We start from the raw sequence: 57,671 nt of genomic DNA, 5'->3' as shown, positions 1-57,671 counted from the left end.
GCACGTACCCGGACATCGCCGAGTGGGCCGACTACTACCTGAACGCGCGGGCGACTGACGCGGAGGTGCTGGAGGCGTGGGGGTGAACAACGCTCTGATTGGCGGTCCTTGAGAGCCTCGCATTACTGACACGTGTTGGTTCTGTAGTCACCCCGCATTGCTCACGCCGAAAACAATCCGTCAATCCGCGAAAACCCGAACCGGGCAGTAATAGGTGAGGCGTCGTTCGCGCGGTCTGCCCTGGTCAGTGCGGTAGCCGGCCGGTGGTGGGTGTGCTTTTCCTGGTGGATCGGTGAACCCGTTGTGTGGGCGATCGGAAACAGTCGCTCGCATGAGGTGAATTTGGTCAGAGAGAGATCAAGAGCTTTCTTTTTTCTCTAACCTCCAGTCAAATAGGGTCACTTGAATCCCACGCGTGTCGTGCGTCGCGGAGGTCCCTGACCAGGACCCGTCTTTCCCGCGGCCGACCGCGTCATGGAAGGAACCCCCCAAGTGACCAAAAGACCCTGGACGTTCAGGGCGGCGGCGATCGGCGCTGCCCTCGTCACGGCGGCAGCCACGTTCTCGACACTCGCGGTGGCCCACGCCGACGAGGGCGCGCCGACGGCGTCCGTGGACCGGCACGACCCGGCGGACCGCGCCGAGCAACAGCACGATCTCGACGGCCCGCTGAGCAAGAGCCAGGCGGCCCAGCGCGAAGAAGCCCTGAAGCAGGTCATATCCGGCGACGCCACGGTCAGGAACCGTGACGGATCGCAGGTCGTGCGGCTGAAGAGCAAGAAGGGCGACAGCAAGTACGTCGAGCTCGGCCGCGAGAAGACCGACAAGATCTTCACGATCCTCGTCGAGTTCGGCGACCAGACGGACAGCCGCTACGGCGGCACGCCGGGCCCGCTGCACAACCAGATAGCCGAGCCCGACCGCACCAAGAACAACACGACGGCCTGGCAGGCGGACTACAACCAGAAGCACTTCCAGGACCTGTACTTCGGCACCGGCGACAAGACCGAGTCGCTGAAGAAGTACTACGAGAAGCAGTCCTCGGGCCGCTACTCGGTCGACGGCGAGGTCGCGGACTGGGTCAAGGTCCCCTACAACGAGGCCCGTTACGGCTCCAACAAGTGCGACACCTGCGTGTGGGACGTCGTCAGGGACGGGGTCACCGCGTACGTCGCCCAGCAGAAGGCGGCGGGGCGGACCGACGCCGGGATCAAGGCGGACCTGGCGCAGTTCGACCAGTGGGACCGCTACGACTACGACGGCGACGGGAACTTCAACGAACCCGACGGCTACATCGACCACTTCCAGATCGTGCACGCCGGTGAGGACGAGTCGGCGGGCGGCGGAGCGCAGGGCGAGGACGCGATCTGGGCCCACCGCTGGTACGCCTTCGGTGACGACTTCGGCAAGACCGGTCCCCAGGACAACCAGCGCGGCGGCACCCAGATCGGCGACACGGGCCTCTGGGTCGGCGACTACACCATCCAGCCCGAGAACGGCGGACTCGGCGTCTACGCCCACGAGTACGGCCACGACCTCGGCCTGCCCGACGAGTACGACACCCAGGGCGGCGAGAACTCGACCGGTTTCTGGACGCTGATGTCGTCCGGCTCCTGGCTCGGCACGGGCAAGGGCGTGATCGGCGACCTGCCCGGCGACATGAACGCCTGGGACAAGCTGCAGCTCGGCTGGCTCGACTACGACACGGCGAAGGCCGCGACCGACTCGAAGCACAAGCTGGGCGTCGCCGAGTACAACACCAAGGACAAGCAGGCCCTCGTGGTCGAGCTGCCCAAGAAGACGGTGCAGACGGAAGTCGTGAAGCCCGCCCAGGGCGCGGCCCAGTGGTGGAGCGGCAGCGGCAACAAACTGTCCAACACGCTGACCCGTTCCGTGGACCTCACGGGCAAGTCCTCCGCCTCCCTGACCCTCGACGGCTGGTGGGACACCGAGAAGGGCTTCGACTACCTCTACACCGAGGCATCGACGGACGGCGGCGCCACCTGGACGGCCCTCGACGGCACGGCGGACGGCACGGCCATCGGCCGTGACGGCAGCGGCAAGCCCGCCCTCGACGGCACCACCGACGCGTACAAGAAGCTGTCGTACCCGCTCGACGCGTACGCGGGCAAGAAGATCGAGCTGCGCTTCCGCTACCAGACCGACGAGGCGGTGGCCCAGAAGGGCTTCGCGGCCGACGAGATCACCGTGACCGCCGACGGCTCGGCCCTCTTCTCGGACGACGCCGAGTCCGCCGACCCCGCCTGGACGGCCGAGGGCTTCTCCCGCATCGGCAGCTCCTACTCCACGGAGCACGCGCAGTACTACATCGCCGAGAACCGCCAGTACGTGTCGTACGACAAGACCCTGAAGGTCGGCCCGTACAACTTCGGCTTCTCGAAGACGCGTCCCGAGTGGGTGGAGCACTACCCGTACCAGAACGGCCTGTTGATCTGGAAGTGGGACACCTCGCAGGAGGACAACAACACCAGCAAGCACCCCGGAGTCGGCCTGATCCTGCCGGTGGACGCCCACCCGCAGCTCCTGAAGTGGTCGGACGGCACGCTGATGGCCAACCGCGTCCAGACGTACGACGCGCCGTTCAGCCTGGGCCGCACGGACGGCATCACGCTGCACGACGCGGACGTGGCCACGAAGATCGCCTCCCAGAAGGGAGTGCCGACGTTCGACGACCACGCCAACACGTACTACGACGAGGCGAACCCCGCGGGGGCGGTCAGGATCACCGACACCAACACCAGGATCAGGATCCTCCAGGAGGCCTGGGACGGATCGGCGGTCACGGTCCAGGTGGGCCCGGCGGTGAAGTGACCGGCACGCCCTGACCGACGAGAACGCGATCGGCCGCAGCCTCCGAGGGGGTTGCGGCCGGTCCTGTTACCCACCGGCGCTCACGAGGCGGAAGCTCCCTCTCCGCGCCCCCGCACCCCGCCTTCGCGACTGTTCGTGACCGTGCGATCACGGGGAGCATCGAGTTGATTCATCCCCAGCTCTCGGCAGGCGGGACCGGCAGGCGGGAGACGCATGGAACAGCACGGTGGGGAGATGGAGCAGGAGCGGCCTCCTGAGCCTCTGCCGGAACAGCAGGAAGGACAAGAAGGACAGGAAGGGCAGGAAGGACAGGAAGGACAGGAAGGGCAACGCAAGGACCCGCTGAAGAACCCGTGGAAGCAGAAGGACCGGATCACCGAGCACGTGGTCGGCCATGTGGTCGGCGGGGCGATCCTCGGCGTGATGGCCTGGGCGTGGACCCACAGCCCGACCGCGTTCGTCCTCACCGCGTTCTGGGGCGCCGGCGTCTACGTATGGAGCAAGACCCCTCGCGTGCAGAACCTGAGCGAACGCCACCGGTTCCGCCTGGGCATCGCCCTCACGGTCCTGTTCCTGCTCATGGCCCTGATCGTCGTGTGAAGAGACGCCCCCCGAAGAGATGAATCTTGTGACGAGATGACCGGTGACTCCCGCGCGGCAACCGCCGACCCGCGAGCCGACGTGTCTACGCTGGCGAACCCACCGTCCGTAGCCCACCAAGCCCTGCTGTCCCCCAGCCCACAGGGAGCCGTCATGCCCCTCCGCATCCAGGCGATCACCCGGGAGGAGCACCTGTCGTTCATCAGGTCGCGCCCCTCGGTCAGCCACATGCAGGTGCCGTCGTGGGGAGACGTGAAGCCGGACTGGAGGGCGCAGAGCCTGGGCTGGTTCGAGCCGGGTGGCCGGCTGGTGGGGGTGGGCCTGGTCCTGCTGCGATCGTTGCCCAGGCTCAGGCGCTACCTCGCGTATCTCCCCGAGGGGCCGGTCATCGACTGGTACGCCCCCGACCTCGCGGAGCGCTGGCTGGAGCCGATGCTGGCGTACCTGAAGTCGCGCGGGGCGTTCTCCGTGAAGATGGGCCCTCCCGTGGTCGTACGGCGCTGGAACGCGGACGCGGTCAAGGCGGCGATCGCGGACCCGGCGGCCCGGCGGCTGCGTGACGCGCGGGCCACGGAGCACGACGACCGGGCCGCGGCGGTGGCGGAGCGACTCCTCGGCGCGGGCTGGCGGCCCAGCGACCCCGGAGGTGAGGACGGCTTCGCGGCGGGCCAGCCGCGATACGTCTTCCAGATCCCGTTCGCGGGCCGCACGCTGGAGGACATCCACGCCGGCCTCAACCAGCAGTGGCGCCGCAACATCAAGAAGGCCGACAAGGCGGGCGTGAAGGTGGTCCAGGGCGGCTACGACGACCTGCCCGCCTTCCACAGGCTGTACGCCGAGACAGCGGAACGCGACCGCTTCGTCCCGCGCCCCCTGTCGTACTTCCAGCGCATGTGGACGGCGCTCACGGCCGAGGACCCCGACCGTATGCGCCTCTACCTCGCCCACCACGAGGGCGAGGTCCTCGCGGCGGCCACGATGCTGACGGTCGGCGAGCACGTCTGGTACTCGTACGGCGCCTCGACCAGCCGCAAGCGCGAGGTCCAGCCCAGCAACGCCATCCAGTGGCGCATGATGACCGACGCCCACGCGCTCGGCGCCGCCGTCTACGACCTGCGCGGCATCACCGACACCGTGGCCGACTCCAGCCACCTCCTCGGCCTCCTCCGCTTCAAGGTCGGCACGGGCGGAGAGGCGGTGGAGAACCTGGGCGAGTGGGACTTCCCGCTCAACCGGCTGCTGCACAGGACGCTGAAGCTGTACATGGCGCGGCGCTGAGGCAGAGCGGGGACCACGGGCAACCGGCGGTCAGACCGCTGCGAGGTTCGCGAGCAGTTCGGCGGCGGGCTTCGGGTGGACGAGCCAGCGCAGGTGGCTCCCCTCGAGCGTCCTGACGTCGAAGGGGTTGTCGGGTGTGAGCGCGTCGGCTTCGCGGATCATTCGGTCCTGCATGGCGGGTGGAATGCTGGCGTCGTCGGCCAGGCGCACATAGGACTTGGGTATCCGGCCCCAGCTCGCGGCCTGGGCCCGGTCGGCGGAGGTGCCGGCATCAAGGTTCTCGTCGGGCTGGAAGGTGTTCAAGAAGGTTCGGAACTCGTCGTCGCCGAGGTCTGCGGCGAAGGCATGCCTGAAGGCGGTGAGCGCAGCCGGGTCAGCGGTCCGGAAGTTGATCCGGAGCAGACCGAGCTCGGCCGGGTTCCCGGCGAGCGCGGGCGCCAGGGCGCCGTGGTCGACTTCCGCCATCTCCGGCTCGGCGTAGTAGCCGCTGACGTCCAGGTCGACGGGGCACCATGCGGAGACGTAGCAGATCCGGTCGATCAGATCGGGCCGGGCGTTGCCGGCCGCGGTGATCGTGACGCCGCCCCTGCTGTGGCCGACGAGGATGACCGGCCCGTGCTGCTTCGCCCGTTCGAGGACTTCGATCAGGTGGGCTGCGTTGTCGGCGAGGGTGACGCCCTTGATGCCTCCCGGTTCCGAGGCGAGCGCGCCGAGATCCTGCGGAGCTTGGTAGGCCGCGGGGAACGTCGCCTGGAACCCGTGACCGGGAAGGTCGACCGCCAGCGAGCGGTGCCCTAGCAGGGCGAGCTCGGCCTGCAGCGGCGCGAAGGAGAACGAGTTGGCGAAGGCGCCATGCACGAAGATGAACGTCGGTAAGTTCTGCATGTCCTGAGGCTCCGGCACAACGGTGGTCGGGACAAGATCAAGTCAGGTCATTCGCGCCGACCAGTGCCACGGGGGCCGCGTCCCCGGGGTTGGTGTACCAGCCGAGATGTGACACATCCGGAGAAAGTGTCACATCCGCAGAGCTGACTGCCTGCTGACAGCCGCCGTACACCACGGAGCGCGCACCGGTGCGCGATGAGGGGGTCCAGGCCCAGGTGTGCCCTCTCATGACATGGGTGTCTCGCGGTCAGGCCTGGCGGGCGTAGGACGTGAGGCGATCGGCGAGCGCGATGACGAGGTCGCGCAGTTCATCGGGGCGCTCGATGACGAACGGCCGGTCGAGAGAGGCCAGTACCGGAGGCAACCAGTCGAGCCGCTCCGCCCGCAGCTCGACGCGCAGCCAGCGCTCGGTCGCCCGGTCCTCGCCTGTCACGGGCGCGTACTCCTCCAGGCTCGCGACGCCGGCGGGAAGGTGGGCGCGGATCTGCTCGACTGTCCCGTGGATCCGCAAGGTCACCTCATGCCGGTACTCGGCCGTGGCGAACGCTGACAGCACGCGCTGTGCCGGAGGGGGACCCACGGGCGCCTCGAATGAGCCGGGCAGGGTCCGCGCGTCTGCGATGCGATCGAGCCGGAAGGTTCGGTCCTCGCCGATCCGGGCGTCCTTGCCCGTGACGTACCACCGGCCCGCATGGGCGACGATCCCGTACGCGTGCAGTGTGCGTTCGCTGCGCCGCCCGTCGCGGTCGGTGTAGCGGATCGAGACCGGTCGGTGGTGGCGCACCGCATCGGCGATGGTGAGCAGGACCCCGGCGTCCGGGGTGTCGAACTCGCCGGGCTGGTCCGTGAAGGCGAGAGCTTCCAGGAGTGTGTCGAGCCGACGGGCGATGTGCTTGGGCAGCACCCGCCGGATCTTCGCCGATGCCGTCTCGCTTGCCGCGCGCTCCGTCGTCGTCAGCCCTGCTCGGCGGCCGGCGACCAGGCCGAGCAGCACGGCCAGCGCCTCGTCGTCGCTGAGCATGAGCGGAGGCAAGCGGTACCCGGGGGCGAGCCGGTACCCGCCGTAGCGGCCGCGCACCGATTCCACGGGCACGTCCAGGTCGATCAGCTGGTCCACGTACCGCCGCACGGTGCGCCCTTCGACGCCGAGCCGGTCGGCGAGTTCGGCCATGGTCCGGGTGCCGCCCGACTGCAGCAGCTCCAAAAGTGTCAGCACGCGGCCGGTGGGTCGAGGCATGTTCGCAGCCTAATGCGAATACTGGACCGATTCTGTCCACTATTTCTCCTAGTCTGCGACGTGCACGCCTCCCGCACAGCCAAGGAGATACCCATGGACTTCGTCTCGATCCGCATCATCACCAGCGACGTAGCGCGCCTCGTCGAGTTCTACGAGCGAGCCACAGGGGCGCGGGCGGTGTGGGCCACCGAGGACTTCGCCGAACTCAGGACCGCGGGCGCCACCCTCGCGATCGCCGGCACCCGCACCGTTCCGCTGTTCGCCCCGGGTTCCGCCCGCCCGGCGGACAACCACAGCGTGATCACCGAGTTCCTCGTCGACGACGTGGACCGCGTTCACGAGAACCTGGCCGGCTTCGTCACCGACTTCGTCAACGAGCCCACCACGATGCCCTGGGGCAACCGGTCGCTGCTGTTCCGTGACCCCGACGGCAACCTCGTCAACTTCTTCACCCCCGTCACCCCAGCGGCCATCGAGAAGTTCGCACGCTGACGCCACGCACAGCCGCTCACGCTGCTTGCGTCTCCTTGCCCTTGCGCCCCACCTGCGTCCGCACCGCCCCCATGCTCGCCGCGATGACCAGGGCGATCGCGAGGGCCTCGGTGGCAGAGAGCGCCTGGCCGAGGACCAGGAAACCGGCGGTCGCGGCGATGCCCGGTTCGAGGCTCATGAGGATCGCGAAGGTGGACGCGGGCAGGCGGCGCAGGGCGAGGAGTTCAAGGGTGTAAGGGAGGACGGACGACAGTACGGCGACGGCGGCGCCCAGCGCGATCGTGACCGGGTCGAGCAGCCGTGCTCCGGCGTCGACGATCCCCAGGGGCAGGAAGAGGACCGCCGCGACCACCATGGCGAGCGCCAGCCCGTCGGCCTGCGGGAAGCGGCGGCCCGTACGCGCGCTGAAGACGATGTACGTCGCCCACATGGCCCCGGCGCCCAGGGCGAAGCCCACGCCCACCGGGTCCAGGTCGCCGAAGCCTCCGCCGCTGAGCAGGAAGACCCCGCCGAGTGCCAGCCCGGCCCAGACGAGGTTCACCGCGCGGCGCGACGCGAGCACGGACAGCGCGAGCGGGCCGAGCACCTCCAGGGTGACGGCGGGGCCGAGCGGGATACGGGCGACAGCCTGGTAGAAGAGGCCGTTCATCGCGGCCATCGTGGCGCCGAAGGCGATCACCGTGCCCCAGTCGGTCCGCGAGTGCCCCCGTACCCGGGGCCGGCAGACGACGAGCATCACGACCGCGGCCACCAGCAGCCGCAGCGTCACCACGCCGAGCGCCCCGACCCGCGGCATCAGGGTCACGGCCAGCGCCCCACCGAACTGCACCGAGATCCCGCCGGCGAGAACGAGCCCGACCGGCCCGAGAGGGCCTCCGGTCCGCGATCGGCCGACGGGGACGGGTGCGTGTGCGGCGGTCGCCGTGTGCGCGGATGTGGAGGTGGGCGCGGACTGGTCAGCGCTGGGGAGGTTCACGGGGGCCGTCCAGGAGGCGTCGGACTGGGTCGTTCAGTCTAGTGCACTTGTGTGTGCATAGTAGTGGACCGGATTGTGCGCTTCCAGCGACCCCTGAGGCGGCCCCAGCGACAACGCCTGGGCCTCATGGGTCGAGAGGCGAACCTGCCCTGGCCAAAAATGCAAGCACGCTTGATTGTTTCTGACCCCGCTGCCATGCTCGCCCCATGGCAGACCCGATGCCCGTGATCGACGATCTGCGCGCGGAGAGCGACGAACTCGACCTGCTCGTGGCCGAGTTGAGTCCGGAGCAGTGGGCGCTGCCCACTCCGGCCTCCGGCTGGACCGTCGCCCACCAGATCGCGCACCTCGCCTGGACCGACCGTTCCTCCGTGCTGGCCGTGACCGACCAGGACGCCTTCGCCCGCGAGGTCGAGGCGGCGCTGACCTCGCCCGGGGACTTCGTGGACAACGGTGCGGAGGAGGGCGCCGGCAAGCCGCCCGCACGCCTGCTCGCGGACTGGCGGGCCGGACGCAAGGCCCTTCAGCACGCCCTGCGTGCCGCACCCGACGGCGTACGGTTCCCCTGGTACGGCCCGCCGATGTCCACGGCCTCCATGGCCACCGCCCGCCTCATGGAGACCTGGGCCCACGGCCTGGACGTCGCCGAGGCCCTGGGCGTGGCCCGCACGTCCACCGACCGGCTCCGGCACATCGTGCGCCTCGGCGTCCGCACCCGCGACTTCGCCTTCGGCGTGCACGGACTGACCCCGCCGTTCGAGGAGTTCCACGTCGAACTCCGCAGCCCCTCCGGCGAGTCGTGGACGTACGGCCCCGGCGACGCCTCACAACGCGTCACCGGCCCCGCACTCGACTTCTGTCTCCTGGTCACCCAGCGGGCCCACCGCGCCGACCTCGCCCTCCGTGCCGAGGGCCCCGACGCGGACCAGTGGCTGGACATCGCACAGGCCTTCGCGGGACCGCCCGGCGCGGGGCGCGAACCGAAGGGCACGGCCACATGACCGCCGCGCCCCTGCGCATCGGCAACGCCTCCGGCTTCTACGGCGACCGGTTCGACGCGATGCGCGAGATGCTCACCGGCGGCGAGCTGGACGTCCTCACCGGCGACTACCTCGCCGAGCTGACCATGCTCATCCTCGGCCGCGACCGGCTGAAGGACCCCGCCGCCGGTTACGCCCGCACCTTCCTCGGTCAGCTGGAGGAGTGCCTCGGCCTCGCGCACGACCGTGGCGTCCGTATCGTCACCAACGCCGGTGGTCTCAATCCGGCCGGACTCGCCGACGCCGTACGGGAGTTGGCGGACCAGCTCGGTGTCCCGGTCCAGGTCGCCCACGTGGAGGGCGACGACCTCACGCACCGCCACCCCGACACCCTGGCCGCGCACGCCTACCTCGGCGGGTTCGGCATCGCGGCCTGCCTGCGGGAGGGCGCCGACGTCGTCGTCACCGGACGGGTCACCGACGCGGCCCTCGTCACCGGCCCGGCCGCCGCCCACTTCGGCTGGACACCGGACGACCACGACCGGCTCGCGGGTGCCGTCGTCGCCGGGCACGTACTGGAGTGCGGCACCCAGGCCACCGGCGGCAACTACGCCTTCTTCACCGACCACGACGTACGGCGGATGCGCCACCCCGGATTCCCGCTCGCCGAACTCCACGAGGACGGCACCGCCGTCATCACCAAGCACCCCGGGACGGGCGGCGTCGTGGACGTCGGCACCGTCACCGCGCAGCTCCTGTACGAGACGGCGGGCGCCCGGTACGCCGGTCCCGACGTCACCGCCCGGCTGGACACGGTCCGGCTGGCCCAGGAGGGCCCCGACCGCGTACGGATCACCGGGGTGCGCGGCGAGGCCCCGCCGCCCACCCTGAAGGTCGGCCTCAACCGGATCGGCGGCTACCGGAACGAGGTCGTGTTCGTCCTGACCGGGCTCGACATCGAGAAGAAGGCCGCCCTGGCGCGCGACCAGATGGAGACCGCGCTGTACGCGGCCAAGTCCCGCCCGGCCCACATCACCTGGTCCCTCGCCCGCACCGACCACACCGACGCCCTCACCGAGGAGACCGCGAGCGCGCTGCTGCGGCTCGTCGTACGGGACCCGGACCAGGCGGCCGTGGGGCGGGCGCTCAGCGGTGCCGCCGTGGAACTGGCGCTCGCCAGCTACCCCGGGTTCCATGTGCTGGCGCCACCGGGAAAGGGCGCGCCCTATGGGGTCTTCGAGGATGTGTACGTCGACCATGGCGTCGCGGACCATGTGGCGGTCCTCCATGACGGGCGCCGCATCCACATCCCCCCGCCCCACGACACCCTCGTACTCCAGCCCGTCGACGACCCCCCACTACCTGAGCCCCTGCCCACCGAACCCCTGGCCGCAGGGTTCCCGACGGCCGAATCTCCGCCCACCGAACCCCTGCCCTCCGTGCCCCTTCCCGCCGGGCTCCCCGCCCGCCGCGCGCCCCTCGGCCTCGTCGCGGGCGCCCGTAGCGGGGACAAGGGTGGCAACGCCAACGTCGGCCTCTGGGCGCGGTCGGACGACGCGTGGCGGTGGCTCGCGCACACCCTCACGGTCGACCGCTTCCACGAACTCCTCCCGGAGACGGCGGAGTTGACCGTCACCCGCCACGCCCTGCCGAATCTCCGCGCCCTCAACTTCGTCGTCGAGGGCATCCTCGGCGAGGGCGTCGCCGCGCAAGCCCGCTTCGATCCCCAGGCCAAGGCCCTCGGCGAGTGGCTGCGCAGCCGCCACCTCGACATCCCGGAGATCCTCCTTTGACCGTCCTCGCCTCCTCCCTGGACACCAAGAGCCCCGAATACACGGCCCACCGCGCATCCATGCTCGCCAAACTCGCCGAGCTCGACACCGAGCACGCGAAGGCCCTCGCGGGCGGCGGCGAGAAGTACGTCGCACGGCACCGCAAGCGCGGCAAACTGCTCGCCCGCGAACGCATCGAGCTGCTCCTGGACCCCGACACGCCCTTCCTGGAACTCTCCCCGCTCGCCGCCTGGGGCAGCGACCACACCGTGGGCGCCTCCCTCGTCACCGGCATCGGGGTCGTCGAGGGCGTCGAGTGCCTGATCACCGCGAACGACCCGACCGTGCGCGGCGGCGCCAGCAACCCCTGGAGCCTGAAGAAGGCCCTCCGCGCCAACGACATCGCCCTCGCCAACAGGCTGCCCCTCATCAGCCTCGTCGAGTCGGGCGGCGCCGACCTGCCGTCCCAGAAGGAGATCTTCATCCCGGGCGGCGCCATCTTCCGGGACCTCACCCGGCTCTCCGCCGCCGGAATCCCCACCATCGCCGTCGTCTTCGGCAACTCCACCGCCGGAGGCGCGTACATCCCCGGCATGTCCGACCACGTGATCATGGTCAAGGAGCGGGCGAAGGTGTTCCTCGGCGGCCCGCCCCTGGTGAAGATGGCCACGGGCGAGGAGAGCGACGACGAGTCGCTGGGCGGTGCCGAGATGCACGCGCGCGCGTCGGGTCTCGCGGACTACTTCGCCGTCGACGAGCCGGACGCCCTGCGCCAGGCCCGCCGCGTCGTCGCCCGCCTGAACCACCGCAAGGCGTACGGCGATCCGGGCCCGGCCGCGCCACCCAAGTACGACGAGGACGAGCTGCTCGGCATCGTCCCGGGCGACCTGCGGGCCCCCTTCGACCCGCGCGAGGTCGTCGCCCGGATCGTCGACGCCTCCGACTTCGACGAGTTCAAGCCGCTGTACGGGACGAGCCTCGCCACCGGCTGGGCCACCCTTCACGGCTACCCGGTCGGCATCCTGGCCAACGCCCAGGGCGTGCTGTTCAGCGAGGAGTCCCAGAAGGCCGCCCAGTTCATCCAGCTCGCCAACCAGCGCGACATCCCCCTCCTCTTCCTCCACAACACCACCGGCTACATGGTCGGCAAGGAGTACGAGCAGGGCGGCATCATCAAGCACGGCGCCATGATGATCAACGCGGTCAGCAACAGCCGGGTCCCGCACCTCTCGGTCCTCATGGGCGCCTCGTACGGCGCCGGCCACTACGGCATGTGCGGCCGCGCCTACGACCCCCGCTTCCTCTTCGCCTGGCCCAGCGCCAAGTCGGCCGTCATGGGCCCGCAACAGCTCGCCGGGGTCCTCTCCATCGTCGCCCGGCAGTCGGCGGCCGCGAAGGGACAGCCGTACGACGAGGAAGGGGACGCCGCCCTGCGCGCGATGGTCGAACAGCAGATCGAGTCCGAGTCCCTGCCGATGTTCCTGTCCGGGCGGCTGTACGACGACGGGGTCATCGACCCGCGCGACACCCGTACCGTCCTCGGCCTGTGCCTGTCCGCGATCCACACCGCTCCCTACGAGGGCGCGCGTGGTGGCTTCGGCGTCTTCCGGATGTGAGGGAACCAAATGATCGGGACGTTGCTCGTCGCCAACCGGGGCGAGATCGCCTGCCGTATCGCTCGCACCTGCCGTGAGCTGGGAATCCGAACCGTCACGGTGCACTCCGACGCCGACGAGAACGCCCTCCACGCGCGCGTGGCCGACGCGACGGTACGCCTGCCGGGCGCGGCACCCGCCGACACCTACCTGCGCGGCGACCTGATCGTGAAGGCCGCCCTGGACGCGGGCGCCGACGCCGTCCACCCCGGGTACGGCTTCCTCTCCGAGAACCCCGGCTTCGCGCGCGCCGTCCTCGACGCGGGCCTCACCTGGATCGGGCCGCCCCCGGAGGCGATCGAGGCCATGGCGTCCAAGACGCGGGCCAAGAAGCTGATGGGCGTCGAGCCGCTCGGCGACGTCACCGAGGCCGACCTGCCGGTCCTGGTGAAGGCGGCGGCGGGCGGCGGTGGACGCGGCATGCGGATCGTACGCCGCCTGGAGGACCTGGACGCGGAACTGACCGCCGCCCGCGCCGAGGCCCTCAGCGCCTTCGGCGACGGCGAGGTCTTCGTCGAGCCGTACCTGGAGAACGGCCGCCACATCGAGGTGCAGATCCTCGCCGACACCCACGGCACCGTATGGCCCCTCGGCACCCGCGACTGCTCCCTCCAGCGCCGCCACCAGAAGGTCGTCGAGGAAGCCCCTGCACCGGGCCTGACCCCCGAACTGACCGACTCCCTCCACACGATGGCCGTACGAGCCGCCCGAGCCGTCGACTACGCGGGCGCGGGCACGGTCGAGTTCCTCGTGTCCGCGGACACGGCCCACTTCCTGGAGATGAACACCCGCCTCCAGGTCGAACACCCCGTCACGGAGGCGGTGTTCGGCATCGACCTGGTGGCACTCCAGATCCGCGTCGCCGAGGGCCACGCCCTCGACGACGACCCCCCGCGCGCCCACGGCCACGCCATCGAGGCCCGCCTGTACGCCGAGGACCCGGCCCGCGCGTGGGCCCCCCAGACCGGTACCGTGCACCGCCTCACCGTCCCGGACGGCGTCCGCCTGGACACCGGCTACACCGGCGGCGACCCCATCGGCGTTCACTACGACCCCATGCTCGCCAAGGTGGTCGCCCACGCCCCCACACGAGCCGAGGCCCTGCGCAAGCTCGCGGGCGCCCTGGAACGAGCGGAGATCCACGGCCCCACGACCAACAGGGACCTCCTCGTACGCTCGCTCAGGCACGAGGAGTTCACCACGGCCCGCATGGACACGGGCTTCTACGACCGCCACCTCGACGACCTCACCACCGCCACCCCCGACCCGTACGCCCCCCTGGCCGCCGCCCTCGCCGACACCCACGGCCCCTCCCGCTCCCGCTTCGGCGGCTGGCGCAACCTGCCCTCCCAGCCGCATCTCAAGCGGTACGCGATGGCGGGCGAGGAACACGAGGTCCACTACCGGCACACGCGTGAGGGCCTGGCGGCGGACGGGGTACGGGTCGTGCGCGTCACGTCCGACCTGGTCGTCCTCGAAGTGGACGGCGTCCAGCGCAGGTTCGAGGTCACGCGCTACGGCGACGAGGTGTACGTCAACACCACGGCACTCAGGGCACTGCCCCGCTTCCCGGACCCCACAGCCCACCACGCCCCCGGCTCCCTGCTGGCCCCGATGCCCGGCACGGTCGTACGAGTCGCCGAGGGCCTGACGGAGGGCGCCGAGGTGCAGGCGGGCCAACCCCTGCTCTGGCTGGAGGCGATGAAGATGGAACACAAGATCACAGCCCCGGCAACGGGCATGCTCACGGCTCTGCACGCCAAGCCGGGCCAACAGGTAGAGCCCGGAGCGCTGTTGGCGGTAGTGCACGGCCTTTAAGGGGCGCGGGACTGTGTCGATCATGCGGCTCCGCCGCGTGGGCGCGACCCGCCACAAACAACCCGCACTCTCCAGACGGCATTCAGCCCCACCCCCTTAGGAGCCCCATGACCACCCTCATGGAAACCGACGAACACAAGGCCCTACGAACCGCCGTCTCCGCCTTCGGCAGGCGCTACGGCCGCGACTACCTCCTCAACGTCCACCAGGAGGACCGCTACCCCGACGAGCTCTGGCAAGAGGCAGCCAAGCTCGGCTACCTCGGCGTCAACCTCCCGGAGGAGTACGGAGGCGGAGGCGGAGGCATCTACGAACTCTCCATCGTCCTCGAAGAGCTCGGCGCAGCCGGCAGCCCCCTGCTCATGCTGATCGTCTCACCGGCCATCTGCGGCACAGTGATCGCACGTTTCGGCACCGAGGCCCAGAAGAAGCAGTGGCTCCCCGGAATCGCCGAAGGCACCCGCACCATGGCCTTCGGCATCACCGAACCCGACGCCGGCTCCAACTCCCACCGCATCACCACCACCGCCCGCCGCGACGGCGCCGACTACCTCCTCACCGGCCGCAAGGTCTTCGTCTCCGGCGTCGACATCGCCGACGCCACCCTCATCGTCGGCCGCACCGAAACTGTGTCCAATAAAGAGGGCCGCACCGGCACCCTCAAACCCTGCCTGTTCATCGTCCCGAGGGACGCCCCCGGCTTCGAACGACGCCCGATCGACATGGAGATCACCTCCGCCGAGAAGCAGTTCGAGCTCACCCTGGACGACGTACGGCTGCCCGCCGAGGCACTCGTCGGAGACGAGGACGCGGGCCTGCTGCAGCTCTTCGCCGGCCTCAACCCCGAGCGCATCATGACCGCCGCGTTCGCCATCGGCATGGGCCGCTACGCCGTCGCCAAGGCCGTCGAGTACGCCCGCGACCGCACCGTGTGGAAGACCCCCATCGGCGCCCACCAGGCCATCGCCCACCCCCTCGCTCAGGCCCACATCGAGCTCGAACTCGCCCGCCTGATGATGCAGAAGGCCGCCCACCTCTACGACTCCGGGGACGACGCGGCCGCCGGTGAGGCCGCCAACATGGCCAAGTACGCCGCCGGGGAGGCCTGCGTGAAGGCCGTCGACCAGGCGGTGCACACCCTCGGCGGCAACGGACTCACCCGCGAGTTCGGACTCGGTTCCCTCATCACGGCCGCGCGCGTGTCTCGTATCGCACCGGTGAGCCGGGAGATGATTCTCAACTACGTCTCCCACCAGACCCTGGGCCTGCCCAAGTCGTACTGAACGTGGGGGCCGTTCCACTCCGTACCCCGCAGCACACCGTCGTGCGAGGAGGAACCGTGTTCCGCAGCGAGTACGCAGAAGTCCCGGCCGTCGAACTGCCCATCCACGAGGCCGTCCTGGGCCGGGCCGCCGAGTTCGGCGACACACCCGCGCTGATCGACGGCGTCGACGGCACCACGATCACGTACGAGCAACTGGACCGCTTCCACCGGCGGCTGGCCGCCGCGTTCGCGGACGCCGGCGTCGAGAAGGGCGACGTGCTCGCCCTGCACAGCCCCAACACGATCGCCTTCCCCACGGCCTTCTACGCCGCCACGCGCGCCGGAGCCTCCGTCACCACCGTGCACCCCCTCGCCACGCCCGACGAACTCGCCAAACAGCTCACCGACTCCGGCGCCCGCTGGATCGTCACCGTCTCACCCCTCCTGGAGACCGCCCGCACGGCCGCCGAACGCGCCGGCGGCATCAGGGAGATCTTCGTCTGCGACAGCGCGACCGGACACCGCTCACTGATCGACATGCTGGCCACCGCCGCACCCGAACCGCACCTCGCCCTCGACCCCGTCGAGGACGTCGCCGCCCTGCCGTACTCCTCCGGCACGACCGGCATCCCCAAGGGCGTCATGCTCACCCACCGGTCCATCGCCACCAACCTCGCGCAGCTCGAACCCGTCATGACGGTCGGGCCCGGCGACCGCACCCTCGCCGTCCTGCCCTTCTTCCACATCTACGGCCTGACCGCCCTCATGAACGCCCCCCTCAGACGGGGCGCCACCGTCGTCGTCCTGCCGCGCTTCGACCTGGAGACGTTCCTCGCCGCGATCGAGACGCACCGCATCACCCACCTGTACGTGGCCCCGCCGATCGTCCTCGCCCTCGCCAAGCACCCGGCGGTCGCCCAGTACGACCTGTCGTCCCTGAAACACATCATCTCCGCCGCCGCACCCCTGGACGCCCACCTCGCCCACGCCTGCGCCCGCCGCCTCGGCCTGCCGCCCATCGTCCAGGGCTACGGCATGACGGAACTCTCGCCCTGCACCCACCTGGTGCCCTTCGACCACGCCCAGGACGCACCCCCCGGCACGGTCGGCAAGCTCCTCCCCGGCACCGAGATGCGGATCGTCTCCCTCGACGACCCCGGCAAGGACGTCGGCGCCGGCGAACCCGGTGAGGTCCTCATCCGCGGATCCCAGGTCATGAAGGGCTACCTGGGACGCCCCGACGCCACCGCCGCCATGATCGACGAGGACGGCTGGCTGCACACCGGCGACGTCGGCCACGCCGACGCGGGCGGCTGGCTCTACATCGTCGACCGCGTCAAGGAACTCATCAAGTACAAGGGCTTCCAGGTCGCCCCCGCCGAACTCGAAGCCCTCCTCCTCACCCACCCCGGCATCGCCGACGCCGCCGTCATCGGCTTCTACAACGACGACAACAACGAGGTCCCGCACGCCTATGTCGTCCGCCAGCCGACCGCGACCGACCTCACCGAGGGCGAGGTCATGATGCACGTCGCCGAACGCGTCGCCCCCTACAAACGCGTCCGCCGCGTCACCTTCATCGCCGGCGTCCCCCGCGCCGCCTCCGGCAAGATCCTCCGCCGCGAACTGCGCGACCTCCAGGAACAGCGCAAGCTCCAGGAACTACGGGAGAAGCAGTGACCGCCCGAGAACCAGTGACCGCCCGAGAATCCGTGACCGCCCAAGAAACAGCGACCGCCCTCGTCCACGCCGAGCACCACCGCGCCCTCACCACCCTCACCCTCGACTCACCCGCCAACCGCAACGCCCTGTCGGCCGCGCTCGTCGCCGAACTCGCCGACGCCCTGACCCGGTGCGGCAAGGACCGCGACGTCCGCGCCGTCGTCCTCACCCACACCGGGAACACCTTCAGCGCGGGAGCCGACCTGCGCGACCCCCCGCACCCGGACGCCCTCGTCGACCTGATGCGCCAGATCGTCGCACTGCGCAAACCGGTCCTCGCCCGCGTCACCGGACACGTACGCGCCGGCGGCCTCGGCCTGCTCGGCGCGTGCGACATCGCGGTGGCCTCCACCGAAGCCACCTTCGCCTTCACGGAGGTCCGCATCGGCGTCGCCCCCGCCGTCATCTCCCTGCCCCTCCTGCCCCGCACCGACCCGCGCGCCCTCGCCCGCTACTACCTCACCGGCGAACGCTTCGACGCGCCCGAAGCGGCCCGCATCGGCCTGCTCACCGCGACCGGCGACGACGTGGACGACATCCTCGCCCCCGTCCTCGACGGCCTCCGCCGAGCCTCCCCCCAGGGCCTCGCCGAGACGAAACAGCTGCTCACGGCCAAGGTGCTCCAGGCATTCGACCGGGACGCGGCCGACCTCACGGCCCTCTCGGCGCGGCTGTTCTCCTCCCCGCAGGCCCGCGAGGGAATGACGGCCTTCCTCGAACGACGGGACCCCTCATGGGCGGTGTGAACACGGTCGACCACGTGCCCGACCGCGTGCCCGATCGCGTGCCCGATCGCGTCCCCAAGCAGGACCGCAGCCGGGCCACCCGGCAGCGGCTCCTGGAGGCCGCCGTCGCCTGCCTCGCCGAACACGGCTGGGCGGGCTCGACGGTCTCCGTCGTCGCCGAACGCGCCGGAGTCTCCCGAGGTGCCGCCCAGCACCACTTCCCGACCCGCGAGGACCTGTTCACCGCGGCCGTCGAGTACGTCGCCGAAGAGCGCTCCACGGCCCTGCGCGCCCTCTTCCCCCAGGGCGCCGCCGACCGCCGGGACGTGGTCGCCGCCCTCGTCGACCTCTACACCGGCCCCCTCTTCCGCGCCGCCCTCCACCTGTGGGTCGCCGCCTCCAACGAGGACCAGCTCCGCCCGAGAGTCACCGAACTCGAGTCCCGCGTCGGCCGCGAGACGCACCGGATCGCCGTGGACCTGCTCGGCGCCGACGAGTCCGTGCCCGGAGCCCGTGAAACCGTCCAGGGCCTCCTCGACATGGCCCGCGGCCTCGGCCTCGCCAACCTGCTCACCGACGACACCGGCCGCCGGGACCGGGTCGTGGCGCAGTGGGCGGTACTGCTGGACGAGGCGCTCACCTGAGACGTACGGGTGAGGCGTACGGGTGAGACGTACGGGTGAGGCGTACGGGTGAGACGTACGGGCTCAGGGGCTGAGCCGCTCCACCCGCCACGCTCCGTCCGGCTCCGCCACGTACCGCAACCGGTCGTGCAGCCGGTTGTGCCGCCCCTGCCAGAACTCCACCGACCGCGGTACGACCCGGAACCCGCCCCAGTCCGGCGGCACCGGCACCTGCTCGCCCTCCGGATAGCGGGTACTCAGCTCCTCGTAGGCGCCGTCGAGCTCGGCGCGCGAGGAGATCACCGAGGACTGCGCGCTGGCCCAGGCCCCGAGCTGCGAACCGTGCGGCCGGGTCCGGAAGTACGCCGCCGTCTCGTCCCGGCCCGTACGGTGAGCGGTGCCGGAGACGATCACCTGGCGGGCGATCGCGTGCCAGGGGAAGAGCAGCGAGACGTGGGGGTTCTCCGCCAGGTCGCGGGCCTTGCGCGACCCGTAGTTCGTGTAGAAGACGAAGCCCCGCTCGTCGTACGCCTTCATCAGCACCGTACGGGAACTCGGCCGGCCCTCGGCGTCCGCGGTCGACACCACCATGGCGTTCGGCTCGAACACCGCGCCCTCGGCCGCGGCCTGCCGGAACCAGCGCTCGAACTGCGACATCGGATGCCCGGCCAGCTCGCCCTCGTCCAGCCCCTCGGCCCGGTACTGCTTGCGCATGGCGGCCGGGTCCGGAACGGGCTCGGCGGGGTCGTAGACGACCTCATGGTCGGCTTCGTGGTCGTCATTGTGGTCGGCTTCGCGGTCGCTCACGTGGCCATCCTGCCGTATGCGCCCCGGGGTGCGCGGCGGGTGTCCTTCCTCACTCGCTGGCACTGAGTGCCGCGACATCTCCCCAAAGATGGCACTCAGGGATATCGTTCTGCATCGTCCATCGTCCCGGTTGGGTGACCGCCGACCGTACGGGGCATCACCGGGGTGACCGCTTCGGACCGCGAGTCTTCGAAATCGACCGCGGAACCGACCGCGATCGTCCGCTTTCCGGCCAAAGGCCAGGTCAACCCCTGCAAGCGGACCGAACCCCCCACAACACCATCCGTCGCACACATCACGAGGAGCCGCCTGATGTCCGACTTCGTACCCGGACTCGAAGGAGTCGTCGCGTTCGAGACGGAGATCGCCGAACCGGACAAGGAGGGCGGCGCCCTGAGGTACCGGGGCGTCGACATCGAGGATCTGGTCGGCCACGTCTCCTTCGGCAACGTATGGGGCCTGCTCGTCGACGGAGCCTTCAACCCCGGCCTGCCCCCCGCCGAACCCTTCCCCATCCCCATCCACTCGGGCGACATCCGCGTGGACGTACAGTCGGCGCTCGCGATGCTGGCACCGGTCTGGGGCCTGAAACCCCTCCTCGACATCGACGCCGAACAGGCCCGCGAGGACCTCGCCCGCGCCGCCGTCATGGCCCTGTCCTACGTCGCCCAGTCCGCCCGCGGCCAGGGCCTGCCCATGGTCCCGCAGCGCGAGATCGACAAGGCCCGGTCCGTCGTCGAACGCTTCATGATCCGCTGGCGCGGCGAGCCCGACCCCAAGCACGTGAAGGCCGTCGACGCGTACTGGACGAGCGCCGCCGAGCACGGCATGAACGCGTCCACGTTCACAGCGCGTGTCATCGCCTCGACGGGCGCGGACGTGGCGGCGGCGTTGTCCGGGGCGGTCGGAGCGATGTCCGGCCCCCTGCACGGCGGCGCCCCCTCCCGAGTCCTCCACATGATCGAGGAGATCGAGCGAACGGGCGACGCAGAGGCCTACGTCAAGCAGGCCCTGGACAGGGGCGAACGCCTCATGGGCTTCGGCCACCGCGTCTACCGGGCCGAGGACCCGCGCGCCCGCGTCCTGCGCCGCACGGCCCGCGAACTGGGAGCCCCCCGCTTCGAGATCGCCGAAGCCCTGGAAAAGGCGGCCCTGGCGGAACTCCACGCCCGCCGCCCCGACCGCGTCCTCGCCACGAACGTCGAGTTCTGGGCGGCCATCATCCTCGACTTCGCCGAGGTCCCCGCCCACATGTTCACATCGATGTTCACCTGCGCCCGCACGGCCGGCTGGTCGGCCCACATCCTGGAACAGAAGCGCACCGGCCGCCTCGTCCGCCCCTCCGCCCGCTACGTGGGCCCGGGCACCCGCAACCCCAGCGCGATCGAGGGCTACGAGGACATCGCCCACTGAGGCCCGGGGTGGCCTTCCGGGGCCCCTGAAACGCAGACGACCCGCAGGCTCTGGTCCCCTCGCCTCACGGCGGGGGAGCCGGCCGGACGTACCGGCGAGCCTGCGGGTCGGGTGACTGCTTGGGATTGGGCCGGCTGCGCGCTCAACTCACGCGCTGGTCCGGCACCGCACTGAGCGTGGTGACGGACCGCTAGTCCGCAGCCACCTCACGCGTCCGGGTTTCACTCATTTACCCGATCACCTCCCTTCTGTGTAAGCCACACCCTAAGAACCGATCTCGCGTCGCTCAACTGTTTTTCCGAACTGTTGACGGCGATGCCTCGTGCCGAGTGGCATATCCGTATCCGTCGCCTCGTTGGAGGAGCCGCAGATTGCGGTGAGAGACATTGATACGGCCCCTTGGCGTCGCGAGACTGTGCTGGCCTCTGGCTCGGACAGAGATGCGCCCCGTCCACGTGCCTGCCCACTTCCCTGAGGGCATGGTGGCCCGCACGAGATCCCCTGTGACGTATCCGACGTGCTGCTTGGAGCGGGCACGCCGGAGTCGGGGAAACCCGAACCGGTCCGGCGTGGTGCGCGCGTACGAGCCGCGCCCGGTGGCCTTGGCTACGAGCACCTGCACCGGGTGCCGCACGACCGAATGGCCGTTCTTGTGGTCCAGCTCTCCGATGCAGAGCGCGTCCAAGGTGTGTGTCTTGCGGAGCCCGGCGGCGGTGCGGTTCTCATTGGTGCGTCCGCCAGACCAGGCGTGCACCGGTCTGCCGAGAGAGTTCAACTCCTCCATAAGTTGCCAGCGGGTCGCATTCATCGCTGCGGCGTCGTGGAGCGGTGTGCGGACTTGCTGGAGGATCTTCGCGAGGCGGCCTGGCTGCTGTGCCAGGAAGACTTCGACGGGGCTGCTGCCCTTGGCCTGGTTGCACGGGACGCAGGCGAGGACGAGGTTCGTGATGCGACTGGAGCCCCCTCCGCTGCGTGGCCTGAGGTGGTCGATGTTCAGCGGGACACCAGTGGCGTCGCAGTATGCGCATGCCCTGTTCCACTTGGCGTGGAGGTAGGCGCGGGCATCGGTACCGGCGAGCGTTCCAAGCTGGCGCTCGACGCCGGTGAGGGCTCTGCCCGCGCTCATGGAGTGGGTATCGAAGGTGACGTTCTCGACGTGGATCTCGGTCACCGGCGCGTATCGACAGATGCGGGTGGCCATGGAGAGCGTGGTGTCCACGCGGTGACGCAGAGACGGCGGTAGCCAGCCTGCTGCGCGTGGCCGGTTGTTCGACCGAGGCGCCCGGTAACGGCAGTTGGCCGAACGTCGTCTCTGTCGGTAGCCAGCGCGCTGTTGCATGCAGTGATGGATCTGGTCACCACGATGCTGAAGCTCCACCGCTACCAGACCGCGCCTCACGGTGATGATGGCGCCGCGCTCATCGGTCTCCTTCTTCTCGTCGGTGAGGGCAAGCCCGGTGCCCTTGGAACCTGGATCGATCCGTAACTGCACGCCGTCGACCTCGGACTCGGCAAGCGTGCGGTCCTTGAGCCGGATGGTGAACGGGACCTGTCGTGCGACGACGGCTCGTCCTTTACGGAGCAGCTCACGGGCGCGGGCGGGATGGCAGGGCATGAGGGGCTGCCCTTCCTTGGAGAGGACGAAGACCCTGCCGTCTCCGCTGCCGCCCTCGTACACCTGCTCCTCTTTGGAAGCGTCACCGCTCCCGCTCGCTGCTGTCCCCGCTGCCTCGACAGCGGCTCCAGTGTGACGCCGACGGCCCCTGGTGCTGGGCCGGCTGGTCTCCCCTCGCCCATGTTCCCTGCCGGTGCCCCGCGCCGCGGCGGGGTGTCCGTGAGCCGTTTCGTCCCTGCTCCCAGGGGTGTCTGCTCCCACGGATTCCAGAGCGAGCTGCTGAGGAAGCACAGCCCGGTGGGTCTGCTCACCTGCAGGAAACGTAGTCATCAAGGGCACCTCCTTGATCCTTTGGACCGTGATGACTGGGGCTGGTCACTCAACCCGAGCGCGACCGGGCCCGGGTTCCGGCTTGTGGCCGGGGAGCGAGTGACCTCCTTTCCGAAGTTGTGGACGACGCTATCGATCACGGCTCCATTACAGGCCAAACCCTCGGGAAAGCACTCATCTGTGCGAATCGCACCAAATCCTCGAACGAGTGGCCGCCTCTGCTGCTAGAGCCTGTCTCGCCGATCCCGTGAGCCATACGACGATCGAGCGGGCGCAGTCGGATGCGGGCAGTGCCCTCAGTGCTGGATCAGACCGCCGACCGGGACGCGCGCGACGTGACCGGTTGCTGGAAGGGTCTGCGCCAGGGTGAGGCCGATGTCGACCAGCGATGACCGGCGCAGGCAGGCGACGTCGGGGACCGGAGTCCAGGCCGACTCGACGACATGGCCGTTCGGTTCGGGCCGGAGTTGACCGCCCGTGATACGGACCTGATAGAAGACGCCGACATTCTGGTGGTCCGGTCCGCCGGGGACGGTGCGTTCGGCTGCGGGGATCACCCTGGAGTCGACGCCCAGCAGGCGTTCGACCACCGCGTCGCAGCCGGTCTCCTCCACGACCTCCCGAATCACCGCGTCGAACGGATCCTCTCCGTGCTCGACCTTGCCGCCCGGAAGAGTCCAGGTGGACTCGCCTTCAGGCGATACGCAGCGCGCGAGCAGTACCCGCCCGTCCTCGATGCACACGGCGTACGCCGCGAGCCGGAAACTCGTCACGCACCAAGTATTTCCACCCGGCCTTCGGGTCAGTCGCCGATCCGTGGCAGGAGGGAGACGATCCTGCTGTCGTTCCGGGCGACCAGCGCATCCTCGTGGAGCAGGACCTGGGGCGAGTCCCTGAAGCCGGGCTTCCACTTGCCGGTGTCGACGTGATCGCGCCAGACCTGCTCGCCCGTGCGCAGGTCGAGGCCGGACAGATCCCCGGTCGGGCTGAAGAAGTAGACGACCTGCTGGCTCTCCGACACCACGGGAGACGCGAGGCCCGTCATCCTGTCCCGGTTGGGCATCTTGACGCCCACGGGGCGGGTCCACAGGGTCTTTCCCGTGGTCAGCGAGTAGGCCGAGGCCTTGCCCTTCCAGGACACGGAGATCAGACGGTCACCGACGACCTCCGAGGTGGCCTGCAGACCCTCGACCCGGTAGGAGTGTGAGGTCTGCTCCCCGGAGCCGCTGATGACGGTCAGCCGCAGGTCCTTGTCGGTCGCGTCCCTCTGTTCGGCCAGGACCAGCCGGTCCCCCGAGGTCCCGCTGAGTCCCCAGCCGCCGGGAAGGGTCATGACCTTCCTGGCGCTTCCGGTGGCGGGATCGAGACGGAGGACGTCGGTGGCGTCCGGATTCTCGACGTCGCGCAGGCACACGAGATACGGCACACCGCTCAGCACCGCCCGTTGGCACGCGGCGCCCTTGTCCCAGGTGTGGCGCCACTTCTCCTTGCCGGTCCGTGGGTCGAGGGCCGACATCGTGCGCAGCGACGGGGTGTTCGCCAGCACCGCGCCGTCGATGAGCATGGCGGCCTGGTCGGTGCGGTCGTCCTGCGGCATCTCGACCTTCCACAGCAGAGCGCCGGTGTCGGCGTTCACCGCCATCAGATCGGTACCGCCCATGTAGTCCCCGTTCGGCTGCTTCTTCGCGGTGTGGTTGCGGTAGCCGTAGAGCACCCCGTCGCGCACGGCGAACGGGTGGTCGGGCCCGTCGCCCTCGCCGTTGACCTTGACCGTCCACAGCCGCTCGCCGGTGTTGGCGTCGAACTTCGCGGCGTCGTACTTGTACCCGGCGCAGTACAGCGCGGAACCGTCCACCAGACAGCCCCGCTCGCTCGCGCCCCGGGCGTCGCTCTGCCACGGCTTCCAGCCCTCCGGCGACACCGCCGGCCGCACAGGATGGTCCGGATCGGCCCCACCGCCGCCACCGAAGCCGAACACCGCCCCCACGGTGATCGCCGCGACGGCCACCGCCGCCCCCGCTGCCTGCGAGAACCGGCGCTGCCTGTGCCGCCGTACCACCTTCTCGGCCAGGTCTCCGGGCGCGCGCACCCGATCCAGGGCGACGGCGTGCAGTGTCTCCCGGACCTTCTCCTCCACCTGTTCCGTCGTCATCCTTGGACCCCCTTCGAGGCATAGCTGAGCGGCTGGGCCTGTTCCCCGTGCCCTTCGGGCCCGAGGTCCGGTACGAGGGCCCGGAGCTTGGCGAGCGACCGGTGCGCCGTACTGCGCACCGTGCCGACCGGGCACCCCAGCAGCGCCGCGACCTCGGACTCGGGCAGGTCCTCGAAGTAGCGCAGCACGACCACGGCCCGCTGCCGCTTCGTCAGCTGACCGAGTGCCGCCCACAGCGCGACCCGCAGTTCGGAGTCCGACCCGGTGTCGGCCTCCCTGTCGGACTCGGGCAGTACGGGCACCGTCGTCTCGGCGCGGTGTCTGCGCAGCCGCCAGCGGTTGACCTGCTGGCGGTACAGGACCTGGCGGACGTACGCCTCGGGCTGCTCGATGTGCGCCCAGCGCCCGTAGGCCTTCATCAGCGCGATCTGCAGCAGGTCCTCCGCGGCATGTCTGTCCCCGCCGGTGAGCAGCACCGCGAGCCGCAGCAGCGCGGTGGAGCGCATCGCTACGAACTCTCGGAACTCGTCGTGACTCGACGCCTTCATCGACCCTCCCCCTTCTCGGCAACCATCACGACGCGATGAGCCGCCCGCTGCTATCCCTCGGCGGGCGAGATTGTGTGTTCACACCAAATGGGTGATCTGCCGCGCGCGCCTGGCTGTCTCCGGGCGGGCTGGGGGATGCCGGTGCCGTCGAGGTCACTGATGGGCGCTCGGCGGCTGCGTACCGGTCCCTGACGGGGCTGGTCGGTTCACCATGCTCAGCCCGGCGGTCACCGCCGCGGCTCCGGTCAGAAGAGCGGGCCCTCTGTTGATCGCCCTTTTGATCGCCCTGTTGATCGTCGCGCCGGCCACGGAAGCGACGGTACGGCGACCGGAGGGCGCCCGACACTGCCGAAAGTCGAATCAACTTCCAGGAGTCCCCACCGAGGCGGCTACTCCGGCTCCGCCAACTCCGCCAGGTCCAGCGCCCCCGCGATCCGTGCCGCCACGTCCTCCGCGTAGGCCGCGTCGGTGCGTTCGAACTGGGTGCGGCCCCTGCCGCGGAGGAAGGTGACGACGCCCAGGGTGCGGCCTCGGCTGCGGAGGACGGTGCACAGGGCGTGGACGGTGTCGGGGGGCCACTGGCGGGCGGTGGCCCATTCGCGGGCGGCTTCGGGTGTGCTGGTGTCGGCGTTGGCGCGTACGGAGCCGACGCGGTCGACGCACTGGAGGGCGGGGTGGCCCTCCGGGTAGCGGACGGGGAGGCCCGCGTGGCCGGTGAGGTGGCTGGGGCCGGGGGCGCCGGAGGGGGTGGCGGCGGCGCGTACGAGCCGTACCGGGGCGTCGGCGTCCGCTGTCGGGCTCGCGGTCACCCGGTCGACGATCGCGTGGTCGGCGAAGCCGGCGAGGGAGAAGTCGAGGTGGACGGTGGCGGCCTCGGCGGGGTTCTCGCACTCGGCGGCGGCGCGCGCGGCCCGGTGGAGCTGGTTGGTGCGGAAGCGCAGCAGCGCGGCTTCCTGTTCGCTCAGCTTGGCTTCGGTGATGTCCTGGAAGAGCCAGCCGACGCCCAGGGGTACGGGTTCCTCGGCGAGGGGCGAGGCCAGGCGCAGGAAGCCGCTGCGCCAGCAGCGCCGTTTCTCGCCGTCGGGGGTGCGCACGCCCACCCAGATCTCGGCGGGTGCGGGCGGGGCGCCCTCGGCGAGTACGTGGGTGAGGGCGCTCTCGAGTTCCTCGACGCCCTGGGTGAGGAGCTCGCCGAGGGGACGGCCGAGGACGGCGGTGCGTCCGATGCCGAGTGAGCGGGCCGCGTGGGCGTTGACGACGGCGGGCCTCAGGTCGGCGTCGACGAGGACGACGCCCCAGCTGGCGTCCTCCAGGAGTGCCTCGCTGAGGGCGATGGACCGTTCGAGGTCGATCTGGGCGTGGACCTCGCTGAAGGCGCAGTAGACGCCGGCGGGTTTGCCGTCGGGGCCGCGTACGGCGGCGGACTGGGTGCGTACGAGGACGCGTCCGCCGTCCTTGGTCAGCAGTGCGAACTCGTGCACCTGCCGCCCGGGGGCGTGCATGGCGGACATGAGCCGCCCCTCGACCTCCTCGGCGTCCGCGGCCCGTACGGCCCAGTCGGCGAACCCGTGCCGGCCGACGGCCTCCGTGGCGGTCCAGCCGAGGATGCGCTCGGCCTCGCGGTTCCAGTGGGTGACGGCCCCGTCGGCGTCGAACGCGCACAGGGCGGCGTCCATGCCGTCGAGAAGGGCGGCGAGGAGGTCCGAGTCGTCGCGCTCGGGCTCGTCCGCCTCGGCCGTGGGCTCGGCTCCGTCGGTCACGGGCGTGCCCGTGCCGTGCTCGGGCTCGTCGGGCCCCAGCTCGTCCGTGGTTCCACTACGCCGGGAAGCACTCACCTGAACCCCCTGCAGGCTGCGTCCGCACGTACGGCGCGTCGGTTTGCTACTCAGTAGTCATTCAACTCGAACGTGACCCAGCACACATCGCTTCCCGCAAGATTGGGGGAAATCGTTGTACGCCGGATTTCCGTCCCCGGGTGTCCCAGGGTTCCCACAAGCATGGCCGGGCAGTCCCTAGCCCAGGTAGAAGATCCGCTCGCCGTACTCGCGCAGGATGCGGTTGTTCCACTCGTGGCCGCCGTCGACGTTGCCCGAGCGCAGCAGCGGGGGCTCGATGCCGCGGTCGGCGAGGGTGCCTGCGGCGGTGGCCATGACGGCCTGGAGGAGGGCCGTGGTGACGACGGTGGAGGCGGGGGCGAACGGGGCCTCGATGTTCTCGGCGGTGAGCTCCGCGTCGCCCACGGGGATCTTGGAGTCCAGGACGATGTCGCAGTGGTCCTTCAGGTAGGTGCCGGAGGAGTGCCGGGAGGTGGTCCGGGAGGCGTACGCCACCGAGGTCACGCCGATGACCTTCACTCCCAGCTCGCGGGCGTGCGTGGCCATCTCGACGGGGAGGGCGTTGCGGCCGGAGAGGGAGATGATCACGAGGAGGTCGCCGGAGCGGAGCGGGCTGGTGTCGAGGACCGCGGTCGCGAGGCCGTCGACCCGTTCCAGGGCGGAGCCCAGGGTGGCGGGCGCTTCCACGCCGACGGCGCCGGGCACGGCGAGGAGGTTCATCAGGGCGAGGCCGCCCGCGCGGTAGACCATGTCCTGAGCGGCGAGGGAGGAGTGCCCGGCGCCGAACGCGAAGAGCCGGCCGCCGTCGGCCACGGTGTCCGCGATCAGCGTGCCGGCTGCCGCGACGGCCTCCGTCTCCTCGTCCCGTACCCGTCGCAGCAGGTCCGTCGCGGCGTCGAAGAACCGCTCGGCCAGCTTGCTGTCGCCCATTCGTAACAGCCCTTCCGGCTCTAGAGGATGCTGATCACGGTGCGGTCTGGACCACTTCTCTGTCAATACGGGCCCGAGTTCGCTGTCCGTACGACCCGAGGGGACGGAACCGCGTTCCCGTCTGTACGGTCATGACCCCAGTCGTCACCGCAGTCGTCACCGTGTGGTTTCAACGGCGCGGCACGGTTGTCAGTGGTATCCGGCAGAATTGAATGCAGGGCCAGCGCACACGCCGGGGAGCCGTCGAGCCTTCGGCAGATCTCATCGAGGGGCACACGAATGTCCGGACTGATCGACACCACGGAGATGTATCTCCGCACCATCCTCGAACTGGAGGAGGAAGGTGTGGTCCCGATGCGCGCCCGGATCGCCGAGCGGCTCGACCAGAGCGGCCCGACGGTCAGCCAGACGGTCGCGCGCATGGAGCGCGACGGTCTGGTGTCGGTCGCCCCCGACCGCCACCTGGAGTTCACGGACGAGGGCCGCCGCCTGGCGACGCGCGTGATGCGCAAGCACCGGCTGGCGGAGTGTCTCCTCGTCGACGTGATCGGCCTGGAGTGGGAGCAGGTGCACGCGGAGGCGTGCCGCTGGGAGCACGTGATGAGCGAGGCCGTGGAGCGCCGCGTGCTGGAGCTGCTGCGCCACCCGACCGAGTCGCCGTACGGGAACCCGATCCCGGGCCTGGAGGAGCTGGGCGAGAAGGACGGCGCCGACCCGTTCCTGGACGAGGGCATGGTGTCGCTGGCCGACCTCGACCCGGGCGTGGAGGGCAAGACCGTCGTCGTACGGCGTATCGGCGAGCCGATCCAGACGGACGCGCAGCTGATGTACACGCTGCGGCGGGCGGGTGTGCAGCCGGGTTCCGTGGTGAGCGTGACGGAGTCGGCGGGCGGCGTGCTCGTGGGCAGCGGCGGCGAGGCCGCGGAGCTGCAGTCCGACGTCGCCTCGCACGTCTTCGTGGCCAAGCGCTGAGTGACCGTCACGCCGGGGGGAAGTGACTGTCCGTCAGGCTGACGGTACTCAACTGCTGAGGATGGAGCGTTAGTTGAGATTCGGTCCAAGATTCAGTGGTCCGAATCGCAGCGCTCGCGCCGTTCGCGTGCGAGGCTTGCGCGTGAGGCATATGACCTGAGGGCTCTGTGCCTGCCGTGGCGGCGACGTCACGGTGGGCCGGGGAGGGGACGGGATGATGTGCCGCAGAGACGCGGAGGGCCCCGGCGCCGTGTGGCGCCGGGGCCTGTCCTCCCCTGTGCTGACCCGGAGCCCCGAGCTCCCAGGGTCATCCCCTTCGGACCGATGTCCCCGAGCGGTCCGCCTCCCGGTGAAGATCTCCCCTCGGCTGCGGCGGGCAATCCTTGAGGGGGGTCACTCGATCGAGGGGTGTTGTCGCCGGAAACGGCATCTTCGAATACATATTCGATAGCCTGGGGGCGCGTTGCAGGTGCGGGGGGAGTACGCACGGGAGACGCGGAAGCGCTTCCGGGGATCGAGCGCCGTGATGTGCGTACGTGACGTATCGAGCGGGACGCACGCTGTAACAATCGGAGTCGTCCGCCACAAGCGGCGCGCGGAAGCAACACAACATCAGCACCAACAGCAACAGCACAAGCACAAGCAAGGCAGTAGCAGGAGCAGCAGAACGACAGCCGTAGGACGAGAGGACCGGCCGGCTCGAAGCGGGAGCGAGCGGTCCGAGTGGAGCCTGGGGGGTGCCAATGGTGCGGCGCATCGACGTGACCGGAGCGGGTGGCGTACGTCTCGCTGCCTGGGAGTTCGGGGACCCTCCCAAGACCGACCCGCCCGGGATCGATCCCGTGGTCGGGTCCGGTCCGGGGAGCGGGGCGGGGGACGAGACGACCGACGTACCGGACACCGGGACCGCGCAGCCGCCCAGCGTGCTGTTATTGCACGGGCTCATGGGCCGCGCCTCGCACTGGGCGCCCACCGCCCGCTGGCTCTCCGAACGGCGCCGTGCCGTCGCGCTCGACCAGCGCGGCCACGGCCAGAGCGAGAAGCCGTCCCAGGCGGAGTACACCCGTGAGGCCTACATCGACGACGTCGAGGCCGCCCTCGAACAGCTCGGGCTCGCCCCGGCCGTCCTCATCGGCCACGCCATGGGCGCGCTGACCGCCTGGCAGCTCGCCGCGAAGCGCCCGGACCTGGTGCGTGGTCTGATCATCTGCGACATGCGGGCCTCGGCGCTGGGCGCGGCCTCCCAGCGTGAGTGGGAGAACTGGTTCAAGGCCTGGCCGCTGCCCTTCGCCACGCTCGCCGACGTCCGCAAGTGGTTCGGTGAGGACGATCCCTGGGTGGAGCGCCCCAACCCGTCGCGCGGCGAGTTCTACGCCGAGGTGATGCACGAGTGCCCGGACGGCTGGCGTCCGGTCTTCGACCCCGACCAGATGCTCAGGAGCCGTGAGACCTGGGTGTACGACGCGCACTGGGAGGAGCTCGCCCAGGTCCAGTGCCCGGCCCTCGTGGTGCGTGGCCTCGACGGCGAGCTGGGCCGCGCGGAGTCCCAGGAGATGGTCCGCGTCCTGCCGAACGGTCAGTACGCGGAGGTCGCCGACGCGGGGCATCTCATTCACTATGACCAGCCGGACGCGTGGCGCTCCGCGATCGAGCCGTTTCTGGACCGGTTCGCTCCGCTTGGGGCGCCGTGAAAACGTGAGCGCCGTAGAGCTGCGGGTGGGATTAGAGCTGCGGGTTCGTCGTGGCTTGTCGCGCAGTTCCCCGCGCCCCTGATGGGGCTGCGCCCCTTTTCAGGGGCGCGGCCCCCATACGGGAGGCGGCCCTATCCCTTGCTCACCGCCGTCAAGATCTCCGGAAGCCGTGCCGCCGTTCGTGGGGCGGCCAGGCGGAGGCCGAGGAAGGTGGTTCCCGCTCCGTACGCGGTGCCCAGGGGGAGGAGGAGCCAGGTCCAGTCGTCGCCGTTCGCCGTGACGTTGAGCCAGATGGTGAGGGCGATGACCGGGACGCACAGGAGGGCCGCCGCGACCATGCCGCCGAAGATCGAGATCCAGGCGAGGCCCGCCTGTCCGGGGGCCACGTTCTTGTAGCCCTCCTGCGGTATGGAGTACGGGAAGCGGGCCGAGGACCAGGCCCCCGTCGCCAGCATCGCGCCGAGCAGCGCGAAGGACAGGCCCAGCACCTCCGGCAGCGCGGGCCAGTCGCCGAGCAGCGCGGTCGTCAGGACCGTCACCAGCGTCGCGTACGGCAGGGTGATCACCAGCAGGGCCAGGGCGCGCCCGCGCAGCTCCACGTACGCGTCCCGGGACGACGCGATGGTCATCGCGACCATCCAGAACGCGGACGTGTCCTGCCCGAACTGGTTGTACATCAGGATCCCGAGCATCCCCGAGGCGAAGCACGCGAAGTAGACCGAGCCGGTGCCCTGCAGGGCGTTGAAGACGGGGACGATCAGGCCGATGGCCAGCGACGTCACCCACGCGGCCTTGGTCTTCGGGTCGCGCCACACGTACCGCAGGCTGCGCTCCATGATCGTGCCGGTGCGGCCGGGAGGCAGGAGCCGGCCCAGCCCCGCGGAACGCGTACGGTCCCGTGCCGGTTCGGCGGCCTGGAGCGTGGACCCGTCGGGAGAGGTCATCAGCCGGGTCAGGCTGCGCGACCAGAAGAACAGGAGCCCGGCCAACGCCAGGGCGCTCAGCGCGAGTCGGGCCGCCCCGACGCCGTACGATCCCTCGCTCACCGCGTCCACCGCGCCGACCGCCGACGACGGCGGCACCCAGCTCAGCACGTCCCCGAACGGGTCGAGCTGCCCGAGTCCGGCCGAACCAAGGCGCTGCGCCCCGAAGTTGACGACCTGGGCCCCGATCGCGATCACCAGACCGCTCAGCACGGCCAGGTCGCGCCCCCTGCGGCTGGTCAGCAGGCGGATGTTGGCGGTGGCCACGGCCCGGGCGAGGGCCACGCAGACCAGCAGGCCCAGCGGGACGGCCAGGACGGAGACGACGTACGCGGCCACGCCGTGCGCCACCGCGACCACCGAGCCGATCAGCATGCACAGCGTGAACAGGGGCCCTATGCCCACCAGCGAGGCCAGCAGCAGCGCCCGGACGAGCGGCCGGGGCCGCAGCGGCAGCATCACCAGCCGCGTCGGGTCGAGGGTCTCGTCGCCGCTCGGGAAGAACAGCGGCATCACCGCCCAGCCGAGCGCCAGCACGCCCACCAGCAGCACGGTCACGGACCCGGCGTGCGCGTTGTCCCGCAGCGCGATCAGCCCGATCAGCTGCAGTGCGGCGAACAGCAGGACGAGGACGGCGGAGGCGACGTACGCGGCCCGCCGTCCGGCCGACTGCCGCAGCCCGTTGCGCAGCAGCGACAGCTTCAGCCGTACGACGACGGGGGTGATCGAAGCCCCCGGGGAACCCGTGGGCGCGCTCATCGCGCCCCGCCGCCCAGCCAGTCCAGGTGGGAACCGGTGTCCCGCGCGCTCGCACCGACCAGTTCCAGGAACGCGTGCTGGAGCGAGGGTGCCTCGCCCCTGACCTCGCTGATCGGGCCGTGCGCGCGGATACGGCCCGCCGCCATGACGGCCACCCAGTCGCACAGCGACTCGACGAGCTCCATGACGTGGGACGAGAAGACGACGGTGGCGCCCGATGCGGTGTACCGCTCCAGGACGCCACGGATGGTCTGGGCCGACACCGGGTCGACGCCCTCGAACGGCTCGTCCAGGAACAGGACTTCGGGGTTGTGGAGGAGGGCCGCGGCGAGGCCGATCTTCTTGCGCATGCCGGTCGAGTAGTCGACGACGAGCTTGTGCTGGGCGCCCGCGAGGTCGAGGACGTCGAGGAGTTGGGTGGCGCGCTTGTCGACCTCGGCGCCGGGCAGGCCGCGCAACCGGCCCGTGTACGCGAGCAGTTCCCGCCCGGACAGCCGCTCGAACAGCCGCAGCCCCTCGGGCAGCACACCGATGCGCGCCTTGACCTCCACCGGGTCCCGCCACACGTCGTGCCCGACGACCTCGACGCTGCCCTGGTCGGGCCGGAGCAGGCCGGTGACCATCGACAGGGTGGTGGTCTTCCCCGCCCCGTTCGGCCCGACCAGCCCGATGAACCGTCCCGCCGGCAGCTCCAGATCGACCCCGGCCACGGCGACCTGCTGCCCGAACCGCTTCCAGAGCCCCTGCACGCGTACGGCGACCCCACCCACTGCGCCCTCAGTCATGAGGCAACGATAGGTCGCGCCCCGTAAGGGGCGCGGGGCTGTGTCGGATATGCGGCTCCGCCGCGTGGGCGCGACAAGCCACAACGCGCCCGCAGCCGCGAAACCAACCAGCAGCCCCCACCCGGAGCGTTACCGGCGCCCATCCCTTCCGCACGCATAAGCCAACGGAGAAACAAGCTCCTCCGCGTCCGGCAACCACCGATTGGCGGGCGTAGGGCGCCGAGCCCACTGAACGGCCCCCCGAGACCCGTACCGAGTCGGCGGAGCCGTCACGTACTCGCCCTCGCCGAGCGCCGTCAGGTCCAGCGACAGCGGCGACCAGCCCAGCTTCCGAACGAGGTCGGGGACCTTCACCGACGCACCGGGCAGCACGAAGAACTGCATGCGCCGGTCCGGCGTCCAGGTCACGGGCCCCAGCGTGAGGTCCATGCGTTCCATCCGGGCCAGCGCCAGCAACCCCGCGGTCTCGGGCACGTCGATCGCGTCGAACGAGTGCCCCGTCGGCAGCAGGATCGACGCGCTCGGCGCCCCCGACCACATCCGGCGCGCGACGGTCGCACTGCCCGTGGCCTGGGACGCCCAGTCCTCACGCGCCGGGTGTGCGCCGGGGGCGGCGCACGCGGGCTGTCCGCAGGAGCAGTGCTGCACCCCGTCGACGGCTTCCAGCCACGTGCCCGGGCACACGTCCCAGTGGCGTTCTTCGGCGTAACGAACAGCGGCTTCCAGGAGCGATTCGCCGCGCTGCTGGGGAATTTGGGCAGCTTCAGGGCCCGCGATGGTCTCTTCCACGATGAACACAACTCTAGCCGCCAGCAGGGGTTACGGATGTCACATGCGCGGGGGAGAGCATCCGTTCGGTGCCCGGGGCGCATGGGTGCACATCCGGGGGCGCGCAGGAGGAATGGCAGCCGGGCTGGGTAGCCACGTGTGGGGGAACGGTAGAGGACGCCAGTCGCCTTTACCCCGGCAATCCTCGCATGCCTCGCATTGTCGTCATGTCTGCGGGGCATTGATCTTCAAGGCCGGATTCTTTCGGTTCTCCGGTCGCTGAGGACACATCAACTCGGTGCGTGGGCAGGCACCGCATGCCACAGGGGGTACGCCATGGCCGCAAGGCCTCTCGTCGCCAGGCAGCCGAACGAACGGCTGCAGACACTCATCCAGGAAGCCGGCTGCTCGAACGCGGGGCTGGCCCGACGGGTGAACATGTGCGGCGCGGAACACGGTCTGGATCTGCGCTACGACAAGACGTCCGTGGCGCGCTGGCTGCGCGGACAGCAGCCGCGGGGACGGGCGCCCGCCATCATCGCCGAGGCGCTCGGCCGCAAGCTCGGGCGTACGGTCACGATCGACGAGATCGGCATGGCCAACGGCAAGAACCTCGCCTCGGGTGTCGGCCTGCAGTTCTCTCCGACCGTCCTTGGCGCCATCGAGCAGGTCTGCGAGCTGTGGCGCAGCGACGTCGGCCGCCGGGACTTCCTGTCGGGCTCGTCCGTCGCCGCGTCCGCGCTGGTCGAGCCGAGCCGCGACTGGCTGATCTCCGCGCCCGACTCGCAGGTGTCGCGCTCGGCCGGGCCACGGGTCGGGCAGTCCGACGTGGCCGCCGTGAAGGCGATGACCCAGGCCCTGGTGGACCTGGACCACCAGTACGGCAGCGGGCACGTGCGCCCGGTCGTCGTGCACTACCTGAACAGCGTGGTCTCCGGGCTGCTGGCGGGTTCGTACCGGGAAGCCGTCGGCCGCGAACTCTTCGCGGCGGTCGCCCGGTTGACGGAACTCGCCGGTTACATGGCCGTCGACACCGGGCAGCCGGGCCTGGCCCAGCGCTACTACATCCAGGCGCTGCGGCTCGCGCAGGCCGCGGGCGACCGCGGGTACGGCGGGTACGTGCTGGCCGCGTCCATGAGCCACCTCGCGGCGCAGCTCGGGAACCCGAGGGAGATCGCGCAACTGGCGCGCGCGGCGCAGGAAGGGGCCCGGGGGCGTGTGACACCGCGCGCGGAGTCCATGTTCCACGCCGCCGAGGCGCGGGGGCACGCGCTGATGGGTGACGCGCGGGCGGCCCAGCTGTCGGCCGGGCGGGCGGTCGCGGCCCTGGAGGCGGCCGATCCGGCGTCCGGGGACGACCCGGTGTGGATCGCGCACTTCGACGAGGCGTACCTGGCCGACGAGTTGGCCCACTGCCACCGCGACCTCGGGCAGGCCGAGTCTGCGGCGCGGTGCGCGCGGCAGTCCCTCGACGGGCACCCCGAGTCCCGCGCCCGGCGCCGGGCGATCGGTCTCGTGCTGCTCGCCACCGCGCAGGTGCAGCAGCGTGAGGTGGAGCAGGCCTGTCACACGGCGTCGCAGGCGGTCGACCTGCTCGGCACGCTGCGGTCCAACCGGGGTGCCGAGTATCTGGAGGACTTCCAGCAGCGGCTGGAGCCGTTCGGGGACGAGCCGGTGGTGCGGGAGTTCGGGGCGCGGGTGGAGTTGCAGTCGGCGGCTTAGCTCCGCCGCTTGGCTCCGCTGGTTGAGCGGTTTCGGGGTGCGTCGTCGGGGCGTGGGGTTCGTTGCGGGGTGCGGGTTCGTTGTGGCTGGTCGCGCAGTTCCCCGCGCCCCTTTCAGGGGCGTCCCCGTGACGTATCACGCTCTGTGCTGCGTGGCAGTGGCTTCCAGGGACCCGGTAGCGTTAACCGACGATTCCGAAGGTCCCCCATTCGTAGGAGTCCCGGTGACGCAGAGTGGACAGGGCGAGGAGCCCTCGGCGCGGATACCGCGCGAAGGCATCGTGCTGCCCTCCGACGGGAGCGCTCCTCTGCTTCCCGGCGACCAGCAGGCGGCACCGGCTCCCGGCCGGTCCTGGGACGAACCGTGGGGCCCCGATCAGTCGGCGGCCCCGGCCCCGCCGCCGGCCCAGCCGTGGTACGGACCGGGACAGCAGGAGGCCGGGGCACCGGCTCCGGAGTGGGGCGACCAGAGCTGGGGCGCCCCGCCGCCGCAAACCCACCAGCATCCCTATGGCCAGGCACCGCAGCCGCAGCACGGCCAGCCGTACGCCCAGCCACAGCCACAGCCACAGTCACAGCCACAGCATCAGAACCCGTACGCCCAGCCACAGACGCCACCGCAGCACCAGCAGCCGTACGCCGAGGCGCCCCAGCCGCAGGTCCAGCAGCACCAGCACCAGCAGCCGCAGCAGGGTCAGCCCGCGCCCGGTGCGATGCCGGCCGAGAGTGCCCAGCCCCCGACGTACGGGGCTCCGGCGGGGCCGCTGCCCCCGCAGGCAGGCGTGGTCGACCGGCAGACGGGAAGCCCGCTCCCGCCGCAGGAGAGCCAGGCGCCGTCCGCGCCGCAGAGCGCTCCGTTGCCGCCCGCGGGGCCCACCGCTCCGGTCGACGAGGGCGTCACCCAGTACATACCCCCGGTCACCGCCCACCCCGGGGACGAGGCGGCGACGCAGTTCATCCCGCCGGTCGGTCCGGGCGCCCTCCCGCCCGAGGTGTCCGGCACGTCCCAGGCGTCCTCCGAGGAGACGCAGTACCTGGGGCACCTCTCCAGACCGGGCGCCGGATCCGTGCCCGGAGCGGGCCCGCTGCCCCCAGCGGCGGCGCCGGGGAACCCCGACGCACAGGCGACGCAGTACATCCCTCCCGTACCTCCGCAGTCGTACGGCACGGGCGGGGGCCCCGGTGCGGCCGGGCCGCAGCCGCAGCCCGACGTCTTCGACAGCCTCTTCCGCAGCGAGCCGGGCGGTGAAGGGGCGGGAGCCACCCAGCAGCTGCCCCGCTTCCAGCCCCCGCAGGGCGGGCAGCCCGCGCAGGCGCCCTACGGAGACGGAGGACGCGCCGCGGGCCGGCATGAAGGCCGGGAGCGTGGTCGTACGGGCTCCCGCGTCCCCCTCATCGCGGCCGTCGGCGTCGGTATCGCCGTGCTCGGCATCGGCGCGGGCGCCCTGCTCAGCGGTGGCGGCGGGGACGACAAGCAGAACGCGGACAACAAGCCCGTCGCGGCCGCCTCCGACGCCGCCGAGTCTCCGTCCGCGTCCGCCGACCCGGCCAAGGAGCAGGCCGTCGCCCTCGACAAGCTCCTCGCCGACAGCGGCAACAGCCGTACCGCCGTGATCAACGCGGTGGCGGACATCAGGCGCTGCGACAACCTCTCCAAGGCCGCCACCGACCTGCGGAACGCGGCCAAGCAGCGGAACGACCTGGTCACGCGCCTGTCTCAGCTCTCCGTCGACAAGCTGACGGACCACGCCGCGCTGACCACCGCGCTCACCAACGCGTGGAAGGCCTCCGCGTCGGCGGACAACCACTACGCCGCCTGGGCCGACCAGACCGGCAAGAAGAAGGGCTGCCGGAAGGGACAGGCCCGCAGCACGGCCCAGACCCAGGCCGGCAACCGCGCCAGCGGCACGGCGAGCGCCGAGAAGAACAAGGCCGCCAAGCTGTGGAACTCCATCGCGTCCACCTACGGACTCACCGAGCGCCAGCCCACGCAGCTGTGAGGTCGGGCCGGTCGTGACGACCCTGGCCGGTGGTGACGACCACCCCGGCGGGTGGTGACGGCCTGGGGCGCCTCGGCCAAAGCCGCCTCAGCCGAGGCCGCCTCAGTCCGAGGCGTTCTCCAGCGTCTTCAGCACGCTCACGAAGCCCTTCCGGGCGGCCACGAGCCGGCCCTGCCGGACGACCTGGAACGTGACGTTCGCGTTGGTCAGGCGCGCGAAGCCGCCGGGCGCGACGAGATCGTCGAAGGGCCAGCTGAGAGGCGGCGTCAGCCCGCCCGTGGTCACCTTCATCCCCTGGTCGAGGGCCCGGCGCACGGTGCGTGCGCTCACCTCGCCGCCGCCCAGCTTCTCGACGACCGCCTTCAGCACGGTGTACGCGATCCACGTGGTCTGCACGCCCGGGTCCGCCGGATCGATCCGGTTGTCGCCGAAGGCGTGCTTGCGGATCACCTTGTTCATCGTGTTCCAGCGCTTGTCGTTCTCCTCCGGGTACCAGCCGGTGACGTACGTCCCCTCGTACGTGGAGCCGGACGCGTCGATCAGCGACTGGTCGATGCTGCCGAGCACCCCGGCGGTGCGCACCGCCGGGTAGTCCTCGCGGGCGCGCCGGAAGGAGTCCATGAAGGTGTCGGTGCGGTCCCCGAGCGAGGGCACCACACAGCCCTTGCGCGCGGGGTCGGCGGTGGCCCGCCGCAGGGCGCTCCGGGTCTGCTCCTCGTACTGGGTCGCGTCCTCGGCGGCCAGTTCGTCCGTGGAGGTCGCGTGCGGTCCGGTGCGCAGGCCGGCGTCGAGGAGCACCGGCATCGTGTCGCCGACGACCGAGTCGGGGCGGACGAGGACGACCGGGCCGCAGGGTTTGGCGAGCTGTTCGCCGAGGCCGGCCAGGAGCGCGGGCTGGCCGCCGTTCACGGGGAAGGACAGGGGGCTGGTGAACTCGTCGTCGGTGACGCCGTAGCCGCCGATGTACGGGATGCCCGCGGCCTCCAGCGGGGAGAGGTAGGACCGGCCGTGCTGGCTGTAGGAGCCGACGACCGCGACGACGTCCTCGTCGGCCGCGCGCTGGGCGCACTTCGCGGCGGCGACGGTGTCGTTCTTCTCGTTGCAGGTGAGGACGACGAGCCTGCGGCCGTTGATGCCGCCCTGGGAGTTGACCCAGCGGGCGTACGCCTTGGCCATGGCCGGCATGCCGGGCTCGTTGGTGGCCGCGGTCTTCTCCGGTGCCCAGGTCATGACAGTGACGGGATCGTCCCCGGAACCCCCCGTGGTACCGGGGACGACACCGCAGCCGACGGCGAGGGACGCACATGCCGCCAGCGCGCCCGCGGACAGTGCGAGGGACCGCGCGCGGGGGCGGATTCCTCTCACTGTGCTGCTGGCGGGCCGGTTACGGACGGGAAGGATGAGGCGCGTGCGTCTCGTGCCGGTCATGACGGGCACGATTCCGCCACATCGCCAACCTTGGCGTGCCGCCCGGTCAACGCAAGGTGGCGTGGAGGTGAATTGCGAGGGGCGCTGACCGTGTTTTCGGAGGGAAAGTACGATCAGTGACTGTGCATGACTCGGAGAACTCTTCCCGTCGCGGGCGTCGCTCATCCACCATGGGCGGCATGCCACTGAATGACATGCCTTGGTGGCGCTGGCGCAGCAATGTGCGCTCCGCGCTGCACATGCTCTCCGATCCGGTCTTCCAGCGGGACGTCTGGCTGGCGGGTGTCGACGGGTACGGGGACGTCACCGACGCCGTGTACCGGCTGGTCGAGGACACCTGGCTGGACAACTGGTCCGCCGAGAAGTACGTGGGGACGATCTTCCGCGACGAGCAGGAGGCGGCCCTGGTCGACACCGCAGTGCTGCGCGTGCTGCGGATCATGCACCAGGTGGGCCCGGACGCGCCAGTCTCCGCGTACCTCGAGCACCACGGGTGGCCGGAGGCGGTGCGGGCGGCCCGCGAGGCGCACGTGCGGCTCGCGGTGGGGGACGGGGAGGAACCGGATACGCCGCCGAAGACGCTGGAGGTTCTGCGGATTATGACGCGGTCGGCGTGATCGCTCTGCTCGGGTGCCGGGTTCGGGTGGGGTTCCTTGTGGTCGGTCTGTGCCCCTTAACAGGCGCTCTCGCGCGTGTGGGACCCTGTCCTGCATGAACGAGCAGTCCACCCGAGCAGCGGCGTCGCGCCCCGATCAGTACGTCCTCACCCTCTCCTGCCCGGACAAGCAGGGAATCGTGCACGCCGTGTCGAGCTACCTCTTCATGACCGGCTGCAACATCGAGGACAGCCAGCAGTTCGGCGACCACGACACGGGCCTGTTCTTCATGCGGGTGCACTTCTCGGCCGAGTCGCCGGTGACCGTGGACAAGCTGCGGGCGAGCTTCGCGGCGATCGGTGACTCCTTCCACATGGAGTGGCAGATCCACCGGGCCGAGGAGCGGATGCGGGTCGTCCTCATGGTCAGCAAGTTCGGGCACTGCCTGAACGACCTGCTGTTCCGCGCCCGGATCGGCGCGCTGCCGGTGGACATCGCGGCCGTGGTGTCCAACCACACGGACTTCGCCGAGCTCGTGGGGTCGTACGACATCCCCTTCCACCACATTCCGGTGACGAAGGACACGAAGTCGCAGGGCGAGGCACGGCTCCTGGAGATCGTGCGCGAGCAGGACGTCGAGCTGGTCGTCCTCGCGCGCTACATGCAGGTCCTCTCCGACGACCTGTGCAAGGCGCTCAGCGGCCGGATCATCAACATCCACCACTCCTTCCTGCCGAGCTTCAAGGGCGCGAAGCCGTATCACCAGGCGCATGCGCGGGGTGTGAAGCTCATCGGGGCGACGGCGCACTACGTGACCGCGGATCTCGACGAGGGCCCGATCATCGAGCAGGAGGTCGAGCGGGTGGGGCACGACGTCACGCCGGACCAGCTGGTGGCGATCGGGCGGGACGTGGAGTGCCAGGCGCTGGCGCGGGCGGTGAAGTGGCATGCCGAGCGGAGGATTCTGCTGAACGGTCGCCGCACGGTGGTGTTCGCCTAGGAGCTCGGGGGCTTCTGTCGTTTCGGCGGTTTGCGGGTGGTCGTGGGCGCGAGCAACCACGAAACACCCGCAGCCGCCCGCGAAACCGCAGCCCGCCCCCGCATCCGGCGCAACGGCTGCCCTACATCCGGCTCATACTCGCCGCCGCGAACAGCACGTCCCTGATCGCCTCCCGGTCCCCGTCCTGGCCGGCGGCAGCCTCCTCAGGGGATACGTGACCCGCGGCCAGCCGGCAGAACTCGACGCCGTCGAGGGCGACGTGGGCCACCGCGTGGTCGGCGGAGCCCACCGCGGCGGGGGAGTCGAGGGGGATGAGCCACTCGCCGCCGCCGATCCCCTCGATCTCCAGGCGCAGGCTGCGGCCGGGTGAGCCGGCGGGCACGAGGTGGCGGGTCTGCCGGGGCGGCGCCGCGGCGAGCCCGGCCCGGCGGCGCTCGGCCAGGACCGTCGGCAGCATGCGGGCCGCCAGGTCGATCATGCGGTGCAGATGGCGCGGGGCGGGCGGCTCGTACGGGTAGTCCACCGCATCCGCGATGTCCTCGGCGTGGATCCAGCACTCGAAGGCCCGGTCCACCATCGCGTCCCGCAGCGGCAGCTCGAAGTCGCCGTACGGCACGTAGAGCTTCCCGGACAGGCCCGACTGCTTCGTGAAGGCGACCGTGCGGACGAGGTCGTGGCTCTGTTCGCGCCACGGGCCGCGTACGCCGCGCGAGAGCGGGAAGTGGGCCGCCCGCCAGTACGCCTCGGTGCGGGCAGCCGGTGTCGGGGCGTCCGCCGTCCCGTCCAGCGGGTCGTCGAGTCCCAGGGCCTGCGCGACGAGCCCGTCGACGCTCAGCAGGTGCGCGATGACGCCGGCGACGGTCGTCCGGCGGCTCACCGGGCCGTCGCCCTCGAACCACCGCAGCCGCACCGGCGCGTGCCACTCCGCGTCCCCGATGTCCCGCAGCAGCGCGTCGAGCCGGGCCGCCTCCGCGTCGTACGGAGCCGTCCAGTCCGGTACGGGGATCCGGGGCGCCCGGCGGGTGAGGCAGCGTTCCAGGACGCGGGTGCGCAGCGCCGGGTCGAGGTCGAGGCTCTCCTCCGCGTGCAGCAGCCCCACGGCATCGCGCAGCCGCAGTGCCTCGTCCGCGCAGGAGCCGCACGCCCCCAGGTGCTCCTCGACGGCGACCGTCTCCTCGGCCGAACACGCCGCCAGGGCCCACGCCCCGAGCAGCGCCTTGAGTACCCGGTGCTCCAGGACGAGGGGCGCGCTCACCGTCTCGGGCAGCGGCAGCCCGCTGTCCTCGACGGACACCCGCGGCAGCGGTATGCGCGGCGGTGGAAGGGCCTTCCCGCCGTCGTGGCCACCGCCGTCGCCACGGCCACCGCCGTCGCCGCGGCCGCCACTGCCGTCACCAGCCTCCTGCCCCTCCTGCCCCGCCTGCCCCTCGTGCTTGTCGAAGCCCTCGAACCGCTCCACGCCGCCGTTCACACCGCACCTCCGTGTTCGGGCGGCACCCCGGAGGGCCCGGTGTGGTGGGCCGTGGACAGCAGTTGGAGGCCCAGGCGGAGGCGGCGGCGGGCCTCGTCCTCGGTGATGCCGAGGTCGGCGGCGGTCTGGCGGTAGTCGCGGCGCTGGAAGTAGGCGCGTTCGAGGGCGGCGCGGAGCGGGGTGGGCATGGACTGGACGATGTAGTCGGCGCGGGCGGCGGCGGAGGCGCGGTGGACCTTGCGTTCCAGGTCCTCGGTGGTGCCCTCGCCGCCCCGCTCCAGCGCCGCGGTCTCGGTGGCGCGCAGGCGCTGCACGGCGAGGCGGTGGGTCAGCGTGGCCACCCAGGAGCGCATCGGGCCCTGTCCCGGGTCGTACTCGTGCGGGTGCTCCCAGGCGTGGGTGAAGACGTCGCGTGTGATGGCGTCGGCGGCCTGTTCGTCTCCGAGCACGCGATGGGCAAGACCGTGCACGAGTGAAGCGAACCGGTCGTACAACTCGCCGAGCGCCGCCGCTTCGCCGCGCTCCAGCCGCTGCTGCATCCTGCGGTCCCAGCGGGGCGGCGCGTCGTTCGTCGCCATGTGGCCCCTCATCCCTGCTCGTGCTTCGCGCTGTTCTCCGAACCCAGCCTGCGTCCTGCGCCACCTCGAATGTAGTCGGCACGGTCGGCGGCGCACGCCCCTTTGCGGCAATGTGCGCCCCCGGGAGGGGCAGGGGTGGTATGGACCGCAGAACGGTCGACATTCGCTGTTGTGCGGCCCCCGCTCCGCGCAAAACCGATCAAGCATGACCGTATTGGATCGTACAGGACCGTTCCAGACTGAAATGGCCAGTCTTGGCCCACGCTTTCGGCCACACCTCGGTGTTTCATGGAGCGAGGGTGGGGCAGCCGCGCAGAAGGAAGCGAAACGGCGGCTTCCGTTTCCGGTGCTCATTCCGGGAGTTCGAGGGATTTCCGGCGACTGAGAGGCGTGGCGGTGACGCTCAAGGTGACCGACGGCGAGCACGGCGAGTGGGCCGTGCTCCGTGTGTCGGGCGAGATGGATCTGGTGACGTCCCCGGTGCTGCGACAACGGGTACACGACGCGGTGGCCGACGGCCGCCGAAGTCTCGTCCTGGACCTCTCCGGTGTCGTGTTCTGCGACTCCAGCGGCGTCGGTGTCCTCATCGCCACCCGCCGCCTCATCCGTTCCTGCCGGGGCGAACTGCGCCTGATCCTCCCGGCCGAGGGAACCGACGGGGGCGCCGTCCGGACCGGTCCGTCGGAAGGCGGCCGAGGAGGCCAGGGCGCGCACGTCAACCGCGTTCTGGGCGCCCTGGGTGTCCGCCGTCTGTTCGACGTCCGCACGGACGTGGCCTCGGCCGTGGACGACGTCCCGGACGACCACAAGGAGGCCGGCCCACTGTCGGCGTGAGCGGCACGCACGCGACGTCGCCGGTATCCGGCCCGCGCCCATGGCCGCAGTCGGCCTCGGTCGGCCACAGGGTTGTCGCGAAATTCCACCGGTCTTGGCACAAGCTTCGTTTTCCCGCGCAGACCCGACCCCCGACGTCGTACGCTCCGTCCAGAGAAACCGCATGTGACGACGTAAGGCGGGCCCGAGAAGACATGGTCAGCACCGAGTACGAGCGCAGGATCGCAGCCCGGTTCGCCACCTTCGACCAGGACGGCAACGGCTACATCGACCGCGCGGACTTCAGTTCGGCCGCCAAGGCGGTCCTCGCCGAGTTCGCCACCACGCCCCGCTCCGACAAGGGCCAGGCCCTGTACGGCGGCGCCGAGGCCTTCTGGCAGGGCATGGCCGGGATAGCGGACCGCGACGGCGACCAGCGCATCACCCGGGACGAGTTCGTGAACGGCGCGGTCAAGCGCCTGCGCGACAACCCCGACCGGTTCGCCGAGATCGCCCGCCCCTTCCTGCACGCGGCCCTCGCCGTCGCGGACGCCGACGGGGACGGATCGGCCACGGTCGAGGACACGGTCCGCGTCCTCAGGGCCCTCGGTGTGCCCGAGCACGTCGCCGCCGCGGCGGCCTCGGCCCTCGACGCCGACACCGACGGCAAGGTGGGGGAGTCGGAGGTCGTCACGGCCTTCGCGCGCTACTTCACGGTGCCCGAGTAGCGTTCCCGCAGTTTGTACTTGAGCACCTTCCTGAGGGTGTCGTTGCGCGGAAGGGCGTCCACCACCTCCAACTGCTCCGGCAGCTTGTGCACGGACAGCCCTTCCGAGCGCAGGTACGAGGTCACGTCCTGAAGGGACAACTCCCCGTCCCCCGGCACCCGCTCGACCACGGCGCAGACCCGTTCCCCGCGTTCGGTGTCCGGCAGCCCGATGACCGCGACGTCCCGCACCGCCGGGTGCTGGTGCAGCAGGTCCTCGATCTCCTTGGCCGAGATGTTCTCGCCCTTCCTGATGATGACGTCCTTGAGACGGCCCGTCAGGACCAGGTGGCCGTCGGCGGTGAGATGCCCCAGGTCGCCGGTGACGAGGAACCCGTCCGCGTCGAACGCCCGTGCTGTCTGCTCCGGGTCCAGATAGCCCTGGCACACGGCCTCGCCCCGCAGTCGCACCTCCCCGTCGACGCCGTACGGCACCGGCTCGCCCGTCCGGTCGACGATCCGTATCTCCATCCCCTCGGGCGACCTCCCCTCGGTCGTCGCCAGGTTCTCCGGGGACTCGTCCGGCGAGCCCATCGTGATCATCGGCACCTCGGTCATGCCGTACCCGTGGGTGAGCTGGACGCCCATCTCGCGTACGACGCTGTGGTACAGCTCGGGCGGCTTCGGTGCTCCGCCGCCCGCCAGCAGCCGTAGCGTCGGGACGACCGGCGTGCCGGGCTGTTTGCGCTGTTCGGCGAGGAACATCGAGTAGAACGCGGTGGACCCGCCCGCCACCGTCACCCCGTGCCCGCGGTACGCCGCCAGCGCGTCCGGCAGGGCGAAGTGCTCGAACATCACCGCCGGGAAGCCGTACAGCAGCAGCATCACCATGTAGTCCGGGCCGCCTATGTGCGCGTACGGGAACGCGATCGAGCCCACGTCGGACGCCGTGAGGTGGAGCGCGTGGGCGAGGCAGGAGCCGCCCGCGATCAGTGAACGGTCCGTGTGGAGCACGCCCTTGGGGTCGGAGGTGGTGCCCGAGGTCCAGTAGATCCAGCGGACCGAGGTGCCCTCGGAGGGCGGCGGGGGCAGGACGGCGGGGTCGCCCTCCGGGAGACGGTCGTACGCCTCGAAGACACCCTTCGCGCCCAGTCGCCCCGCCATCTCCGTGTGGTCGAAGCCGCGCCACTCGCCCGGCACGGCGAAGTACTCCGCCTTCGACTCCCGCAGCGCGAAGCCGACCTCGCGGTCCCGGTAGAAGGGGATGACGGGCGACTGCACGGCGCCCAGGCGCGCCAGCGCGAAGGACAGCAGGGTGCTCTCGATACGGGTGGGCAATTGCCAGGCGACCACGGTGCCCGGGCGCACCCCCATGTCGTACAGCCCCGCCGCCACCCGTTCGGCGCGCCCGCGCAGTGCACCGAAGCTCAGGACGCGGTCGTCCTGGAGGAGGACCGGCCGGTCGGGGGTGAGGCCGGCGCGGCGGGAGACCAACTCCCAGAGGGTGCGGGAGGTACTGAGTGCGTGGGCGGTGTCGTTCACGGTGGCCCCCTCGTAACCGACGAACGATCTGACGAACAGTCAGATCGTGGGCAGAGCGTAGGGCGCCGCGCCTTGTCGGTCCATAGGTGCGGGGCTAGCCTTCCGGTGGACGTTTCCTGACGGGCCGTCAGGAAGTCAGGCCTCGGGCGGAGGGGGCTCGGCATGGACCTCACGTACACGCCGGAAGAGGAGGAGTTCCGGGCGCGGCTGCGGGAGTGGCTGGGCAAGGTGCTGCCCACGCTGCCGCCCAAGCCGCCGCCCGAGGACTGGCCGGCACGCCGGGCCTACGACCTCGGCTGGCAGCGGATGCTGTACGACGCCGGATACGCGGGACTGCACTGGCCGGTGGACGCCGGCGGCCGGGGGGCCACGCCCACCCAGCACCTGATCTTCCTGGAGGAGACCGAGCTGGCGGGCGCCCCCTACGTCGGCGCGGGCTTCGTCGGACTGCTGCACGCGGGACCCACCATCGCCGCCGAGGGCACGGCCGAGCAGCGGGCGCGCTGGCTGCCGCCCATCCTGCGCGGCGAGGAGGTCTGGTGCCAGGGCTTCAGCGAGCCCGACGCCGGCTCCGACCTCGCGGCGCTGCGCACACGCGCGCGGAGGGAGGGCGACGACTACGTGGTGAGCGGGTCCAAGCTCTGGACGTCCCACGCCGAAGTCGCCGACTGGTGCGAGCTGCTGGTGCGCACGGACCCGTCGGCACCCAAGCACAAGGGGATCACCTGGCTCGCGATGCCCATGGACGCCCCCGGCATCACCGTACGGCCCCTGACGACCCTCGCGGGGTCGGCGGAGTTCGCGGAGGTCTTCCTCGACGAGGTGCGCGTGCCCGTCGCCCACCGGGTCGGGGCCGAGAACGACGGCTGGCGCGTGACCATGGTGACGCTGTCCTTCGAGCGGGGCACGGCGTTCGTCGGCGAAGTGGTCGCGTGCCGCCGCGTGTTGGGCGAACTGGCGCGCGAGGCACGGAAGAACGGCCGCTGGGACGACCCCGCGCTCCGGCGCCGGCTGGGCAGGCTGAACGCCGAGTTCCGCGCGCTGTGGCGGCTGACGCAGTGGAACGTGAGCGAGGCCGAGAGCGCGAGCGGGGTCCCGGGAGTGGGTGGTTCCGTCTTCAAGCTCCGCTACTCGCACGCACGGCAGGAGCTGTACGACACGGCCGCCGGCGTCCTCGGCGTGGACGCGCTCGACCTCGACCGGCCGTGGGTGCCCGACCGGCTGTCGTCGCTTTCGTACACGATCGCGGCCGGGACCTCGCAGATCCAGCGCAACATCGTGGCCGAGCGCATCCTGGGCCTGCCGAAGGGGCGGTGACTCGAGCCCGTGCACTTCCAACTCACCGATGACCAGCGAGCCCTGCGGGACGGGGTGCGCGAGCTGCTCGAAGGACGGTTCGGGCGCCAGGCGCTGCGGGCCGCCCTGGACGCGCCGGGACTCGACCGTGCCCTGTGGCGCGAGTTGGGCGAGGCGGGGTTCTTCGCGCTGCGGCTGCCCGAGGCGGAGGGCGGGGTCGGCCTCGGACTTCCCGAAGCGGTCCTGGCCTTCGAACAGGTGGGCAGGGTACTGCTGCCCGGACCCCTGGTGGCCACGCATCTCGCCGCGGGCGCGGGCGCGGGCAGCGAGGGTGCGGGCTCGGGCGCTGCTGTGGGCGCGGGGGTGCCGGGAGCCGCGACCGGGGAGACCGTGGTGACGGCCGTTCAGGGTGGGCTGGTGGAGTGGCTGGACGAGGCGGACGTCGTGGTGGGGGACGCCTCCGGCGCCGTACCGCTGCGGTCGGTGGACCCGCTGACCCCGCTGCATCGCGTACCGGACAGGGAAGGCGCGAATCCCCACGGGGAAGGCACGGACCCGCCGGCCGTTCTCCTGACCGCCGCCGAGCAGCTCGGCTCGGCCTCCCGTACCTGCGAACTGGCCGTGCAACACGCCCGGGCCCGAGAGCAGTTCGGACAGCCCGTCGGAGCCTTCCAGGCGATCAAGCATCTGTGCGCCGGGATGCTGGAGCGGGTGGAGACGGCGCGGGCGGCGGTCTACGCGGCGGCCGTCACCGCCGACCCGCTGGACATCGCCACCGCCCGGCTGCTCGCCGACGAGGCGGCCCTGCGCGGCGCCCGCGACTGCCTCCAGGTGCACGGCGGCATGGGCTTCACCTGGGAGTCCGACGTGCACCTGCACCTCAAGCGGGCCTGGGTGCGCGCCTGCCGTAGCGGCGATGTGACGGAGAGTGAGGAGGCGCTCGCGGGGGACCTGTTGTCCGATCCGCCGGGTATGGCTGTCTGACCAGGGAGGCCGCTGGGGCTCGTGTGACAGATGTCGCGGATCGTGGCACAAGGGAATTACTGAGCGTTGATACCGTGTTGTGTCCTACGCGTGACTTGTCACGCCCCGGAGTCGGAGCTCCGCTCCGGTACCTTGTGTGGGGTGCGAACGGTTCCGAGGACGAGCCATCCCGGTGTTGCCCCCGAGGCGGCCCCGGATCCGGCGATGCGTTCCACTCGCACTGGTGGGCGGGGGTACGACCCTGAGTGTTCGACTCCCCGCGGCGAGCGTCGCACAGTATGCCGTACGCGTAATCCTTCGCGCTGGAATATGCCCGAAGCGCTTGTTGGGGTGACTGTACGTCAACCATGCTGTCACGTAACGGGATCACAGTCGGTGATCCCTGTCCCGGCCATGCCGTCCATGGCCGTGCAGAAGATGACCACGATCGTGGCCTTGGCGAGGCGCGAGGCGACGCGTCCGCCGGTTCGGATGGTGTGAGCGGTGCAGGTGCTTCAAGTGCAGCTGGAGATCCGGCCCGACCCCACGGAGGTGGGCCGTGCCCGGAGATGGGCCCGTTCACGGCTCGCCGGGTCCGGGATAGAGACCGATGAGTCGCTGGCCGAGACGCTGGTCCTGCTCGTCTCGGAGCTGGTCACCAACGCCGTGGTGCACACCGGATGCCCGGCCGTGCTGCGGCTGTTGCTGTCCGGCGTGCGGGACGGCGCGGGGGGCACCGTCCGCCTGGAGGTGGCCGACAGCTGTGCCCGGCCGCCCGTGCCCCGGTGCGCGGAGGGCGACGACACCAACGGGCGCGGCCTGGCCCTCGTCGAAGGGCTCGCCGACCGCTGGGGCTGGAGCTCCGAAGGCGTCGGCAAGCGGATCTGGTGCGAACTGGACCGCTGCGAGCCCGGCTCTCGCTCCGGTGCCGCCAACGCGCCCGCCTCGGCGCCCGCGACCTACGAGGGGTTCGCGTACGAGGCGGTGTAGGGCGGCGGCCGGTGCGGGGCGGCGACGGGTACAGGACGGCCACTGGCTGAGGGCGTTCGTCGGTCGCGTCGGGACTTTCGCGACGCACGCGCCTGCGCGTGGTCGCACGGGGCCGGAGGTGTCCGGCGATGGCTGCGGATCGGTGCGCCGGGGTGTGCTCCGTTGCGCGCCTCCGTGAAAAGGCCTTTACGGGCATTTCGCCGACCATGTGTTGACGTGCCGTGTCCGTTTGATCACGCTTGTGTTCAACGATTCGCCGCGAGGGGACGACGAGGGCTTCGGTGACGAAAGTCCTCGGCGAGTGTGGGTCGTGATCCGGCGTCAGCTCCCCAGGGCCGGACGGCCCCGCCCGCACGGGAGCCGTTCGAGGAGCGAGAGCTGGCAGCCGGAGCCGGATGGCGGCGCGCGATGCCGCGCTCGGGAGTGAGGTGGGGACCCTCCCGCCCGAGCGCGGCAGAGGGTGGGGGAGGCGCGCCGCCAGCCGGAGGACGGAACGCGGCGCGGGCCGGGAGAGGACCCCTTCAGAACACGGCCACGGGTGCCACCGGAGTCCCCGTGGCGCCCACGAACGGCTCGGGTGTCGCGGACAGCAGGAAGCTGTAGCGCCCCTCTTGTCCACAGGCTGTGGACAACTCTTCGAGATTCCAGTTCTGGCCCTGGAGCATCCCCATCTCGACCAGGTCGAGCGCGTGGACGGGCAGCCACAGGTTCTCGATCTCCGGCGGGAAGATCTCGAAGGTCATGGTGTCGTTGGCGACGGCGGCGACGTCCCGCGCGTGGAACCACTCGGGGGTACGGACCGAGAGCCCGGGCGAGGGGTACGCGTACGCGTGCCGGTCGCCGGCGAGGTAGGCCCGTACCTGCCCGGTCCGTACGAGGACGACGTCACCGCTCCTCACCCGGGTGCCCGCCAACTCCTCGGCCCCCTCCAGGTCTTCGGGTGTCACCGCGTGGTCGCCGGCGAGACGTTCCCGGCCCAGGGCGCGCGGGACGTCGAGCAGGACGCCGCGCGAGACGATGTGCCGCGCCTTGTCGATCCCGCTGAACTCCGCGCCGCCGTGGGGGGTGATGGTGCCGGCCGGCCGGCCGTTGTAGATCCGCCCCGAGTGGGAGACGTGGGTGAGGGCGTCCCAGTGCGTGGCGGCCTGCAGGCCCATGGTCACGACGTCGTCGCTGCACGCCACGGTGCCGGGGCCGAAGATCTCCTGGTTGATCTGCACCATCACGTGCAGCGGGTTGACCCGCCCGGGGATCATGCCGGTCTGGACGCCGTCCTGCCGGAGGGGCAGCCCGAGTGGAACGCGCCGTCCGGTCCGCACGCAGGCGACGGCGCCCCGTACGACCTCGTCCGTGATCAGGTTGAGCGTCCCGATCTCGTCGTCGGCGCCCCAGCGGCCCCAGTTGTTCACGCGCCTCGCGATCTCGTGGAACTCCTCGGGCAACGACATGAGTCCTCCCGGCTCCGAAGGTTCTCCCCATCCGCTCCGGGGTCTTGTCTTCAGGTATCTGACGGGTCGTAGAATCGCTGCGACGAAATCTAACGGTCCGTCAGAAACCGTGGGAAGGGGCCCGGCGTGGGGAACTTCTTGGCAGGCAAGGTCGTCGCCGTGACGGGGGCCGGGCGGGGGATCGGCCGGGCGGTGGCCCTCGCGGCGGCGGCCGAGGGCGCGCGGGTCGTCGTCAACGACTACGGGGTCTCCATCGAGGGCTCCGAGCCGACGAGTTCGGTCGCCGAGGCCGTGGTCAAGGAGATCGTGTCGGCCGGCGGCGAGGCGGTCGCGGTGGCCGACGACGTGTCGACCATGGCGGGCGGGCAGCGGGTCGTGGACACGGCCGTCGAGGCGTACGGGCGGATCGACGGCGTGGTCTGCGTGGCGGGCATCCTGCGTGAACGGATGCTCTTCAACATGTCCGAGGAGGAGTGGGACCCGGTCGTCGCCACCCACCTGAAGGGCACCTTCACCGTCTTCCGCGCCGCCTCGGCGTTGATGCGCAAACAGAGGTCCGGCACCCTCATCGGCTTCACCAGCGGCAACCACCAGGGCTCCGTCTCCCAGGCCAACTACAGCGCGGCCAAGGGCGGGATCATCTCCCTCGTGCGCAGCGCGGCCCTCGGCCTGCACAAGTACGGGGTGACGGCGAACGCGGTGGCTCCGGTGGCCCGTACGCGGATGTCCGCCAACGTGCCGATGGAGCTGACGGAGATCGGCGAGCCCGAGGACGTCGCCGCACTGGTCGTCTATCTGCTGAGCGACCGGGCTCGCGAGGAGCGGATCACCGGGCAGGTGTACACCGTCGCCGGGCCGAAGATCGCGGTGTGGGCCCAGCCGAGGGAGCTGCGCTCGGCCTTCTCGGAGGGGGCCTGGACGCCGGAGCGGATCGCGGAGGTTCTGCCGGGGAGTGTGGGGGTGGATCCGATGCCGATGCTTTCTCGTTTGGAGGAGATGGTTCGGGCGGCCACGGAGGGGGCGCGGCCGAACGCCCAAGGGGGTGGTGGGGACGGTCGTTAGGCGGCTGCGAGTTCGTTGTGGCTGGTCGCGCCCACGCGGCGGAGCCGCACATTCAATACAGCCCCGCGCCCCTGCAAAGCCGGGGCGCGGCTGGGTGGGAGGAGGACCCCATGGACTTCGGGTTCGGAGTCGAGGGCGAGGCGTTCCGGAGTGAGGTGCGGGACTGGCTAGGGGCGCACCTCACTGGCGACTGGTCCCGGCGCGCGTGGGAGCGGGAACTCGGGCGGGGTGGGTGGATCGGGATCGGGTGGCCGGAGGGTGGGTACGGGAACCGGACCGCGAGCCTGGTCCAGCAGGTCGTCTGGGCCGAGGAGTACGTCCGCGCGAAGGCGCCCGCCCGGTCCGGGCACATCGGGGAGAAGCTGCTCGCCCCCACGCTGATCGAGCACGGCTCCGAGGAGCAGAAGCGGCGGTTCCTGCCGCCCGTCGCACGCGGTGAGGAACTGTGGTGCCAGGGCTACAGCGAACCGGGTGCCGGCTCGGACCTGGCCGGCCTGCGCACGTCGGCGGTCCGCGACAGCACGACGGAGACCTACCGCGTCACGGGGCAGAAGATCTGGACCTCCCTCGCCCACGAGGCCGACTGGTGCTTCGTCCTCGCCCGCACCGAACCCGGCTCGCGCCGCCACCACGGACTGTCCTTCCTCCTCGTCCCGATGGACCAGCCGGGCCGCATCGAGGTGCGGCCCATCCGGCAGATGACCGGGACGAGCGAGTTCAACGAGGTCTTCTTCGACGGGGCCGTGGCCGAGCACGTGGTCGGCGGGGAGGGCAACGGCTGGCGGGTGGCCATGAGCCTGCTCGGTTTCGAGCGGGGGGTGTCGACGCTCGCCCAGCAGATCGGTTTCGCGGAGGAGCTGGGGCAGGTCATCCGCACGGCCGTGAAGACCGGCGCCGCCGACGACCCCGTCGTACGCGACCGTCTCGTACGCCAGTGGGCCGAGCTGCGCACCATGCGCTGGAACTCCCTGCGGACGCTGGGGGGTTCGGGCGGCGAGACGGGTGCGCCGAGCGTGGCGAAGCTGCTGTGGGGCGGCTGGCACCAGCGGCTCGGGGAACTGGCGGTGCTGGTACGGGGCGCGCGGGCGGCCGTGGGCCCACGGGACTGGTCGCCCGAGCAGCCCTACGAACTCGACGCGCTCCAGCATCTGTTCCTGTTCTCTCGGGCCGACACCATCTACGGCGGTTCGGACGAGGTCCAGCGCACGATCATCGCCGAGCGGGTGCTCGGCCTGCCGAAGGAGCCGAAGGGCTGAAGGGGGTTGGTTGCGATGCGAGGCGTGGTCTTCGACGGTGAACGGGTGCGGGTGGTCGACGACTTGGAGGTACGGGACCCGGGACCCGGCGAGGTGCGGGTCGCGATCGCGGCGGCCGGCCTGTGCCACAGCGACCTGTCGGTGGTGGACGGGACCATACCTTTCCCCACTCCCGTGGTGCTCGGCCATGAGGGCGCGGGGGTCGTGGAAGCGGTGGGCGAGGGCGTCACGCACGTCCGGCCGGGGGATCACGTGGCGCTGTCCACGCTCGCGAACTGCGGTGCCTGCGCCGACTGCGACCGTGGCCGGCCGACGATGTGCCGGAGTGCGATCGGCAGGCCGGGCCGGCCGTTCACGCGGGACGAGGGGCCGCTGTACCAGTTCGCGAGCAACTCGGCCTTCGCGGAACGCACGGTGGTCAAGGCCGTGCAGGCGGTCCGGATCCCCACCGACATCCCGCTGACGTCGGCCGCGTTGATCGGCTGTGGCGTGGTGACGGGCGTGGGGGCGGCGTTGAACCGCGCGCGGGTGGACCGCGGTGACAGCGTCGTGGTGATCGGGACGGGGGGCATCGGCCTCAACGTCCTTCAGGGGGCCCGGATAGCCGGGGCGCTGCGGATCGTGGCGGTGGACGCGAATCCGGACAAGGAGGCGGTGGCCCGCCGTTTCGGCGCGACCCACTTCCTGACGTCGACGGAGGGCGTGCGGGAGATCCTTCCCACGGGTGCGGACCACGCCTTCGAGTGCGTCGGCCGTGTCGAACTCATCCGCCAGGCCGTCGACCTTCTCGACCGCCACGGTCAGGCGGTGCTGCTCGGGGTGCCGCCCGCGACGGCCGAGGCGTCGTTCCGGGTGTCGTCCATGTACCTGGACAAGTCCATCCTCGGCTGCCGCTACGGCTCCTCGCGCCCCCAGCGGGACATCGCCCTGTACGCCGAGCTGTACCGCGAAGGGCGGCTGCTGCTCGACGAGTTGGTGACGGCGACGTATCCCGTGGAGGACTTCGAGAAGGCGGCGCAGGACGCGAGGGAGGGGAGGGTGGCGCGGGCGGTGTTGACGTTTTGAGGGTGCCCCCGGGTGGGTGGGTTGGCTGCGGGTTGAGTGTGGCTGGTCGCGCAGTTCCCCGCGCCCCTGAAAGCGCGGCCCCCGGCCGGGAGATTTCAGCGCCGCCCCGCCCCGCCCTCTCCAGCCCCTCCGGCGTTTGAGGAGTGGGGGCCCGGGGCTGGCCCCCGGAACGGGGTCGAAGGGGCGGAGCCCCTGGAGGATGGGACGGGTAGGGGCGGCGGGGGCGAGGAAAATCAGCCCGCAGCCCGCAGCCCGCAGCCCGCAGCCCGCAGCCCGCAACCCGCAGCCCCCAAGTCCCCCAACGCCCCCACAGGCCCGAAATCCCCTGGGGCACTGTCAGCCCCGTCACCTACCGTCGAGACATGACCTACCGAGACGTCGCCTCAAAGCAGGTCCTGACCTGGGCAGTGGTGTCCGTCGCCGCGCGCATGCCCGTCGCGATGGCCCCCCTCGCCCTGGTCTTCCTGGTCCGCGAACGCCCGGGCGGCTACAGCCTGGGCGCGGCACTGGCGGCGGCGTACGTCATAGGTGAGATCATCGGCGCCCCCCTGCTGGGCATGCGCACACGCCCGGAGCGAGCCCGCCCCCAACTCGCCGCGGGCCTCACCGCGGGCGCGGCCGGCTTCGCGGGCCTCGGCCTGCTGCCGACCGCCCACCCGGTGGTACTCGCCGCGTTCGCCTTCCTCGCGGGCGCCGCCCCCGCCGCGTCCACCGGAGGCCTCCGCGCCCTGCTCACGGTCATCGTCCCGAAGCGGGCCGTCGCCCAGGCCCTGTCCACGGAGTCGATGCTGGTGTCCGGCATATGGGCCCTGTCCCCGGCCGCGGTCACCGGTCTCGCGCTGAACGTCGCCCCCGCGGCCCCGCTGCTGCTCGCCGCCGCCCTGATGGGCGCGTCCGTCGGAGGTCTGTGGCTGCTGCCCGCGGGCTGGGACGCGGAGGAGACGGACCGCGACGGCACGTCGATGCTGCGTGTCCTGGCCGGGGCGTGGCCGGTGTACGTCACGGGCGCGGCCTCCCTCTGCGTCCTCGGCCTGGCCGAACTCATGCTGCCCGCCCTCCTGGAACAGCGCGGCACGGGCGTCGGCTGGTCGGGGCCGCTGCTCGCCGGGATGTCCGTGGGCGCGGCGGCGGGCGCGTTCCTGTACGGCCTGCGCTCCTGGCCGGGCCAGTTGCGCACCCGGAGCGTGGTGCTGATGTGCGGCGTCTCGGTGTGCGTGACGCTGGTCGCCCTCATACCCGGCACGGCGTGGATGGCGGGCGCGCTCGTCCTCGCCGGAGCCCTCCAGGCCGGCGCGATGACCACGCGCAACCTCTCCCTGGGCGCGGTGCTCCCGCCGAGCGCCCTGGCCGCCGGGTACTCGGTGATGTACGCGGCCGCCGGCGCGGGTTACGCGGCGACGGGCTCCCTCGCGGGGGCCCTGCTGAACTTCGTCGCGCCGTCGACGGCGATCCTCGCGGGCGTCGGCCTCACGCTGGCGCTCACGGCGATCGGCGCGCTCGGGGAGCGCAGGCTGGCGACGGCCTCCGCCACACGCTCAACTCCGGCTGTCGACACGGCCTTTCTCGCTGATGAAACGGGAGTTCTCGCTGCCGACGGGCCGGTCGTGCCCGCCCCCGGCGCGGAAGGTGCGCCGATACGCGGTCGGAGTGACTCCTAGCGCCGCCTGCAGATGCTGCCGCATCGACTGGGCGGTGCCGAATCCGGCGTCGTGGGCCACCTGGTCGATGGACAGGTCGCTGGACTCCAGCAGATGGCGGGCGCGCTCGACCCGCTGCTGGGCGAGCCACTGGCCGGGGCTGACGCCGGTCTCCTCGCGGAAGCGTCGGGTGAACGTACGTACTGACATGGACACCTGCGCGGCCATGTCCCGGAGCTGGATCGGCATGTGCAGACGGCCCAGCGCCCAGGCACGGGCAGTGGTCGTGGTCGCCGCCTGCGGGTCCGGGACCGGGCGCTCGATGTACTGAGCCTGCCCGCCGTCACGGTGCGGCGGTACGACCGTGCGCCGGGCCACGTCGTTGGCGACGGCAGCGCCGTGGTCGCGGCGCACGATGTGCAGGCACAGGTCGATGCCGGCCGCGACGCCCGCGGAGGTCAGCACATCGCCGTCGTCGACATACAGCACGTCCGGGTCGACCTCGACCCGGGGGAACAGCCGCTGCAGGCGCTCGGCGTCGGCCCAGTGCGTGGTGGCGGGACGGCCGTCGAGGAGGCCGGCGGCGGCGAGCACGTACACCCCGGTGCAGATGGAGGCGAGCCGGGTGCCGGGCCTGATGTGAGCGAGGGCGGCGGCCAGCTCGTCGGTCAGCACGCCCTGCTCGAACACGGGCCCGAGTTCGTACGACGCCGGGACGACGACCGTGTCGGCGGTGCCCAGCGCCTCGGGTCCGTGTTCGACCTGGATGGCGAAGTCCGCGTCCGTCCACACCGGGCCGGGCGGCCGGATCGAGCAGGTCACGACCTCGTACAGATGCCGTCCCGCGGCGTCCTTGGGGCGGCCGAAGATGCGGTGCGGGATGCCGAGTTCGAAGGGCAGCAGTCCGTCGAGGGCGAGGACGACGACCCGGTGCGGACGGAACTCCCGTGAGCTGCTCATGGCCCGATCCTAGCGAATGCTGTCCTTCCGGCCACTCGATGGACGTCGCCGCAGGACGGAAGCTCTATGGCGTGACGCAGACAACGGAGACCATCGCTACCCCCGAGGACATTCAGCCCACCCGGCCGTCGCGCACCCGCGTCCACCGCGCCTGGTTCGTCGCGGCCGTGACCTTCGTGACGATCATCGGTGCCGCGGCCTTCCGCTCCCTGCCCGGCCTGCTCATCGACCCCCTGCACCAGGAGTTCGACTGGTCACGCGGCACGATCGGCGCGGCCGTCTCGATCAACCTTGCGCTCTACGGGCTGACGGCCCCGTTCGCCGCGGCGCTGATGGACCGGTTCGGTATCCGCCGGGTGGTCGCGGTCGCCCTGACCGTGATCGCCCTCGGCTCGGGCGTCACCGTGTGGATGACCGCGGCCTGGCAACTCATGCTCTGCTGGGGCCTGTTGGTCGGCCTGGGCTCGGGCTCCATGGCGCTGGCCTTCGCCGCCACGGTCACCAACCGCTGGTTCACCGAGCGGCGCGGCCTGGTCACCGGCATCCTCACCGCGGCCTCCGCCTCCGGCCAGCTGATCTTCCTGCCGCTGCTGTCCTGGATCGTCGAGAAGCACGACTGGCGCCCGGCCGCCGTCACGGTCGCCCTCGCCGCGCTCGCCGTCGTCCCCTTCGTATGGCTGCTCCTGCGGGAC

48 protein-coding genes and 1 pseudogene (2 of these 49 cut by a window edge) are annotated in these 57,671 nt (G+C 71.1%); 30 read left to right on the top strand and 19 right to left on the bottom strand.

The window, feature by feature from the left end:
- The 4 genes from AB0959_RS12645 to AB0959_RS12630 all read left to right on the top strand — a co-directional run.
- Positions 1-86, top strand: the 3' portion of a protein-coding gene (locus tag AB0959_RS12645) for a metallophosphoesterase family protein (RefSeq protein WP_366826446.1). It extends 649 nt beyond the left edge of the window; only the last 86 of its 735 coding nucleotides appear in the window; its start codon lies beyond the left edge, outside the window; it ends in the stop codon at positions 84-86.
- A gap of 406 nt (positions 87-492) precedes the next feature.
- Entirely contained in the window at positions 493-2,832 is a 2,340-nt protein-coding gene (locus AB0959_RS12640; protein WP_366826361.1) for an immune inhibitor A domain-containing protein, read from the top strand.
- Positions 2,833-3,045: 213 nt separating this feature from the next.
- Positions 3,046-3,432, top strand: a complete 387-nt coding sequence (locus AB0959_RS12635; protein ID WP_366826360.1) for a hypothetical protein — start codon at positions 3,046-3,048, stop codon at positions 3,430-3,432.
- Positions 3,433-3,585: 153 nt separating this feature from the next.
- Entirely contained in the window at positions 3,586-4,710 is a 1,125-nt protein-coding gene (locus AB0959_RS12630) for a peptidoglycan bridge formation glycyltransferase FemA/FemB family protein (protein WP_366826359.1), read from the top strand.
- 30 nt (positions 4,711-4,740) lie between these two features.
- Here the strand turns inward: AB0959_RS12630 and AB0959_RS12625 are convergent, their stop codons facing one another.
- Both AB0959_RS12625 and AB0959_RS12620 read right to left on the bottom strand, forming a co-directional pair.
- Complete coding sequence (locus AB0959_RS12625) at positions 4,741-5,595, bottom strand: alpha/beta fold hydrolase (RefSeq protein ID WP_366826358.1); 855 nt, start codon at positions 5,593-5,595, stop codon at positions 4,741-4,743.
- Between the two features lie 247 nt (positions 5,596-5,842).
- Entirely contained in the window at positions 5,843-6,832 is a 990-nt protein-coding gene (locus tag AB0959_RS12620) for a YafY family protein (RefSeq protein WP_366826357.1), read from the bottom strand.
- A 93-nt stretch (positions 6,833-6,925) separates the two neighbouring features.
- Between AB0959_RS12620 and AB0959_RS12615 the strand changes: the two genes are divergently transcribed.
- Positions 6,926-7,324 (top strand): VOC family protein, encoded by a 399-nt coding sequence (locus tag AB0959_RS12615; protein ID WP_366826356.1) that lies wholly within the window; start codon positions 6,926-6,928, stop codon positions 7,322-7,324.
- A 16-nt stretch (positions 7,325-7,340) separates the two neighbouring features.
- Here the strand turns inward: AB0959_RS12615 and AB0959_RS12610 are convergent, their stop codons facing one another.
- Positions 7,341-8,300, bottom strand: a complete 960-nt coding sequence (locus AB0959_RS12610) for an EamA family transporter (protein WP_366826355.1) — start codon at positions 8,298-8,300, stop codon at positions 7,341-7,343.
- 206 nt (positions 8,301-8,506) lie between these two features.
- Here AB0959_RS12610 and AB0959_RS12605 point away from each other — a divergent pair, with 206 nt between their 5' ends.
- The 8 genes from AB0959_RS12605 (at position 8,507) to AB0959_RS12570 (ending at position 18,880) form a co-directional block, all read left to right on the top strand.
- Positions 8,507-9,301: a TIGR03084 family metal-binding protein gene (locus AB0959_RS12605; RefSeq protein ID WP_366826354.1), complete on the top strand. Its 795-nt coding sequence runs from the start codon at positions 8,507-8,509 to the stop codon at positions 9,299-9,301.
- The gene (locus AB0959_RS12600; RefSeq protein WP_366826353.1) at positions 9,298-11,073 is read left to right on the top strand and encodes an acyclic terpene utilization AtuA family protein; all 1,776 of its coding nucleotides are present in this window, start codon (positions 9,298-9,300) and stop codon (positions 11,071-11,073) included. Before AB0959_RS12605 ends, AB0959_RS12600 begins: the two co-directional genes overlap by 4 nt.
- The gene (locus AB0959_RS12595; protein WP_366826352.1) at positions 11,070-12,668 is read left to right on the top strand and encodes a carboxyl transferase domain-containing protein; all 1,599 of its coding nucleotides are present in this window, start codon (positions 11,070-11,072) and stop codon (positions 12,666-12,668) included. The genes AB0959_RS12600 and AB0959_RS12595 overlap by 4 nt, the downstream gene beginning before the upstream one ends.
- A 9-nt stretch (positions 12,669-12,677) precedes the next feature.
- Positions 12,678-14,525: a biotin carboxylase N-terminal domain-containing protein gene (locus AB0959_RS12590; protein ID WP_366826350.1), complete on the top strand. Its 1,848-nt coding sequence runs from the start codon at positions 12,678-12,680 to the stop codon at positions 14,523-14,525.
- Between the two features lie 107 nt (positions 14,526-14,632).
- Entirely contained in the window at positions 14,633-15,808 is a 1,176-nt protein-coding gene (locus tag AB0959_RS12585) for an acyl-CoA dehydrogenase family protein (RefSeq protein ID WP_366826349.1), read from the top strand.
- 56 nt (positions 15,809-15,864) lie between these two features.
- A complete protein-coding gene (locus tag AB0959_RS12580; RefSeq protein ID WP_366826348.1) occupies positions 15,865-17,469 on the top strand; it encodes a 4-coumarate--CoA ligase family protein in 1,605 nt (534 codons plus the stop codon).
- A gap of 32 nt (positions 17,470-17,501) precedes the next feature.
- Positions 17,502-18,257, top strand: a complete 756-nt coding sequence (locus AB0959_RS12575) for an enoyl-CoA hydratase family protein (protein ID WP_366826347.1) — start codon at positions 17,502-17,504, stop codon at positions 18,255-18,257.
- On the top strand, positions 18,245-18,880 hold the full coding sequence (locus AB0959_RS12570) for a TetR/AcrR family transcriptional regulator (protein ID WP_366826346.1): 636 nt from the start codon (positions 18,245-18,247) through the stop codon (positions 18,878-18,880). Before AB0959_RS12575 ends, AB0959_RS12570 begins: the two co-directional genes overlap by 13 nt.
- A gap of 63 nt (positions 18,881-18,943) precedes the next feature.
- Here the strand turns inward: AB0959_RS12570 and pdxH are convergent, their stop codons facing one another.
- On the bottom strand, positions 18,944-19,573 hold the full coding sequence (gene pdxH / locus AB0959_RS12565; protein WP_366826445.1) for a pyridoxamine 5'-phosphate oxidase: 630 nt from the start codon (positions 19,571-19,573) through the stop codon (positions 18,944-18,946).
- A gap of 405 nt (positions 19,574-19,978) precedes the next feature.
- On the opposite strand from pdxH, the gene AB0959_RS12560 reads away from it, so the two are divergent.
- Entirely contained in the window at positions 19,979-21,079 is a 1,101-nt protein-coding gene (locus AB0959_RS12560) for a citrate synthase 2 (protein WP_366826345.1), read from the top strand.
- A 286-nt stretch (positions 21,080-21,365) separates the two neighbouring features.
- On the opposite strand, the gene iscB is transcribed toward AB0959_RS12560, so the two are convergent.
- The 6 genes from iscB to AB0959_RS12530 all read right to left on the bottom strand — a co-directional run bounded on the left by iscB (position 21,366) and on the right by AB0959_RS12530 (position 28,489).
- Positions 21,366-22,757: an RNA-guided endonuclease IscB gene (gene iscB, locus AB0959_RS12555; protein WP_366826344.1), complete on the bottom strand. Its 1,392-nt coding sequence runs from the start codon at positions 22,755-22,757 to the stop codon at positions 21,366-21,368.
- A gap of 563 nt (positions 22,758-23,320) precedes the next feature.
- Complete coding sequence (locus AB0959_RS12550) at positions 23,321-23,797, bottom strand: NUDIX domain-containing protein (RefSeq protein ID WP_366826343.1); 477 nt, start codon at positions 23,795-23,797, stop codon at positions 23,321-23,323.
- A gap of 29 nt (positions 23,798-23,826) precedes the next feature.
- Entirely contained in the window at positions 23,827-25,176 is a 1,350-nt protein-coding gene (locus AB0959_RS12545) for a PQQ-binding-like beta-propeller repeat protein (RefSeq protein WP_366826342.1), read from the bottom strand.
- The gene (locus AB0959_RS12540) at positions 25,173-25,724 is read right to left on the bottom strand and encodes a SigE family RNA polymerase sigma factor (RefSeq protein ID WP_366826341.1); all 552 of its coding nucleotides are present in this window, start codon (positions 25,722-25,724) and stop codon (positions 25,173-25,175) included. The genes AB0959_RS12545 and AB0959_RS12540 overlap by 4 nt, the downstream gene beginning before the upstream one ends.
- Before the next feature lie 389 nt (positions 25,725-26,113).
- On the bottom strand, positions 26,114-27,559 hold the full coding sequence (locus AB0959_RS12535) for a PAS domain-containing protein (RefSeq protein ID WP_366826340.1): 1,446 nt from the start codon (positions 27,557-27,559) through the stop codon (positions 26,114-26,116).
- Between the two features lie 177 nt (positions 27,560-27,736).
- A complete protein-coding gene (locus AB0959_RS12530) occupies positions 27,737-28,489 on the bottom strand; it encodes an SIS domain-containing protein (RefSeq protein WP_366826339.1) in 753 nt (250 codons plus the stop codon).
- A gap of 279 nt (positions 28,490-28,768) precedes the next feature.
- Here AB0959_RS12530 and AB0959_RS12525 point away from each other — a divergent pair, with 279 nt between their 5' ends.
- Positions 28,769-29,461, top strand: coding sequence for a metal-dependent transcriptional regulator (locus AB0959_RS12525; protein ID WP_366826338.1), 693 nt, complete (start codon positions 28,769-28,771; stop codon positions 29,459-29,461).
- A gap of 743 nt (positions 29,462-30,204) precedes the next feature.
- The gene (locus AB0959_RS12520; RefSeq protein WP_366826444.1) at positions 30,205-31,152 is read left to right on the top strand and encodes an alpha/beta hydrolase; all 948 of its coding nucleotides are present in this window, start codon (positions 30,205-30,207) and stop codon (positions 31,150-31,152) included.
- Between the two features lie 131 nt (positions 31,153-31,283).
- Here AB0959_RS12520 and AB0959_RS12515 read toward each other — a convergent pair whose 3' ends face one another.
- The 3 genes from AB0959_RS12515 to AB0959_RS12505 all read right to left on the bottom strand — a co-directional run bounded on the left by AB0959_RS12515 (position 31,284) and on the right by AB0959_RS12505 (position 34,477).
- Positions 31,284-32,894, bottom strand: a complete 1,611-nt coding sequence (locus AB0959_RS12515) for a transporter (RefSeq protein ID WP_366826337.1) — start codon at positions 32,892-32,894, stop codon at positions 31,284-31,286.
- Positions 32,891-33,679, bottom strand: coding sequence for an ABC transporter ATP-binding protein (locus tag AB0959_RS12510; protein WP_366826336.1), 789 nt, complete (start codon positions 33,677-33,679; stop codon positions 32,891-32,893). The genes AB0959_RS12515 and AB0959_RS12510 overlap by 4 nt, the downstream gene beginning before the upstream one ends.
- 129 nt (positions 33,680-33,808) lie before the next feature.
- A complete protein-coding gene (locus AB0959_RS12505; protein ID WP_366826335.1) occupies positions 33,809-34,477 on the bottom strand; it encodes a bifunctional DNA primase/polymerase in 669 nt (222 codons plus the stop codon).
- Positions 34,478-34,783: 306 nt separating this feature from the next.
- Between AB0959_RS12505 and AB0959_RS12500 the strand changes: the two genes are divergently transcribed.
- Both AB0959_RS12500 and AB0959_RS12495 read left to right on the top strand, forming a co-directional pair.
- The gene (locus tag AB0959_RS12500; protein ID WP_366826334.1) at positions 34,784-36,169 is read left to right on the top strand and encodes a transcriptional regulator; all 1,386 of its coding nucleotides are present in this window, start codon (positions 34,784-34,786) and stop codon (positions 36,167-36,169) included.
- A 223-nt stretch (positions 36,170-36,392) separates the two neighbouring features.
- Complete coding sequence (locus AB0959_RS12495; protein ID WP_366826333.1) at positions 36,393-38,168, top strand: hypothetical protein; 1,776 nt, start codon at positions 36,393-36,395, stop codon at positions 38,166-38,168.
- A 102-nt stretch (positions 38,169-38,270) separates the two neighbouring features.
- On the opposite strand, the gene AB0959_RS12490 is transcribed toward AB0959_RS12495, so the two are convergent.
- A complete protein-coding gene (locus AB0959_RS12490; protein WP_366826332.1) occupies positions 38,271-39,596 on the bottom strand; it encodes an ABC transporter substrate-binding protein in 1,326 nt (441 codons plus the stop codon).
- Between the two features lie 116 nt (positions 39,597-39,712).
- Between AB0959_RS12490 and AB0959_RS12485 the strand changes: the two genes are divergently transcribed.
- Complete coding sequence (locus AB0959_RS12485; protein WP_366826331.1) at positions 39,713-40,213, top strand: hypothetical protein; 501 nt, start codon at positions 39,713-39,715, stop codon at positions 40,211-40,213.
- Positions 40,214-40,307: 94 nt separating this feature from the next.
- Positions 40,308-41,192 (top strand): formyltetrahydrofolate deformylase, encoded by an 885-nt coding sequence (gene purU, locus AB0959_RS12480; RefSeq protein ID WP_366826330.1) that lies wholly within the window; start codon positions 40,308-40,310, stop codon positions 41,190-41,192.
- Positions 41,193-41,313: 121 nt separating this feature from the next.
- Here purU and AB0959_RS12475 read toward each other — a convergent pair whose 3' ends face one another.
- Positions 41,314-42,663: a zf-HC2 domain-containing protein gene (locus tag AB0959_RS12475; protein WP_366826329.1), complete on the bottom strand. Its 1,350-nt coding sequence runs from the start codon at positions 42,661-42,663 to the stop codon at positions 41,314-41,316.
- On the bottom strand, positions 42,660-43,241 hold the full coding sequence (locus AB0959_RS12470) for a sigma-70 family RNA polymerase sigma factor (RefSeq protein WP_366826328.1): 582 nt from the start codon (positions 43,239-43,241) through the stop codon (positions 42,660-42,662). Before AB0959_RS12470 ends, AB0959_RS12475 begins: the two co-directional genes overlap by 4 nt.
- Before the next feature lie 390 nt (positions 43,242-43,631).
- Here AB0959_RS12470 and AB0959_RS12465 point away from each other — a divergent pair, with 390 nt between their 5' ends.
- Together AB0959_RS12465 and AB0959_RS12460 are read left to right on the top strand one after the other, a co-directional pair.
- Complete coding sequence (locus AB0959_RS12465) at positions 43,632-44,075, top strand: STAS domain-containing protein (RefSeq protein ID WP_366826327.1); 444 nt, start codon at positions 43,632-43,634, stop codon at positions 44,073-44,075.
- A gap of 194 nt (positions 44,076-44,269) precedes the next feature.
- Entirely contained in the window at positions 44,270-44,782 is a 513-nt protein-coding gene (locus tag AB0959_RS12460; protein ID WP_366826326.1) for an EF-hand domain-containing protein, read from the top strand.
- Here the strand turns inward: AB0959_RS12460 and AB0959_RS12455 are convergent.
- Entirely contained in the window at positions 44,761-46,302 is a 1,542-nt protein-coding gene (locus AB0959_RS12455) for an AMP-binding protein (RefSeq protein ID WP_366826325.1), read from the bottom strand. The genes AB0959_RS12460 and AB0959_RS12455 overlap by 22 nt on opposite strands.
- Before the next feature lie 162 nt (positions 46,303-46,464).
- Between AB0959_RS12455 and AB0959_RS12450 the strand changes: the two genes are divergently transcribed.
- From AB0959_RS12450 to AB0959_RS12440, 3 genes are all read left to right on the top strand, one after another.
- Positions 46,465-47,619 carry an acyl-CoA dehydrogenase gene (locus tag AB0959_RS12450; protein WP_366826324.1) on the top strand — a complete coding sequence of 385 codons (1,155 nt, stop codon included), beginning with the start codon at positions 46,465-46,467 and terminating at the stop codon, positions 47,617-47,619.
- 9 nt (positions 47,620-47,628) lie between these two features.
- Positions 47,629-48,582: an acyl-CoA dehydrogenase family protein gene (locus AB0959_RS12445; RefSeq protein WP_366826323.1), complete on the top strand. Its 954-nt coding sequence runs from the start codon at positions 47,629-47,631 to the stop codon at positions 48,580-48,582.
- 498 nt (positions 48,583-49,080) lie between these two features.
- The gene (locus tag AB0959_RS12440; RefSeq protein ID WP_366826443.1) at positions 49,081-49,551 is read left to right on the top strand and encodes an ATP-binding protein; all 471 of its coding nucleotides are present in this window, start codon (positions 49,081-49,083) and stop codon (positions 49,549-49,551) included.
- Between the two features lie 521 nt (positions 49,552-50,072).
- On the opposite strand, the gene AB0959_RS12435 is transcribed toward AB0959_RS12440, so the two are convergent.
- Positions 50,073-50,999, bottom strand: coding sequence for a cyclase family protein (locus AB0959_RS12435; protein WP_366826322.1), 927 nt, complete (start codon positions 50,997-50,999; stop codon positions 50,073-50,075).
- Positions 51,000-51,125: 126 nt separating this feature from the next.
- Here AB0959_RS12435 and AB0959_RS12430 point away from each other — a divergent pair, with 126 nt between their 5' ends.
- The 4 genes and pseudogenes from AB0959_RS12430 to AB0959_RS12415 form a co-directional block, all read left to right on the top strand.
- Complete coding sequence (locus tag AB0959_RS12430) at positions 51,126-52,061, top strand: SDR family NAD(P)-dependent oxidoreductase (RefSeq protein ID WP_366826321.1); 936 nt, start codon at positions 51,126-51,128, stop codon at positions 52,059-52,061.
- Between the two features lie 110 nt (positions 52,062-52,171).
- Positions 52,172-53,317 carry an acyl-CoA dehydrogenase family protein gene (locus tag AB0959_RS12425; protein WP_366826320.1) on the top strand — a complete coding sequence of 382 codons (1,146 nt, stop codon included), beginning with the start codon at positions 52,172-52,174 and terminating at the stop codon, positions 53,315-53,317.
- 15 nt (positions 53,318-53,332) lie between these two features.
- Positions 53,333-54,382, top strand: a complete 1,050-nt coding sequence (locus AB0959_RS12420) for a Zn-dependent alcohol dehydrogenase (RefSeq protein ID WP_366826319.1) — start codon at positions 53,333-53,335, stop codon at positions 54,380-54,382.
- 362 nt (positions 54,383-54,744) lie between these two features.
- Positions 54,745-55,890 (top strand): annotated as a pseudogene (locus AB0959_RS12415) (MFS transporter); the annotation flags it as partial.
- Between the two features lie 27 nt (positions 55,891-55,917).
- Here the strand turns inward: AB0959_RS12415 and AB0959_RS12410 are convergent.
- Positions 55,918-56,979 (bottom strand): helix-turn-helix domain-containing protein, encoded by a 1,062-nt coding sequence (locus AB0959_RS12410; protein WP_366826318.1) that lies wholly within the window; start codon positions 56,977-56,979, stop codon positions 55,918-55,920.
- 71 nt (positions 56,980-57,050) lie between these two features.
- Here AB0959_RS12410 and AB0959_RS12405 point away from each other — a divergent pair, with 71 nt between their 5' ends.
- On the top strand, positions 57,051-57,671 hold the 5' portion of the coding sequence (locus tag AB0959_RS12405; RefSeq protein ID WP_366826317.1) for an MFS transporter. Its footprint extends 696 nt past the window's final position; 621 of the gene's 1,317 nt are visible here — the first part of the coding sequence; the start codon lies at positions 57,051-57,053; its stop codon lies beyond the right edge, outside the window.

This window comes from Streptomyces sp. NPDC046862, from assembly GCF_040704615.1.
Lineage (GTDB): Bacteria > Actinomycetota > Actinomycetes > Streptomycetales > Streptomycetaceae > Streptomyces.
This window is presented reverse-complemented; position numbering and strand designations above follow the sequence as displayed.

Coding starts and splice junctions, on each gene's coding strand:
- AB0959_RS12635 (WP_366826360.1), top strand. CDS start 3,046: ATGGAACAGCACGGTGGGGAGATGGAGCAGGAGCGGCCTCCTGAGCCT.
- AB0959_RS12630 (WP_366826359.1), top strand. CDS start 3,586: ATGCCCCTCCGCATCCAGGCGATCACCCGGGAGGAGCACCTGTCGTTC.
- AB0959_RS12625 (WP_366826358.1), bottom strand. CDS start 5,595: ATGCAGAACTTACCGACGTTCATCTTCGTGCATGGCGCCTTCGCCAAC.
- AB0959_RS12620 (WP_366826357.1), bottom strand. CDS start 6,832: ATGCCTCGACCCACCGGCCGCGTGCTGACACTTTTGGAGCTGCTGCAG.
- AB0959_RS12615 (WP_366826356.1), top strand. CDS start 6,926: ATGGACTTCGTCTCGATCCGCATCATCACCAGCGACGTAGCGCGCCTC.
- AB0959_RS12605 (WP_366826354.1), top strand. CDS start 8,507: ATGGCAGACCCGATGCCCGTGATCGACGATCTGCGCGCGGAGAGCGAC.
- AB0959_RS12600 (WP_366826353.1), top strand. CDS start 9,298: ATGACCGCCGCGCCCCTGCGCATCGGCAACGCCTCCGGCTTCTACGGC.
- AB0959_RS12590 (WP_366826350.1), top strand. CDS start 12,678: ATGATCGGGACGTTGCTCGTCGCCAACCGGGGCGAGATCGCCTGCCGT.
- AB0959_RS12585 (WP_366826349.1), top strand. CDS start 14,633: ATGACCACCCTCATGGAAACCGACGAACACAAGGCCCTACGAACCGCC.
- AB0959_RS12570 (WP_366826346.1), top strand. CDS start 18,245: ATGGGCGGTGTGAACACGGTCGACCACGTGCCCGACCGCGTGCCCGAT.
- pdxH (WP_366826445.1), bottom strand. CDS start 19,573: ATGCGCAAGCAGTACCGGGCCGAGGGGCTGGACGAGGGCGAGCTGGCC.
- AB0959_RS12560 (WP_366826345.1), top strand. CDS start 19,979: ATGTCCGACTTCGTACCCGGACTCGAAGGAGTCGTCGCGTTCGAGACG.
- AB0959_RS12545 (WP_366826342.1), bottom strand. CDS start 25,176: ATGACGACGGAACAGGTGGAGGAGAAGGTCCGGGAGACACTGCACGCC.
- AB0959_RS12540 (WP_366826341.1), bottom strand. CDS start 25,724: ATGAAGGCGTCGAGTCACGACGAGTTCCGAGAGTTCGTAGCGATGCGC.
- AB0959_RS12530 (WP_366826339.1), bottom strand. CDS start 28,489: ATGGGCGACAGCAAGCTGGCCGAGCGGTTCTTCGACGCCGCGACGGAC.
- AB0959_RS12525 (WP_366826338.1), top strand. CDS start 28,769: ATGTCCGGACTGATCGACACCACGGAGATGTATCTCCGCACCATCCTC.
- AB0959_RS12520 (WP_366826444.1), top strand. CDS start 30,205: ATGGTGCGGCGCATCGACGTGACCGGAGCGGGTGGCGTACGTCTCGCT.
- AB0959_RS12515 (WP_366826337.1), bottom strand. CDS start 32,894: ATGAGCGCGCCCACGGGTTCCCCGGGGGCTTCGATCACCCCCGTCGTC.
- AB0959_RS12510 (WP_366826336.1), bottom strand. CDS start 33,679: ATGACTGAGGGCGCAGTGGGTGGGGTCGCCGTACGCGTGCAGGGGCTC.
- AB0959_RS12500 (WP_366826334.1), top strand. CDS start 34,784: ATGGCCGCAAGGCCTCTCGTCGCCAGGCAGCCGAACGAACGGCTGCAG.
- AB0959_RS12490 (WP_366826332.1), bottom strand. CDS start 39,596: ATGACCGGCACGAGACGCACGCGCCTCATCCTTCCCGTCCGTAACCGG.
- purU (WP_366826330.1), top strand. CDS start 40,308: ATGAACGAGCAGTCCACCCGAGCAGCGGCGTCGCGCCCCGATCAGTAC.
- AB0959_RS12470 (WP_366826328.1), bottom strand. CDS start 43,241: ATGGCGACGAACGACGCGCCGCCCCGCTGGGACCGCAGGATGCAGCAG.
- AB0959_RS12460 (WP_366826326.1), top strand. CDS start 44,270: ATGGTCAGCACCGAGTACGAGCGCAGGATCGCAGCCCGGTTCGCCACC.
- AB0959_RS12450 (WP_366826324.1), top strand. CDS start 46,465: ATGGACCTCACGTACACGCCGGAAGAGGAGGAGTTCCGGGCGCGGCTG.
- AB0959_RS12435 (WP_366826322.1), bottom strand. CDS start 50,999: ATGTCGTTGCCCGAGGAGTTCCACGAGATCGCGAGGCGCGTGAACAAC.
- AB0959_RS12425 (WP_366826320.1), top strand. CDS start 52,172: ATGGACTTCGGGTTCGGAGTCGAGGGCGAGGCGTTCCGGAGTGAGGTG.
- AB0959_RS12420 (WP_366826319.1), top strand. CDS start 53,333: ATGCGAGGCGTGGTCTTCGACGGTGAACGGGTGCGGGTGGTCGACGAC.
- AB0959_RS12410 (WP_366826318.1), bottom strand. CDS start 56,979: ATGAGCAGCTCACGGGAGTTCCGTCCGCACCGGGTCGTCGTCCTCGCC.